The 55816-nt window shown below is 56.0% G+C and carries 58 protein-coding genes (2 of these 58 only partly in view); 40 read left to right on the top strand and 18 right to left on the bottom strand.

All coding sequences use genetic code 11. The features are described 5' to 3' along the window. The 3 genes from rsmD to G482_RS0112110 all read left to right on the top strand — a co-directional run. Window positions 1-255, top strand: the end of a protein-coding gene (gene rsmD, locus G482_RS0112120) for a 16S rRNA (guanine(966)-N(2))-methyltransferase RsmD (protein WP_028450250.1). It extends 327 nt beyond the left edge of the window; only the last 255 of its 582 coding nucleotides appear in the window; the start codon falls outside the window, past its left edge; it ends in the stop codon at window positions 253-255. 79 nt (window positions 256-334) lie between these two features. Further along, entirely contained in the window at window positions 335-586 is a 252-nt protein-coding gene (locus G482_RS0112115) for a YfhL family 4Fe-4S dicluster ferredoxin (protein WP_028450249.1), read from the top strand. Between the two features lie 139 nt (window positions 587-725). Next, the gene (locus G482_RS0112110) at window positions 726-1793 is read left to right on the top strand and encodes a tetratricopeptide repeat protein (protein WP_028450248.1); all 1068 of its coding nucleotides are present in this window, start codon (window positions 726-728) and stop codon (window positions 1791-1793) included. 88 nt (window positions 1794-1881) lie between these two features. On the opposite strand, the gene G482_RS0112105 is transcribed toward G482_RS0112110, so the two are convergent. Next, window positions 1882-2634, bottom strand: coding sequence for a DedA family protein (locus G482_RS0112105; protein ID WP_028450247.1), 753 nt, complete (start codon window positions 2632-2634; stop codon window positions 1882-1884). Window positions 2635-2827: 193 nt separating this feature from the next. Here G482_RS0112105 and G482_RS0112100 point away from each other — a divergent pair, with 193 nt between their 5' ends. The 4 genes from G482_RS0112100 to G482_RS0112085 all read left to right on the top strand — a co-directional run bounded on the left by G482_RS0112100 (window position 2828) and on the right by G482_RS0112085 (window position 5720). Beyond that, window positions 2828-3772, top strand: a complete 945-nt coding sequence (locus tag G482_RS0112100) for a sodium-dependent bicarbonate transport family permease (RefSeq protein ID WP_028450246.1) — start codon at window positions 2828-2830, stop codon at window positions 3770-3772. Between the two features lie 9 nt (window positions 3773-3781). Then, entirely contained in the window at window positions 3782-4084 is a 303-nt protein-coding gene (locus G482_RS0112095) for a P-II family nitrogen regulator (RefSeq protein ID WP_028450245.1), read from the top strand. Between the two features lie 324 nt (window positions 4085-4408). Then, on the top strand, window positions 4409-5266 hold the full coding sequence (gene rpoH / locus G482_RS0112090; RefSeq protein ID WP_028450244.1) for an RNA polymerase sigma factor RpoH: 858 nt from the start codon (window positions 4409-4411) through the stop codon (window positions 5264-5266). 145 nt (window positions 5267-5411) lie between these two features. Further along, window positions 5412-5720 carry a hypothetical protein gene (locus tag G482_RS0112085; protein ID WP_028450243.1) on the top strand — a complete coding sequence of 103 codons (309 nt, stop codon included), beginning with the start codon at window positions 5412-5414 and terminating at the stop codon, window positions 5718-5720. A 7-nt stretch (window positions 5721-5727) separates the two neighbouring features. Here G482_RS0112085 and G482_RS20340 read toward each other — a convergent pair whose 3' ends face one another. Next, window positions 5728-5898 carry a protein MIGRI gene (locus tag G482_RS20340; RefSeq protein ID WP_156905397.1) on the bottom strand — a complete coding sequence of 57 codons (171 nt, stop codon included), beginning with the start codon at window positions 5896-5898 and terminating at the stop codon, window positions 5728-5730. 333 nt (window positions 5899-6231) lie between these two features. Here G482_RS20340 and mraZ point away from each other — a divergent pair, with 333 nt between their 5' ends. The 19 genes from mraZ (at window position 6232) to msbA (ending at window position 26919) form a co-directional block, all read left to right on the top strand. Beyond that, the gene (gene mraZ / locus G482_RS0112075) at window positions 6232-6669 is read left to right on the top strand and encodes a division/cell wall cluster transcriptional repressor MraZ (protein ID WP_028450242.1); all 438 of its coding nucleotides are present in this window, start codon (window positions 6232-6234) and stop codon (window positions 6667-6669) included. Then, window positions 6666-7619 (top strand): 16S rRNA (cytosine(1402)-N(4))-methyltransferase RsmH, encoded by a 954-nt coding sequence (rsmH, locus tag G482_RS0112070; protein ID WP_028450241.1) that lies wholly within the window; start codon window positions 6666-6668, stop codon window positions 7617-7619. Before mraZ ends, rsmH begins: the two co-directional genes overlap by 4 nt. Further along, window positions 7616-7918 carry a cell division protein FtsL gene (gene ftsL / locus G482_RS0112065; RefSeq protein WP_028450240.1) on the top strand — a complete coding sequence of 101 codons (303 nt, stop codon included), beginning with the start codon at window positions 7616-7618 and terminating at the stop codon, window positions 7916-7918. The genes rsmH and ftsL overlap by 4 nt, the downstream gene beginning before the upstream one ends. Further along, window positions 7915-9768 (top strand): peptidoglycan D,D-transpeptidase FtsI family protein, encoded by a 1854-nt coding sequence (locus G482_RS0112060; protein ID WP_231550531.1) that lies wholly within the window; start codon window positions 7915-7917, stop codon window positions 9766-9768. Before ftsL ends, G482_RS0112060 begins: the two co-directional genes overlap by 4 nt. Next, on the top strand, window positions 9765-11246 hold the full coding sequence (locus tag G482_RS0112055) for a UDP-N-acetylmuramoyl-L-alanyl-D-glutamate--2,6-diaminopimelate ligase (RefSeq protein ID WP_028450238.1): 1482 nt from the start codon (window positions 9765-9767) through the stop codon (window positions 11244-11246). Before G482_RS0112060 ends, G482_RS0112055 begins: the two co-directional genes overlap by 4 nt. Next, the gene (locus G482_RS0112050) at window positions 11246-12625 is read left to right on the top strand and encodes a UDP-N-acetylmuramoyl-tripeptide--D-alanyl-D-alanine ligase (RefSeq protein WP_308417128.1); all 1380 of its coding nucleotides are present in this window, start codon (window positions 11246-11248) and stop codon (window positions 12623-12625) included. The genes G482_RS0112055 and G482_RS0112050 overlap by 1 nt, the downstream gene beginning before the upstream one ends. Before the next feature lie 3 nt (window positions 12626-12628). Beyond that, window positions 12629-13714, top strand: coding sequence for a phospho-N-acetylmuramoyl-pentapeptide-transferase (mraY, locus tag G482_RS0112045; RefSeq protein WP_028450236.1), 1086 nt, complete (start codon window positions 12629-12631; stop codon window positions 13712-13714). Between the two features lie 7 nt (window positions 13715-13721). Further along, on the top strand, window positions 13722-15131 hold the full coding sequence (murD, locus tag G482_RS0112040) for a UDP-N-acetylmuramoyl-L-alanine--D-glutamate ligase (RefSeq protein ID WP_028450235.1): 1410 nt from the start codon (window positions 13722-13724) through the stop codon (window positions 15129-15131). Beyond that, a complete protein-coding gene (ftsW, locus tag G482_RS0112035; RefSeq protein ID WP_084414652.1) occupies window positions 15131-16318 on the top strand; it encodes a putative lipid II flippase FtsW in 1188 nt (395 codons plus the stop codon). Before murD ends, ftsW begins: the two co-directional genes overlap by 1 nt. Beyond that, on the top strand, window positions 16315-17382 hold the full coding sequence (gene murG, locus G482_RS0112030; RefSeq protein WP_028450233.1) for an undecaprenyldiphospho-muramoylpentapeptide beta-N-acetylglucosaminyltransferase: 1068 nt from the start codon (window positions 16315-16317) through the stop codon (window positions 17380-17382). Before ftsW ends, murG begins: the two co-directional genes overlap by 4 nt. Before the next feature lie 65 nt (window positions 17383-17447). After that, complete coding sequence (murC, locus tag G482_RS0112025) at window positions 17448-18842, top strand: UDP-N-acetylmuramate--L-alanine ligase (RefSeq protein ID WP_028450232.1); 1395 nt, start codon at window positions 17448-17450, stop codon at window positions 18840-18842. Then, window positions 18839-19750, top strand: coding sequence for a D-alanine--D-alanine ligase (locus G482_RS0112020; RefSeq protein WP_028450231.1), 912 nt, complete (start codon window positions 18839-18841; stop codon window positions 19748-19750). Before murC ends, G482_RS0112020 begins: the two co-directional genes overlap by 4 nt. A gap of 91 nt (window positions 19751-19841) precedes the next feature. Continuing rightward, window positions 19842-20612 carry a cell division protein FtsQ/DivIB gene (locus G482_RS0112015; protein ID WP_028450230.1) on the top strand — a complete coding sequence of 257 codons (771 nt, stop codon included), beginning with the start codon at window positions 19842-19844 and terminating at the stop codon, window positions 20610-20612. Window positions 20613-20704: 92 nt separating this feature from the next. Further along, window positions 20705-21937 (top strand): cell division protein FtsA, encoded by a 1233-nt coding sequence (gene ftsA, locus G482_RS0112010; protein ID WP_197053864.1) that lies wholly within the window; start codon window positions 20705-20707, stop codon window positions 21935-21937. A 44-nt stretch (window positions 21938-21981) separates the two neighbouring features. Next, window positions 21982-23160, top strand: coding sequence for a cell division protein FtsZ (ftsZ, locus tag G482_RS0112005; protein ID WP_051258975.1), 1179 nt, complete (start codon window positions 21982-21984; stop codon window positions 23158-23160). Window positions 23161-23274: 114 nt separating this feature from the next. After that, complete coding sequence (gene lpxC, locus G482_RS0112000; RefSeq protein WP_028450227.1) at window positions 23275-24189, top strand: UDP-3-O-acyl-N-acetylglucosamine deacetylase; 915 nt, start codon at window positions 23275-23277, stop codon at window positions 24187-24189. Window position 24190: 1 nt separating this feature from the next. Then, the gene (locus G482_RS0111995) at window positions 24191-24376 is read left to right on the top strand and encodes a hypothetical protein (protein ID WP_028450226.1); all 186 of its coding nucleotides are present in this window, start codon (window positions 24191-24193) and stop codon (window positions 24374-24376) included. Between the two features lie 5 nt (window positions 24377-24381). Further along, window positions 24382-25113, top strand: a complete 732-nt coding sequence (locus G482_RS0111990; RefSeq protein ID WP_028450225.1) for a 16S rRNA (uracil(1498)-N(3))-methyltransferase — start codon at window positions 24382-24384, stop codon at window positions 25111-25113. A 66-nt stretch (window positions 25114-25179) separates the two neighbouring features. Beyond that, entirely contained in the window at window positions 25180-26919 is a 1740-nt protein-coding gene (gene msbA, locus G482_RS0111985; RefSeq protein WP_028450224.1) for a lipid A export permease/ATP-binding protein MsbA, read from the top strand. A 19-nt stretch (window positions 26920-26938) separates the two neighbouring features. Here msbA and G482_RS18515 read toward each other — a convergent pair whose 3' ends face one another. Continuing rightward, window positions 26939-27757: a glycosyltransferase family 2 protein gene (locus tag G482_RS18515; RefSeq protein WP_034619541.1), complete on the bottom strand. Its 819-nt coding sequence runs from the start codon at window positions 27755-27757 to the stop codon at window positions 26939-26941. After that, the gene (locus G482_RS0111975; protein ID WP_028450223.1) at window positions 27747-28499 is read right to left on the bottom strand and encodes a glycosyltransferase family 2 protein; all 753 of its coding nucleotides are present in this window, start codon (window positions 28497-28499) and stop codon (window positions 27747-27749) included. Before G482_RS0111975 ends, G482_RS18515 begins: the two co-directional genes overlap by 11 nt. Before the next feature lie 75 nt (window positions 28500-28574). On the opposite strand from G482_RS0111975, the gene G482_RS0111970 reads away from it, so the two are divergent. The 9 genes from G482_RS0111970 to G482_RS0111930 all read left to right on the top strand — a co-directional run bounded on the left by G482_RS0111970 (window position 28575) and on the right by G482_RS0111930 (window position 36718). After that, entirely contained in the window at window positions 28575-29435 is an 861-nt protein-coding gene (locus tag G482_RS0111970) for a glycosyltransferase (RefSeq protein WP_028450222.1), read from the top strand. A gap of 21 nt (window positions 29436-29456) precedes the next feature. Then, complete coding sequence (locus G482_RS0111965; RefSeq protein WP_028450221.1) at window positions 29457-30695, top strand: O-antigen ligase family protein; 1239 nt, start codon at window positions 29457-29459, stop codon at window positions 30693-30695. Next, window positions 30692-31642 (top strand): glycosyltransferase, encoded by a 951-nt coding sequence (locus tag G482_RS0111960; RefSeq protein ID WP_051258974.1) that lies wholly within the window; start codon window positions 30692-30694, stop codon window positions 31640-31642. Before G482_RS0111965 ends, G482_RS0111960 begins: the two co-directional genes overlap by 4 nt. A 32-nt stretch (window positions 31643-31674) precedes the next feature. Further along, window positions 31675-32808, top strand: coding sequence for a homoserine O-succinyltransferase MetX (gene metX, locus G482_RS0111955; protein WP_028450219.1), 1134 nt, complete (start codon window positions 31675-31677; stop codon window positions 32806-32808). Next, window positions 32808-33407 carry a methionine biosynthesis protein MetW gene (metW, locus tag G482_RS0111950; RefSeq protein ID WP_034619540.1) on the top strand — a complete coding sequence of 200 codons (600 nt, stop codon included), beginning with the start codon at window positions 32808-32810 and terminating at the stop codon, window positions 33405-33407. Before metX ends, metW begins: the two co-directional genes overlap by 1 nt. A gap of 86 nt (window positions 33408-33493) precedes the next feature. After that, complete coding sequence (locus tag G482_RS0111945) at window positions 33494-34483, top strand: Gfo/Idh/MocA family protein (RefSeq protein WP_028450217.1); 990 nt, start codon at window positions 33494-33496, stop codon at window positions 34481-34483. A 22-nt stretch (window positions 34484-34505) separates the two neighbouring features. Beyond that, on the top strand, window positions 34506-34859 hold the full coding sequence (locus G482_RS0111940; protein WP_034619539.1) for a DUF2185 domain-containing protein: 354 nt from the start codon (window positions 34506-34508) through the stop codon (window positions 34857-34859). A 44-nt stretch (window positions 34860-34903) separates the two neighbouring features. Beyond that, window positions 34904-36046: a M14 family metallopeptidase gene (locus G482_RS0111935; RefSeq protein ID WP_028450215.1), complete on the top strand. Its 1143-nt coding sequence runs from the start codon at window positions 34904-34906 to the stop codon at window positions 36044-36046. Window positions 36047-36196: 150 nt separating this feature from the next. Further along, window positions 36197-36718, top strand: coding sequence for a hemerythrin domain-containing protein (locus G482_RS0111930; protein WP_034619683.1), 522 nt, complete (start codon window positions 36197-36199; stop codon window positions 36716-36718). Here the strand turns inward: G482_RS0111930 and G482_RS18510 are convergent. From G482_RS18510 to purE, 7 genes are all read right to left on the bottom strand, one after another. After that, complete coding sequence (locus G482_RS18510) at window positions 36715-37128, bottom strand: protease inhibitor I42 family protein (protein WP_051258973.1); 414 nt, start codon at window positions 37126-37128, stop codon at window positions 36715-36717. The genes G482_RS0111930 and G482_RS18510 overlap by 4 nt on opposite strands. Window positions 37129-37342: 214 nt before the next feature. Next, a complete protein-coding gene (locus tag G482_RS0111920; protein ID WP_028450213.1) occupies window positions 37343-38080 on the bottom strand; it encodes a dienelactone hydrolase family protein in 738 nt (245 codons plus the stop codon). A gap of 66 nt (window positions 38081-38146) precedes the next feature. Continuing rightward, window positions 38147-39025: a phosphoribosylaminoimidazolesuccinocarboxamide synthase gene (locus G482_RS0111915; RefSeq protein ID WP_034619538.1), complete on the bottom strand. Its 879-nt coding sequence runs from the start codon at window positions 39023-39025 to the stop codon at window positions 38147-38149. A 79-nt stretch (window positions 39026-39104) separates the two neighbouring features. Next, window positions 39105-39656, bottom strand: coding sequence for a GNAT family N-acetyltransferase (locus tag G482_RS19685; protein ID WP_051258972.1), 552 nt, complete (start codon window positions 39654-39656; stop codon window positions 39105-39107). 201 nt (window positions 39657-39857) lie between these two features. Then, window positions 39858-41006, bottom strand: a complete 1149-nt coding sequence (locus G482_RS0111905) for a 5-(carboxyamino)imidazole ribonucleotide synthase (protein WP_028450211.1) — start codon at window positions 41004-41006, stop codon at window positions 39858-39860. Beyond that, the gene (locus tag G482_RS0111900) at window positions 40996-41268 is read right to left on the bottom strand and encodes a hypothetical protein (protein WP_028450210.1); all 273 of its coding nucleotides are present in this window, start codon (window positions 41266-41268) and stop codon (window positions 40996-40998) included. Before G482_RS0111900 ends, G482_RS0111905 begins: the two co-directional genes overlap by 11 nt. Continuing rightward, window positions 41265-41753: a 5-(carboxyamino)imidazole ribonucleotide mutase gene (purE, locus tag G482_RS0111895; protein WP_028450209.1), complete on the bottom strand. Its 489-nt coding sequence runs from the start codon at window positions 41751-41753 to the stop codon at window positions 41265-41267. Before purE ends, G482_RS0111900 begins: the two co-directional genes overlap by 4 nt. A 404-nt stretch (window positions 41754-42157) precedes the next feature. On the opposite strand from purE, the gene G482_RS19680 reads away from it, so the two are divergent. Beyond that, complete coding sequence (locus tag G482_RS19680; protein WP_051258971.1) at window positions 42158-44833, top strand: hybrid sensor histidine kinase/response regulator; 2676 nt, start codon at window positions 42158-42160, stop codon at window positions 44831-44833. Window positions 44834-44840: 7 nt separating this feature from the next. Here G482_RS19680 and mnmE read toward each other — a convergent pair whose 3' ends face one another. From mnmE to rpmH, 7 genes are all read right to left on the bottom strand, one after another. Then, window positions 44841-46178 carry a tRNA uridine-5-carboxymethylaminomethyl(34) synthesis GTPase MnmE gene (gene mnmE / locus G482_RS0111885; RefSeq protein ID WP_028450208.1) on the bottom strand — a complete coding sequence of 446 codons (1338 nt, stop codon included), beginning with the start codon at window positions 46176-46178 and terminating at the stop codon, window positions 44841-44843. A 69-nt stretch (window positions 46179-46247) separates the two neighbouring features. Beyond that, on the bottom strand, window positions 46248-46751 hold the full coding sequence (locus G482_RS18495; RefSeq protein ID WP_034619537.1) for a DUF6803 family protein: 504 nt from the start codon (window positions 46749-46751) through the stop codon (window positions 46248-46250). Between the two features lie 85 nt (window positions 46752-46836). Beyond that, window positions 46837-47172: a hypothetical protein gene (locus G482_RS0111875; RefSeq protein ID WP_028450207.1), complete on the bottom strand. Its 336-nt coding sequence runs from the start codon at window positions 47170-47172 to the stop codon at window positions 46837-46839. Window positions 47173-47351: 179 nt separating this feature from the next. Then, window positions 47352-49010: a membrane protein insertase YidC gene (gene yidC / locus G482_RS0111870; RefSeq protein ID WP_028450206.1), complete on the bottom strand. Its 1659-nt coding sequence runs from the start codon at window positions 49008-49010 to the stop codon at window positions 47352-47354. A gap of 38 nt (window positions 49011-49048) precedes the next feature. Then, window positions 49049-49258 carry a membrane protein insertion efficiency factor YidD gene (yidD, locus tag G482_RS0111865; RefSeq protein WP_028450205.1) on the bottom strand — a complete coding sequence of 70 codons (210 nt, stop codon included), beginning with the start codon at window positions 49256-49258 and terminating at the stop codon, window positions 49049-49051. Continuing rightward, window positions 49231-49608 (bottom strand): ribonuclease P protein component, encoded by a 378-nt coding sequence (rnpA, locus tag G482_RS0111860; protein ID WP_028450204.1) that lies wholly within the window; start codon window positions 49606-49608, stop codon window positions 49231-49233. The genes yidD and rnpA overlap by 28 nt, the downstream gene beginning before the upstream one ends. A 33-nt stretch (window positions 49609-49641) precedes the next feature. Further along, window positions 49642-49776, bottom strand: coding sequence for a 50S ribosomal protein L34 (gene rpmH, locus G482_RS20120; protein ID WP_081986631.1), 135 nt, complete (start codon window positions 49774-49776; stop codon window positions 49642-49644). 234 nt (window positions 49777-50010) lie between these two features. On the opposite strand from rpmH, the gene dnaA reads away from it, so the two are divergent. From dnaA to G482_RS0111840, 4 genes are all read left to right on the top strand, one after another. Continuing rightward, window positions 50011-51432: a chromosomal replication initiator protein DnaA gene (gene dnaA / locus G482_RS0111855; protein ID WP_034619536.1), complete on the top strand. Its 1422-nt coding sequence runs from the start codon at window positions 50011-50013 to the stop codon at window positions 51430-51432. Window positions 51433-51537: 105 nt separating this feature from the next. Further along, entirely contained in the window at window positions 51538-52644 is a 1107-nt protein-coding gene (dnaN, locus tag G482_RS0111850; RefSeq protein WP_028450202.1) for a DNA polymerase III subunit beta, read from the top strand. Window positions 52645-52726: 82 nt separating this feature from the next. Next, entirely contained in the window at window positions 52727-55141 is a 2415-nt protein-coding gene (gyrB, locus tag G482_RS0111845) for a DNA topoisomerase (ATP-hydrolyzing) subunit B (protein ID WP_034619535.1), read from the top strand. Window positions 55142-55405: 264 nt separating this feature from the next. Continuing rightward, window positions 55406-55816, top strand: the 5' portion of a protein-coding gene (locus tag G482_RS0111840) for a TraB/GumN family protein (RefSeq protein ID WP_028450200.1). 849 nt of this gene lie beyond the right edge of the window; only the first 411 of its 1260 coding nucleotides appear in the window; the start codon lies at window positions 55406-55408; its stop codon lies beyond the right edge, outside the window.

Below are 55816 nucleotides of genomic sequence, written 5' to 3'. Positions count from 1 at the left end.
TTTTTAAGCCAGAATCGGCAAGCGTTTGATCTGGTGTTTCTTGATCCACCCTTTGCCAGCACCTTGCTGGCCGATACATTGGCGCTGTTGCCGCCCCATCTGAGCGAGCGGGCGCGGGTGTATATTGAATGCGAAACGCTGCCCGATCTAAGCGGCTGGGAGATCTTGCGCGAAGGCAAAGCCGGCACGGTGCGGTATGCTTTACTCTGCCGTGCGGCGGCTGGGGATGCAGAAAACAGCACTGAATCTGCATAGGAAAGTTGTTCTTCCCGCATGAAAGTGGGAGAATTCCGCATATCTAGTTTTTCGATTGTTTTGTTAAGGATTATCTGTCATGGCTCTGATGATTACGGACGAGTGCATCAACTGCGATGTATGCGAACCAGAATGCCCCAATAGCGCGATTTCTCAAGGCGAAGAAATCTATGTGATCGATCCGAACCTGTGTACCGAGTGCGTGGGTCACTATGATGAGCCACAGTGCCAGCAAGTTTGCCCAGTAGACTGTATCCCGCTCAATCCGGAACACAAAGAAAGCAAAGAAGAGCTGATGCAAAAGTACATGATCATCTCTGGTCAAGCCTGATTGAGCGCCCTATGCAGCTGACAAGCGGGCTTTATGCCCGCTTTTTTGTCGCCTTATAATTCAGTAAGCACTAATATTTTAATAAAAAAGCAGTAAGGCGGGGAGATCGTGCGTCAGTCTCACCCGTGAGGAGGCAGCAATGGGTCACTACAATGTCCGCAATCAGGTCATCGAACTATTAGATATCGCACAAACGCTGGTGCATTCCAGCCCGGCGCAAGCCGTTGAATTGGCCAATCAGGCCGCCGACCGGGCGCAAGCCCTGGGCTATGGGGAGTTAGAAGCCCAAGCTTGGCTCACCCGCTTGCAAGCCTACCGCGCCCAGCCGCGCACCACTCTCGATCAAATCGAAGTCACCGCCCTGCAGGCGATTGATCTTACCCGTGCCGCCGGGCAAACCGCAGGCTGGGTCGAGGCGATGAACTGCTACAGCGACATCATGTATGGCATTGGCCAATATGATGTGGCCATGAGCTACTGGCTGCAGCTCTTAGAGGCCGGGATCGATCAAGATTTACCGCTGGCGCGAGCCTATGGCTATATCGGCGTCGGCAAGCTTTTTTGGACTTTTGAAGACCCGACCTCCAGCCTGCAATACACCGATAAAGCCAGCGAAGCTTTGCAGGCGGTGGCGCTGATCAATCCGAAAGTCTGTTTGTTGATCAATCAGGCCTCGTATTGCTATCAACATCGCGATTACCCGGGCGCGCATGACTATCTGGATCAGGCCGAAGCCTTGTTGCAGGATGTGGCCTTTTGCGAGTACGAGCCGGAAATCTACTACTACCGCGGCTATTTGCTGCGTGCGGCGGGCGATTTGCGCGGGGCGCAAGAGCAATTCAAACGCGCGCTGCTGCTCAATGCCCACAGTAGTAATTTCTGGGGCAAATCAGTCACTATGATTGGCTTGGGTGAGGTCTCGCTGGATCTGCATGAGCCGCATAAAGCGATGTACTTTATGCAGCAGGCGTTAGAGATCGCCAGTGCCACCCCGAATTCCTACCGCTATCTCGTGATGCAAGCGCATCATGGGCTGGCGCGCTGCTATCAGGCGCTGGGGCAAACCGAGCGCGAATTCCGCCACTGGACTTTGCATTTCGATTTGGCTGATGAGCTACTCAATCAGGTGATGAACAAACGCCTGGCCGCATTCAAGCGCAACTCGCTGCAGCTGCGGGTGCATGAGCTGGAGCAGTTGGTGGCCTAAGCGCAAGCGGGTGCGTTTTTGATTTGATAAAGGGGTATTTTATTGTGGGCCATATAAACCATGGCTCGCAGGAAAATACCCCTTGTTGTTAGCTCATTACTGCCCACAGCCGCGCGCCGTAGGGGCCGGCCTGCGGGTGAGTGAGCAGCAGCCAGCCTAAGCCGATCACCGCCAAGCCGCTACTCGGCGTGCCCCAGCGCAGGTGGCGGGGCAGCGCTTGCCAGCGGCCGTGCTGCCAAAGCTGCAGCCCGCTTTGCCAGTTCAGCCAAATGGCCAGCGCCACGGCGCACAAAGCTGCCGTGAGGAGCGCTGGAAAGCCCAGTACCCCTTGTTCGGCCAGCCCAACACTGGCGCCCGCCAGAATCCCCGGCAATAGAAATGCAGGTGTCCACAGCAGGCAGGCCACCACGCACGCCGGGGCAAAGCGTCGACGCGGCATGGCTAGCATGCCGGCCACCAGCGGCAGCACTGGGCGGGTGGGTCCGATAAAGCGTCCGGCAAAAATCCCCACCGGGCCATGTTGGCGCAACACCATTTTGGCCTGCACCAGCAGCTTGCGCTGCTGTTGCAAGATCGGTAGCCGCTGCAGCCACTGCCGGTGGCGATAGCCCAACCAGTACGACACCCCGTCGCCAATCAGGGCGGCCACGAAACCCACCGCGCAGGCGGCCCAGAAATCCATTTTGCCCTGACCGATCATCGCGCCCATGGCCAGCATTAGCACCGTGCCTGGGATCAGCAGACCTAGAATGGCGGTGGACTCGGCCAACACCAGTACAAAAAGTAAAACCAAGGCGTAATCTTGGGCCTGTTGCAGCAGTAGGGTTAGCCAATCGCTCATCGGGTGGTCTGCAGTAGAAAAATCGCAACTTGGAGAGCGCAGGCTGGGAAAGGTTCCATGCGGCATTCATTTGGCATGAAATGTATTTTTACTACGTAGCTTCAAACAAAACCACATTGTTTTTAGGCGTTTTTTCTTGGGGTGAAATGTAGTAAATTCGCACCCATATCTAAAAAAGGTGAAATAAATCTACATGCAGATGGATCCGGTAGTGCTCTTTTTCCTGCTCGGCCTGTTGGCCGGCTTGGCGAAGTCCGATTTAAAGCTGCCCAGCGCGCTGTACGACACCTTGTCGGTGTTTCTACTGCTGGCCATCGGGATTAAAGGCGGGCTGGAGCTCGCAAAACAGCCCTTTTTGCAAGTGCTGCCGCAGGCTTTGCTGGTGCTGGCGATGGGGTTTGTGATTCCGCTCTTGGTGTACCCGGTATTGCGGCTGAAATTTAGTCAGGTGGATGCCGCCAGTATGTCGGCCCATTATGGCTCGGTATCGGTGGTGACCTATGCCGTGGGCGTGGCCTATCTCTCGCGGCTGGGGGTGAGTCACGAATCACAAACCACGCTGTTTCTGGTCTTGCTGGAAATGCCGGCGCTGATCGTTGGGGTGATTCTGGCGCGGCAGGGTGCGAATCAGGCCGGTAAAGGTAGTGGCCACGGCTGGGGTAAATTGCTGCATGAAGTACTGCTGGGCAAGAGCATTGTGCTGCTGATGGGCGGCTTGCTGATTGGCCTTTTGGCTGGCCCAGAAGGCATTAAGCCGCTGGATCGGCTGTATCTGGATTTATTCAAGCCCGTGCTGACCTTGTTCTTGCTTGAGATGGGCCTGGTGGTGGCAGGGAAATTTGGCGCGCTGCGCCAGCAAGGCTGGTTTATCCTGCTGGCGGGGATTGGCTTGCCGCTGTGCCTGAGCTGGATCGGCATTGGCGTGGGGCATTTGCTGGGCTTGTCGGTGGGCGGCGTAACCCTGCTGGCGCTGTTGGCCGCATCGGCCAGTTATATTGCCGCGCCAGCCGCCATGCGGATGGCCGTGCCGCAGGCCAACCCGGCGCTGTCGCTGGGCGCGGCGCTGGGGATTACCTTTCCATTTAATTTATTGATCGGCGTTCCGCTCTATTACCAATTTGCCCATTGGGTAGCCTAAGGAGTCATGATGCAGTTTCATTCCAAATCCATGCTGACCATCGTGACCGAAGCGCTGCTGGAAAATGATCTGGTTGAATTATTCGAGGCGCGCAAAATTCGCGGCTGGACCATCGTAGCGGCCCGCGGCAAGGGCGCTCACGGCGAAAAGCGCGGCAGCTTTGATGCTAACGAAAATATCCAGATCGAGCTGATCGCCAGTACCGCCACGGCCGAAGCTTTGGCCGAGGAAATCCAGCTGGAATACGGCCAGCACTATGCGCTGGTGCAGTGGCTGTCTGAGGTGCGCGTGCTGCGCGCGGATAAGTTCTAAATTGGCCCTGGGGTATTTCCTTCTAGCTCTTTTATTTAAAGGCTTGTAGAGCAATGCCCTGTGCTTAGTTGTTCGGACTTGCTGCGCTCGGGTTGCTTCAGTGAGCTGTGGGCTGGACGCTAGCGCAATGAGCCCATGACCGTTAGGCTTAATTCCCGCCCCAGCCATCCCGATTGGCGCAAGCTATCAATCAGATAGTAATAATTACCGTGCATGCTAAGCGGGCATGTGATTGAATCAGTGAACTTCTTGCACCATTAGCACTCCCATGGTATGAGTGCTAATATTGCAGTAAGCGAATGAATTTCATCAGGAGATCTAACCATGAGCACAGCCCTGGCGCTACCGACTCTAGCGGTCGGCGATAGTATCGAGCGCTATGTTCAGCGTGTTAACGCATTTCCGATGCTCACGCCGGAAGAAGAATACGATCTGGCTAGCCGCCATCAAGAGCAAAATGACCTCGAGGCCGCCCGCCAGCTCGTGCTCTCGCACTTGCGCGTGGTGGTATCGATTGCCCGCGGTTATAGCGGTTATGGCCTGCCGCAAGCCGATCTGATTCAGGAAGGCAATATTGGCTTGATGAAAGCCGTGAAACGCTTCGAGCCCAGCCGTGGCGTGCGCCTGTACTCTTTTGCCGTGCACTGGATCAAAGCCGAGATTCACGAATACATCTTGCGCAACTGGCGTCTGGTGCGGGTAGCGACCACGAAAGCCCAGCGCAAATTGTTTTTTAATCTGCGCTCGATGAAAAGCAGCTTTGCCGCGCTAACGCACAAGCAAGCGCAGGAAATCGCTGACGATTTGGGTGTGAAGCCCGAAGAAGTGCTTGAGATGGAAACCCGCATGAGCGGGCAAGATGTCGCGCTGGTCGCCGATGAAGGCGATGACGAAGGTTTTGCGCCGATCGACTGGCTGGCCGATCATCACAGCGAGCCGACTGCGGTGCTGGCGCGCCAGCATATGGATTGCCTGCAATCGACCGGCATTAGCGCCGCACTGGATACCCTGGATGAGCGTAGCCGCCGGATTATCGAGGCGCGCTGGCTCACCGATGAGGGCGAATCCTCTACGCTGCATGATTTGGCGGCTGAATTTAAAGTCTCGGCCGAGCGAATTCGCCAGATTGAAGCCAAAGCGCTGCAAAAAATGAAGCAGGCTTTGTTGCCCGCAACGGTATAAACCGCATTTGAATCGATTGGCCGTCCGGCCGATGGTGTAACTAGGGAGCCCGCGGGCTCCCTTTGTTTTGTAAGCTTCATCACTTCAAGAAAATGCGTATTTTGCCGATAATTGGCTAAGTGCTTGAATTGATTTGATAATTTACATGAAGCTAACCTCTGCCTATGTGCGAAATCGCTTTTTCTCTGACATGTCAGTTAAGAAGTATGCCGATTTGCATCCTCATGACCAGCCATTGCCCCCCGATGATTTAAGCGGCGCAGCGGTGGGCGAGCTGTTGCCCAGTTCCGGTGGTTGGAACGGCATTGAGCGGCGTGCCGGCGAGCGCCGGCAGATTGAGCGCCGCCAACAGCGTGGCGCAACTCCGCTCGATACCCGCACCGAAGAGCGGCGGCGGCAGGGGCGGCGGCTTACCGATCGTCCGCAATGGGCCTTTATACCCTGTAAAATCTGACTCCGGCTTAGTGCGACCAGAAGTGCCAGCCCAGCCCGAGGGTGGCAGCCACTAACAGCACGATGGCACTGGTGCGGGCGGTGTGCCGAATGGCCGCGCGGTTGGGGCGGACGAAGTGACGCCACACCATTAGCACAATTAAACCGAGCAGCAAGAGCGAGAAAAGGCGACCGTTCATCGGGGAAAGTGCGTCCAAAATGTAAGAATAAGGGAAAACGAGGCGGTTTTTGGTAAGCTTGGTCAGAAGACAGGAACTTACTTAAAGTAATACTTTAACTTTTGAATGTTTCTTATTGATTTGATATGAAATGATTTTTTCTAAAAATTAAGTCTAAATCATTGTATCAAAACAGAAAAACGCCCGACGCAACTTGTGTCGGGTTTTTTTTTCCTCTATAGTGGGGCGCAGTGGGAGAAAGTGGGTAAAAGTGCATTTTTCGGGCAGAAAACGCACGCTTAGTCACTCCGAGTGGTGATCAATTCCGGGCACATTGCGCAAGGCTATTTGTTCATGTTTGGTGGTGTTTCGTCTTTAAACCTCGACAGCAAAGGGCGGTTGGCCATTCCGGCTAAGCACCGTGACGCCCTGTTGTCGCGGGCTCAGGGCAAACTGGTGATCACCATCGAGCCGGCAGGTTGCTTGCTGATTTATCCGGAGCCGGACTGGATTCCAGTGCGGGATCAGCTCAATCAACTCTCAGGCGTGCATATGCCAATTCGCCGTTTGATTGTCGGTCATGCGGAAGAGCTGGATATGGATGCGGCTGGACGGGTGTTGATTCCGCCCACATTACGGCAACGCGCTCAGCTGGATAAAAGCGTGGTGTTGGTGGGAATGGGTAGCAAATTTGAGTTGTGGGATGAGGCGAAATGGAATGCCGTGACCGATCAGGTCATGGCCATGGCGCCGCATGAGTTGGAAAGCAATATGCAAGGGATTGTGCTGTGAGCGAAGGCGCGGCAGGAAACTTCGTGCACCGCACGGTATTACTGCAAGAGGCAGTAGATGCACTGGCGATCAAGCCGGATGGCGTGTATGTCGATTGCACATTTGGTCGTGGTGGCCATTCGCGTTTGATTTTGTCGCGCTTGGGGCCGACGGGCCGGCTGATTGCGTTTGATAAAGATCCATATGCGATTGCCGAAGCGGCCACGATTAGCGATCCGCGTTTCACCATCGTGCACGAGGGCTACGTCACGCTGACTGATTCGCTGGCGCAACTGGGCGTCTCCCGCATCGATGGTCTGCTGATGGATTTGGGGGTTTCCTCGCCACAGCTGGATGACGGTGCCCGGGGGTTTAGCTTCCGGTTTGATGCTCCGCTTGATATGCGCATGGATACCACGCGGGGTATAACCGCGGCCGATTGGTTGAATACGGCCGATGAGAAAGACATTGCAGAGGTGGTAAAAGATTATGGCGAAGAACGGTTTGCTAGGCAGGTTGCAGCAGCGATTGTTGCGCGTAGGGCAGTCCAACCTTTTGCAACAACAGGCGAACTTGCCGCGGTCTTGGCAACGGCAGTCCGGACCCGTGAGCCGGGCCAGGACCCGGCGACGCGTACCTTCCAAGCTATACGGATTTACGTCAATCGCGAGCTTGAGGAGTTATCGCTAACGCTGCCGCAGGCGCTGGCTTTGCTCGCGCCCGCCGGTCGGTTGTCGGTGATTGCCTTTCATTCGCTGGAAGACCGGATCGTGAAGCGCTTTATGCAGGATCAGGCCACGGCTGATCAGCTGCCCAGCCGTTTGCCGGTGATGGCCAGCGAAATTGCGCCCGCGCCGCTGAAGGTCTTGGGCAAGCCCGTGCGGCCGTCGGTCGAGGAAGTGAGCGCTAACCCGCGTGCGCGCAGTGCGATTCTGCGCATTGCCGAGCGCACCAGCGGGGAGCTGCGATGACCCGCTTGAATCTGTTTTTGCTCAGTATCTTGATTGTGTGCGCGATGGGGGTGATTACCAGCCAGCATAAAGCGCGCAAGTTGTATATCGAGCTGCAAAAACAAGATGCCCAAACCCGCAAACTGAATGTTGAATGGGGCCAGCTGCAGCTGGAACAAAGCACCTGGGCGATGCATTCACGGATTGAATCTGAAGCGGCAAACCGCCTGAGTATGCAGGTGGCACCGGCTAATCGCACCCAAGTGATTCTCGAACACGGGCAACAAGTCCAAAAACCGCAGGTGTCGGACTTGCCATGATGAAACAGGCCCGTCTGATGACCAGTGGTCGTCGCCAACCCAAATACGCGGTCAAGCCCAAATTAGAACGCTGGCGGGTGTGGTTTGTCCTCACCTGTCTGCTCGCCCTGTTTGCGACCCTCTTGGGTCGCAGTATTTATTTACAGGTCATGAATGAAGAGTTTCTGCAGGACCAGGGCGATGCACGCTATCGCCGGACGCTGAAACTCGAGCCCAATCGCGGCATGATCACCGATCGTAATGGCGAGCCATTGGCGATCTCGACGCCGGTGCAATCTATCTGGCTAAGCCCGCGCAATATGCGCGTCTTGCCCGAAGGCGAAACGCGCCACAAAGAATGGAAGCAGGAAAGTGATGATGATCAGGTGCCAGTGTCACGTGCCGAGATCAAATCGCTGGCTGGCCTTTTGGGGCTCTCTTACGACGACTTGCTGGGCAAAGTCACCGTTACCCGCAAAAACAAAGAGGGTAAGGAAACTCGCCCCGATTTTCTGTGGGTGAAGCGGCATATTTCGCCGGCTGATGCCAAGCGGGTGCTGGCGCTGAATATTCCGGGCGTGTATTCGCAAACCGAATACCGCCGCTACTATCCGGCCGGTGAAGTGATGGCCCATGTGGTCGGCTTTACCAATCTGGATAGCAAGGGCCAGGAAGGCTTTGAGCTGACCAAAGACGCCATGCTAGCCGGCAAACCCGGCTCGCGCACAGTCATTCGCGATCGCCGCGGCTACATCGTTGAAGATGTTTCTACCATCGTGCCGCCGCAGGAAGGGCAAAATCTTCAGCTTTCGATCGACCGGCGGATTCAATATCTGGCCTATCGCGAGCTGAAAAATGCCGTGGATAACAGCAAGGCCGTGGGTGGCGCGATTGTGGTGCTGGATGCCCGCACCGGCGAAGTGCTGGCGATGGCCAATGCGCCGTCTTACAACCCCAATAGCCGCGCCCGGATTGACCCGGCCCACAAGCGCAATCGCGCGCTCACCGATCTGTATGAGCCCGGCTCGACCATGAAAGCCGTGACCGCGGCCATGGCACTGAATGCCGGCAAGGTCAAACCTACCACCGTGCTCAATACCGATGGCGGGCGGATGACCATTGGCCCGGCCACCATTCGCGATGATCACCCCGGTGGCGCGATGACCATCGAGCAGATCATCCAGAAATCATCCAACGTCGGCGCCGTGAAAATGGCGCTGATGATGGAGCGCGAGGAGATGTCGAATTTCCTGCATGACGTGGGCTTTGGCGAAAAACTCAATACCGGCTTCCCGGGCGAATCGCCAGGCCGGGTACGGCCATGGAAAACCTGGCGCCCCATCGAGCAGGCCACCATGTCTTATGGCTACGGGGTATCGGTGACCGTGATGCAGATGGCACGGGCGTACCAGATGTTTGCTGGCAATGGCGAAGTGCACCCTGTGACCTTTACCAAATTGGTGGCCCCGGCGCCGGGCAAGCAGGTCATTAGCGCCGAGACGGCCGCACAAGTGCGCAAGATGCTGGAAATGGTGACCTTGCCGGGTGGTACCGCCACCCGCGCCCAAGTGGTCGGCTACCGCGTGGGCGGTAAAACCGGTACGGCGAAAAAACTGGTGAATGGGGTGTATTCCGACACCGCACGGGTGGGTTCGTTTGTCGGTTTGGCGCCGATTTCTAATCCACGCCTGATTGTGGCGGTGATGATCGACGAGCCGGCATTTGAAATGCGCTATGGCGGTCTGGTGGCCGCGCCGGTGTTCAGTAATGTGGTGGCGGGCAGCCTGCGTTTGCTGGGTGTACCGCCGGATGCGCCGACCAACAATATCCTGTTGCCAAGCGAAGAGCTGGAAATCAAGGAAGAAACATGAAACCTGCGAGCTGGACACTCCCTGCATATGATTTCGCCGCCATCGCCGCCTTGGTGAATGGCCGACCGCTGGTGACTGATAGCCGCAAGGTGCAGCCCGGTGATGTGTTTGTGGCCTATCAGGGTGAATACGCGGATGGCCGGCGTTACATCGCCAGTGCGCTCGCCAATGGCGCGGCGGCAGTGATCTGGGAAGCCGAAGGTTATCAGTGGGATGAGAGCCACCAAGTGCCAAATATCGCCGTGCCCGGCCTGCGTGATCAGGTGGGTATCTTGGTGGGGCGCTTATTAAATAATGACTTCAGCCAGATACCGGTGGTTGGTATCACTGGTACCAATGGCAAAACTTCCATTGCGAACTGGTTGGCACAGGCGTTTAATGCGCTGGGTGGCAAGGCCGGCGTGCTCGGTACACTGGGTAATGGTTTTGTCGGCGAATTGGAAAGCTCGACGCATACCACGCTCGACCCGGTTAGCCTGCAGCATTGGCTGGCGCGCTTTCAGCATGCCGGGGCGACCCAGGTGGCGATGGAAGTTTCTTCGCATGGATTGGTGCAAGCGCGCGCGCATGGCGTGCCGTTTCATACCGCGGTGTTTACCAATTTAACCCGCGATCATCTGGATTATCACGGCAGCATGCAGGCCTATGGCGCGGCCAAGGCCAAATTGTTTGAGTGGGACGGTTTGCAAGCTGCGGTTATCAATGCTGATGATCCGTTCGGGCGGGAACTGCTGGGCTTTACCAGCGCCAAAACGGTCTTTTCGTATGGCTTTTTTGCCGGCGATTTGCGCTGCACCCAGCTTGATTCTTCGCTGCAAGGGCTCACGCTGACGGTGCAAACCCCGCTGGGCGAAACGCAAATTCGCTCGCCGATGCTGGGCCGCTTTAATGCCAGCAATTTGCTGGCGTGCTTGGGCGTGCTGCTGGCGCAAGGCGTGGCCTTGGAGGCAGCCAGTGCCGCGCTGGGCGCGGTGCAACCGGCGGCGGGGCGGATGCAGCGGCTGGGTGGTGATGGCCTGCCGCTGGTAGTGGTGGATTACGCCCATACCCCTGATGCGCTGGAAAAAGTGCTGATGACGCTGCGCGAAGCCATGCCAACAGGGGCGAGGCTGTATTGCGTGTTTGGCTGCGGCGGTGACCGCGATAGCGGCAAACGCCCGCTGATGGGCGAGATTGCCTGCCGACTGGCCGATTCAGTGGTGATTACCAGTGACAATCCGCGCAGCGAAACCCCGAAAGCGATTATCCAGGACATCGTTGCGGGTGTGTCGGGGGTGCCGGGCACGGGCCATGCCAATTACGCGATCGAATCTGACCGCGCCGCGGCCATTGCTGACGCGATCGAAATGGCGCATGCCAATGATGTGATTCTGATCGCCGGCAAGGGGCACGAAAACTATCAGGAAATTCAGGGCCAGCGTTACCACTTCGATGATGTGGAACAGGCTCAAAAAGCGCTGTTAAGGAAAAAGAAGTAATGATGTTGAGTTTGCGGGAAGCCGCGCAAGCGCTTCAGGCCCAGCTGCAGGTCAGCGATGCTGAGCTGCAATTTAGTCGCGTCACGACCGACAGTCGTGACGTGCGACCGGGCGATCTGTTTGTCGCGCTCAAGGGCGAGCGCTTTGACGCCCATGATTTTGTCGCCGGCGCTTTGGCGCAAGGCGCCGTGGCCGCGCTGGTGGAGCAGCCGGGTGCAGGCAATCGCCTGCAAGTAGCGGATACACTGGCCGCGTTGGGGCAGCTGGCGGCCTATTGGCGGCGCCAGCATGCGGCGATTCCGCTGGTGGGCGTCACCGGCAGCAATGGCAAAACCAGCGTGAAAGAAATGCTGGCCTCGATTTTTGCCGTGGCCGCGGGCGGTAGCGAATACGTACACGCCACCCAAGGCAATCTGAATAACCATATTGGTTTGCCACTGACCGTGCTGGGTATTCGAGCCCAGCATCGCTATGTGGTGGCCGAAATGGGGATGAATCATTTCGGTGAAATCGATTACCTCACCCACATTGCGCAGCCCGATGTGGCGCTGGTGAATAACGCTGGTGCAGCGCATCTGGAAGCGCTGGGCTCGGTGGAAGGTGTGGCGCGGGCGAAGGGCGAGATTTTTGCCGGGCTGGTGACGCGCGGGGTAGCGGTGATTAACGCCGATGACCCGCATGCATCGCTGTGGCAGCAATTGGCTGGCGCGCAAACGCAGCTCACCTTTGGTCTTGCGGGCGATATCCGGGCTCACGCGGTGCAGCTGGCCGCTACGGGCAGCCAGTTCGAATTGCAGACCCCTGCGGGCACCGCAGCGGTGAATCTGGCCGTGCCGGGTGAACACAATGTGCGCAATGCCTTGGCGGCCGCTGCCGCAGCTCATGCCTGCGGCGTGAGCGTGGCGCAGATTGCGCAGGGCTTGTGCCAGTGGCAGGGCGTGAAAGGCCGCCTGCAAGCCAAGCAGGCCTTTAATGGCGCCGCGGTGCTGGATGACACCTACAACGCCAATCCCGATTCGATGAAAGCGGCGGTGAATGTGCTGGCCGCGATCGGGGCGCAAGGCCGCCCCACCTTGCTGATCTTGGGCGATATGGGCGAAGTGGGCGCAGATGCGCCGGAGCGCCATGCCGAGATCGGGGGGTATGCACGTGAAAAGGGTATTCAGCATTTGATTGCAGTGGGTACCCATATGCAGTATGCGGTAGAGGCCTTTGGCGCCGGCGCGCAGCATTGCGCTGATCACGCTAGCGCCATCGCCGCCGCCCGCGCGCTGCTCACGCCTGAAACGCAAGTGCTGGTCAAAGGGTCGCGCTTTATGCGCATGGAAACGGTCGTGGCCGGTTTGGCGCACGAGCAAGCATCAACGGAAGGAGCTTAAGTCATGTTGCTTATTCTCACGCAATGGCTGGGCGAATCGATCCGGGCCTTTAATGTATTCAACTACCTCACGCTGCGCGCTGTGCTGGCCACTATCACGGCGCTGGGCATCTCCTGGGTGCTGGGGCCGTATGTGATCCGCAAGCTCACCGAGCTGAAAGTGGGGCAGGCCGTGCGCGATGATGGCCCGCAAACCCACTTGGTAAAGGCCGGCACCCCGACCATGGGCGGCACGCTGATTCTGCTCTCGATCGGGCTGACCACCTTGCTGTGGGCCGATCTGAAAAACCCGTATGTGTGGTTGGTGCTGATTGTCACCCTGAGTACCGGGGTGATTGGCTTTGTGGATGATTACAAGAAAGTCGCACTGAAAAACCCGAAAGGCCTGTCGGCCAAGGCCAAGATGATTGGCCAATCGGCGATTGCCATTGGTGCGGCGCTGTTTCTGGTGAACGTAGGCCCGGATGCATCCAACACCGGCTTTATCATCCCGTTTTACAAAGAAATCATCTATCCATTTGGCGCGCTGGGCTTTTGCGTGCTGACGTATTTCGTGATCGTCGGTACCAGTAATGCAGTGAACCTGACCGATGGCCTGGATGGCTTGGCGATTATGCCAACCGTGCTGGTGGCTGGGGCATTCTGCATCTTTGCCTATGTGGCCGGTAATGCCAAATTTGCCACCTATCTGGGCGTGCCGCATGTGGTGGGCGCAGGCGAATTGATCGTGTTCTGCGCGGCCATGGTCGGTGCGGGCTTGGGCTTTTTGTGGTTCAACGCCTATCCGGCCGAAGTGTTTATGGGCGATGTGGGCGCGCTGGCGCTGGGCGCCGGCTTGGGTACTGTGGCAGTGATCGTACGCCAAGAAATCGTGCTGCTGATTATGGGCGGCGTGTTTGTGGTGGAGGCACTGTCGGTGATGATTCAGGTCGCCAGCTTCAAGATGACGGGGAAACGGGTCTTCCGCATGGCGCCGCTACACCATCACTACGAACTCAAAGGCTGGAAGGAAACCCAGGTGGTGGTGCGCTTCTGGATTATCACCATGCTGCTGGTGTTGGTCGGTCTGGCCACGCTGAAACTGCGCTGAGGCAAAGATGACGCTCGATCAATTGCACAATCAACATTGCATCGTGGTGGGGCTGGGCGATACCGGCCTGGCGACCGCGCGTTGGCTCGCCAGTAAAGGCGCCCGGGTGACGGTCGCCGATTCACGCGCCACGCCACCTAATCTGGAACATTTGCGCACCGCCTTGCCAGAGGTGGCAGTGCGCTTGGGCGCTTTTCATGCCGATACATTTGCCGACGCCGATGTGCTGATTACCAGCCCGGGCGTACCACTGGCCACGCCTGAAGTGGCGGCCGCGCTGGCGCGTGGGATTCCGGTACTGGGCGATGTCGAATTGCTGGCGCTGGCTTTGCAAGGCCAGCCAGGCAAAGTGATTGCCATTACCGGCTCGAACGGTAAATCCACCGTTACCACCATGGTGGCGCAAATGTGCGAGGCCAGCGGCCTGCGCACGGTGATGGCCGGCAATATTGGCGTACCGGTGCTGTCAGCACTGGCCGAATGGGAAGCTCGTGGCGAATGGCCCGATGCCTGGGTGCTGGAGCTATCGAGCTTTCAGCTGGAAACCACCTATTCGCTGCGCCCAGCTGCGGCCACAGTGCTGAATGTGTCGGAAGACCACCTGGATCGCTATGCCGGCATGAAAGAATACGCCGCCACCAAGGCGCGTATTTTTGAAGGTCTAGGCGTGCAAGTGCTGAATCGCGAAGATGGCTATTGCCGGGGTATGGCACGTCAAAGCCGCGATGTGATTTGGCTTGGGGCCGATACCCCCCGAAATGACAGCGAATATGGTCTGGTGGAAATCGCCGGTGACTTTAGTCTGCGCTGTGGCGAGTTTGAATTGCTGCGCGCCAGCGAATTGCCGGTGGCCGGTTTGCACAATGCCGTGAATGCCTTGGCGGCCATTGCCCTGTGCCGTGCAGCCGGTATGGCCACCGGCCCGCTGGTGGCCGCGCTGAAAGCCTTTAAAGGCCTGCCCCACCGAGTGGAATTTGTGGCCGAAGTGGCTGGCGTGAAGTATTACGACGACTCGAAAGGCACCAATGTGGGCGCCACCGAGGCCGCACTCAAAGGTATGACCCAGCCGGTGGTGCTGATTGCCGGTGGCGATGGCAAAGGGCAGGATTTCCGCCCGCTAGTGCCTGCGTGCGAGCGGATCTGCCGCGCCGTGTTGCTGATTGGCCGTGATGGCCCGCAAATTGCCGAAACCCTGAACGAAGCCCGTTCGGCCTTCCTGCCCGACGATGAGGATAATTTCCTGCCCGTGCTGCAGCTGCCCTCACTGGAAATGGCGGTGATGATGGCCAGCAATATCGCCGAAGCCGGCGATGTGGTGCTGCTGTCGCCTGCGTGCGCCAGTCTGGATATGTTCCGCAACTACCATCACCGCGCCGAGGTGTTTATCGCCGCCGTGAAAGGGCTGGAGCAGCACTAATGCGCCAGATTTTCTATCAGGCCATGCGCCGCATGAAACCCACCATGAGCAGCTACGATCAGGCGCTGTTCTGGACGGTATTGCTGCTGCTGTCGATTGGCCTGGTGATGGTGTATTCGGCCTCGATTGCGATGGCCGAGGTGGATAAAGACACCGGTTTTCGCTCGCATTATTTCCTCGTGCGGCACGCGATTTTCCTGTTTGTTGGCAGTTGTGCGGCGCTGGTGGCGTTTAATATCCCGACCGAAAAATGGCGGCAATGGGCGCCATCGCTGTTCATTGTGGGCACGATTTTGTTGGTGTTGGTGCTGATTCCGGGCATTGGCCGTGAGGTTAACGGTAGCCGGCGCTGGCTGAGTCTGGGTCTGATCAATCTGCAGCCATCCGAGCTGATGAAGTTTTTTGCCGTGCTATATGCCGCCGATTACACCGTGCGCAAAGCCAATAGCATGGAAGCCAAGCTGGGCGAGAGTATTAGCAAAGTGTTGCTGCCCATGGCCTTGGTGATGGCCGTGGTCGGGGGCTTGCTGCTGCTGGAGCCGGATTTTGGCGCGTTTACCGTGATCACCGCGATTGCGATGGGCGCCTTGTTTCTTGGCGGTTTTAACTGGCGGCTGTTTCTGGGGCTGATTGTCTTTCTGGGTGTGGCCTTTGTCGGGCTGATTGCCTCTAGCCCGTATCGGCGCGCGCGGGTGCTGGGTTTTCTAGATCCGTGGCAAGACCCGTATGGCAAGGGCTATCAGCTGAGCCACTCACTGATCGCGTTTGGGCGCGGCGAATGGCATGGCGTGGGTCTGGGCGGCAGTGTGGAAAAACTCTCTTACTTGCCGGAAGCGCACACCGACTTTTTGATGGCGATTATTGCGGAAGAATTTGGCCTCATGGGCGTGGCGGTGGTGATTTGTCTGTTTGCCTTTCTGGTGTTCCGCACCTTTGCGATTGGCGTGCAGGCCACCAAGCTTGAGCGGCATTGGCATGCGCTGGTGGCGCAGGGTGTTGGGATCTGGATTGGTTTTCAGTCGTTTATCAATATGGGCGTGAATATGGGCCTGATGCCGACCAAGGGTCTAACCTTGCCGCTGTTGTCGTTTGGTGGCTCTGGCATTGTGGCCAATCTGCTGGCCTTGGGGCTGGTGATGCGGATCGATTATGAAAACCGGCAGCAAATCAGGGGGTATCGCGTATGAGTAAGCGAACCTTGCTCGTGATGGCCGGTGGTACCGGTGGGCATATTTTCCCCGCGCTGGCTGTCGCCAATGCGCTGCGTGACAAAGGCTGGGATGTGGTTTGGCTGGGTGCGGCCGGCGCGATGGAAACGCGGGTGGTGCCACAGCACGGAATTGATTTGGTGACGTTGCAAATCACCGGGGTGCGCGGCAAGGGCTGGCTGAAAAAGCTGGTGCAGCCGTGGGTGCAGCTGAAAGCGATTTATAGCGCGCTGGATCTCATTTTCCGCCGTCGCCCCGATGTAGCGGTTGGGTTTGGCGGATTTACGGGTTTTCCGGGTGGCGTGGCAATGCGGCTGTGCTGGTTGCCGCTGGTGATTCACGAACAAAACTCGGTGGCCGGGCTCACCAACAAGGTGCTGGCCAAAATTGCGAATCGGGTGCTGTTTGCTTTCCCGAGCGCGTTTCCTGGTCGCGAGGGTTGCATTGGCAACCCGATTCGGCCCGAACTACAGCAAGTGGCCTTGCCTGCTGCGCGTTTTGTTGGGCGAACTGGGCCGCTGAAGGTCTTGGTGGTCGGCGGCAGTCTGGGTGCGCAGGTATTTAACGAAGAAGTGCCCAAGGCGCTGGCGCTTTTGGCGCCGGAGCAGCGCCCGCACGTGATTCACCAGGCCGGCGAAAAGCATATTGATGCGCTGCGGGCCAATTATGCTGCCGCCGGGGTGACGGCGGAGTGCGTGGCCTTTATCGCCGATATGGCGCATGCCTATGCCGAGGCTGATCTGGTGTTGTGCCGCGCGGGGGCGCTGACGGTGTCTGAGCTCGCGAGTGTGGGCGCCGCGGCGATTTTGGTGCCATTTCCGCATGCGGTGGATGACCACCAGACGGGTAACGCCCGCTATTTGAGTGCGCAAGATGCCGGCATTTTGTTGCCGCAACAGGAATTGAACGCCGCTAAATTGGCGGATTGGTTTAGTCGACTGGATCGCGGTGCCTGCCAGCAAATGGCTGAGCGGGCACGGGCGCTGGCCCAGCCGGATGCGACGGCCAAAGTCGTGGCCGCCATTGAGGAATTAGCCGGATAGGAGTATGGGGTAGTGCCTTGAAAGGTATATAATTCTTGCCTTTCGGGCGTATACCCTAAGAAAAGATGAAACATAAAGTTAAACGAATTCATTTTGTCGGGATTGGCGGCGTCGGTATGAGTGGGATTGCCGAGGTTTTGCTCAATCTGGGCTTTGAGGTCAGCGGCTCTGACCTCGGTAGCAACGCGACCACCCAACGCCTGGCGGCGGCCGGCGCTGAAGTGCATCAAGGGCATGCGGCTGAGTTTGTCGCCCATGCCGATGTGGTGGTGATTTCCAGCGCGGTGAAAGACGACAACCCGGAAGTGGTTGAAGCGCGTGCGCGGCAGATTCCCGTAGTGCCGCGCGCCATGATGTTGGCCGAGCTGATGCGCCTGAAGCAGGGTATTGCGATTGCCGGCACCCACGGTAAAACCACCACCACCAGCCTGAGTGCCAGTGTGCTGGAAGCGGCCGGCTTAGATCCGACCTTTGTCATCGGCGGCAAACTGCACGCTGCGGGCTCGAATGCCCGTTTGGGCCATGGCGATTTTCTGGTGGCCGAAGCGGACGAAAGCGATGCGTCTTTCCTGCTGCTAACCCCGGTGATTTCGGTGGTGACCAATATCGATGCCGACCATATGGATACCTATGGCCATGATTTCGAAAAACTGAAGCAGGCGTTTATCGATTTTCTGCATCACCTGCCGTTTTATGGTCGCGCGATTTTGTGTATTGATGATCCGCATGTGCGCTCGATTCTGCCGAAAGTCACCAGCCCGATTACCACCTATGGCACTTCGGCCGATGCCATGTTGCGCGCCGAAAATATCGTCGCCGCGCATGGGCAGATGAAATTTGATGCGGTTTGGCAAAACGGCGAAACCCGCCGTCTGGCCGTCACGCTGAATATGCCGGGCATGCACAATGTGCTGAATGCACTGGCCGCGATTGCCATCGGGATTGAAGTTGGCGCCGATGAAGCGGCGATTGTGGCTGCGCTGGAGAAATTCCAGGGCGTGGGTCGGCGCTTCCAGCGCTATGGCGAAATCGCCCTAGCCAGTGGCGGCAGCTTTACCTTGGTGGACGATTATGGCCATCACCCAGTGGAAATGGCGGCGACCTTGGCTGCGGCCCGCGGCGCGTTTCCCGGCCGCCGTTTGCTGCTGGCTTTCCAGCCCCACCGTTACACCCGCACGCGCGATTGTTTTGAAGACTTTGTGAAAGTGCTCAACACCGTTGACGGCTTGTTGCTGGCTGAAGTGTATGCCGCTGGGGAAACTCCGATTGTGGCCGCCGATGGCCGTTCGCTGGCGCGGGCGGTGCGTGTAGCCGGCAAGATTGAACCGGTATTCGTGGAAAACATTGCCGAGATGCCGGCGGCAATCCTTGCCGCTGCCCGCGATGGGGACGTGATTGTGACGATGGGGGCCGGCTCGATCGGCAACACCCCAAAACTGTTGAGCGAGCAGAAGGCATGAAAGAATTTGGCAAAGTAGCCGTCGTGATGGGCGGTAGCTCCAGCGAGCGTGAAGTGTCGTTGATGAGCGGGCAGGGAGTCTTGGCCGCGCTGCAGGCGCAAGGGGTGGATGCGCATGCGTTTGATCCGGCAGAAAAACCGCTGTCGGCACTGAAAGACGAGGGCTTTGCACGCGCTTTTCTGATTTTGCATGGTGGCCAGGGCGAAGATGGCACGATTCAGGGCGCACTGGAGTTCATGGGGATTCCCTACACCGGTTGTGGCGTGATGGCCTCTGCGATCGGGATGGACAAATGGCGCACCAAGCTGATGTGGCAAGCCGCGGGTTTGCCTGTACCGGCGTATGAGCTGCTGGCCGCGGATAGCGATTTTGCTGCCGTGGTGGCGCGCTTGGGCCTGCCTTTGTTTGTGAAGCCCGCCAATGGCGGCTCTAGCGTGGGTGTGACCAAGTGCAAGAGCGTGGCTGATGTGGCGGCCGCTTATCAGGCGGCGGCGCAATACGATCCGCTGGTTTTGGCCGAAAAGGCGGTGCTGGGCGGGGAGTTTTCTTGCGCGGTGCTGGATGGAAAGGCCTTGGCGACCGTCAAAATTCAGCCTGCGACCGAGTTTTACGACTACGACGCGAAATACTATCGCGACGATACCGTTTACACCTGCCCGGGTTTGGTGGGGGAGCAGGAGCAAACTGCCCGCCATCTGGCCGAGCAAGCCTATCACGTGCTGGGCGCAGATGGCTGGGCGCGAATTGATTTTCTGCAAGATGAAGCGGGCGCGATCTTCCTGTTGGAGCCAAATACCGCACCGGGCATGACCAGTCATAGCCTGTTCCCGATGTGTGCTCGGGAAGCGGGGATGAGCTATGAGGCCTTGGTATTGCGGGTGTTGGCCACCACGCTGGAGTCGCGTTAAGCCATGAACCAGCACCGTAACCTCGTTTGGCAGCGCTATGCTGGCGGCACGATGTGCTGCGGCCCGCGGGCGCGTGCGCCGGAGGTGACGGATGTGGAATAAACCGCAATTGATGATGTGGGTGGCCAATTTATTAACGGCGCTCGCCTTGTTGTTATTGTTTTACTCGCTGCTGTTTTTGGCGGTGCATTCGCCTTTATTTCCGATTCGGCAAATTAAAGTTGATGGTGATTTGGCGCACACCACCCGCGAGCAATTGCAATACGTGATTAAAAACGAATTGAAAGGCACGTTTTTTACCCTGGATTTGCTCAAAACCCGGCAGGATTTTGAAAAGCTGCCGTGGGTGCGGCGGGTTGAAGTGCGCCGCCGCTGGCCTGACAAGCTGGAAGTCAATATCGAAGAGCATCGTGCAATTGCGCGCTGGGGTAATTCGGCCCTGCTGAATCAGCATGGCGAGCGCTTTGATGCCGCAAGTAATGAAAGTCTGCCCATTCTGGAAGGCCCGGAGGGCACTGAGCGGGTGATGGTGGAAGGTTTGCAGCGGCTGACGGAAGTATTGGCACCGCTGAATCGTAAACCGACCCAATTGTGGTTATCCGAGCGCCGCGCTTGGCGCTTTGAGTTGGATAAACAGTTAATGGTCGAAGTAGGCCGCGAAGAGCCAATTGAACGGGTAGAGCGTTTTGTGAAAGCGTATCCCAATTCATTGGCCCTGTTGCAGCAGCCATTTGATTATGTGGATTTACGCTATCCGAATGGCTTTGCGGTGAAACTGCCGCAATTTGTTCCGGTAGAGAAAAGTACTGTGGCAAAACCACCCGTTGCTGCAAAACCAAAAGCACTTAAAGCTTCGGCATGATTTATGCTTTTGGTTTGGTAAAAGCAAATAGAAAGATTGGGTTGTCGCGGTTTTTTAAAGTTAATTATTAAGATTGGTAAAAGAGGCTGTCAGTGACTAGGGACGCTAAAAATCTCATCGTAGGGCTGGATATCGGCACCTCGAAAGTCGTGGCTGTAGTGGCCGACGTGACTGAGGATGGCGCACTGAATGTAGTGGGCATGGGTTCAGCATCGTCCAAAGGCCTGAAACGCGGTGTAGTCGTTGATATTGAAAAAACCGTGAATGCCATTCAGGCCGCATTGGGCGAAGCTGAATTAATGGCGGATTGCAAAATCAGCGAGGTGTATACCGGCATTGCGGGTAGCCACATCAAGAGCATGAATTCGCACGGCATGGTGGCCATTAAGGATAAAGAAGTGACCCAGCAGGATATCGACCGGGTCATTGAAACTGCTAGCGCGGTAAATATCCCGGCTGATCACCAAGTGCTGCATATTCTGTCGCAAGAATATGTAATCGATGGCCAAGAAGACGTAAAAGAGCCGCTGGGCATGTCTGGCGTGCGGCTGGAAGTGCGAGTGCATATTGTGTCTGGTGCGGTATCTGCCGTGCAAAACATCACCAAGTGCGTGCGCCGGTGCGGGCTGGAAATCGCCGAAGTGGTATTGCAACCACTGGCCAGCGCCCATGCCGTGTTGACCGATGACGAGCGAGATTTGGGTGTGTGTCTGGTTGATATTGGCGGCGGCACCACCGATATGGCGGTATTTATTAATGGCGCCATTCGCCATACCGCGGTGATTCCTATTGCTGGCGATCAAATTACCAATGACATCGCCATGGCGCTGCGTACGCCGACTGGCGAGGCCGAAAACATCAAGATTCAATACGGCGTGGCTCTGCGCCATATGACCGATCCACAAACCATGATCGAAGTGCCAGGCGTCGGTGAGCGTGGTGCACGGCAAATGAGCCGCCATACCTTGGCCGAAGTGATCGAGCCACGGGTGGAAGAGCTGTATAGCTTTGTGCAGGCCGAATTACGCCGGGTAGGGCTGGAAGATCGTCTTTCCAGTGGGATTGTGATTACCGGTGGTGCGGCATTAATGCCGGGTATGTGTGAATTGGCAGAAGAGATTTTCCATATGCCAGTTCGATTAGGTTTACCCCGTTATGTGGGTGGTTTGGCGGAAGTGGTTAAAAATCCGCGCTATTCCACAGCGGTGGGTTTGTTGCTGGTTGCGCGGCAACAAATGCAGAAAATCCCTGGGCAAAGGGGTGATAAAGGCTCAATTGGAGACATTTTGGGTCGGATGAAGTCCTGGTTTCAAAATAACTTTTGAAATTTTCGGGTAAGCGGTAAAATCGGGTTAACAGGAGAGACAGCATGGCATTAACCATTGAAGTTCCAGAAGTATCCCATCACGTTAATATCAAAGTGATTGGCGTGGGCGGTGCAGGTTGCAACGCAATCAACAATATGATCGAACACCAATTACAAGGTGTTGAGTTCATTTCTAGTAATACCGATGCTCAGGTATTGAAATTATCCAAAGCGGATAATGTGGTTCAACTCGGTGTGCAATTAACCAAAGGTTTTGGCGCCGGTTGTAATCCAGAAATCGGTCGTCAGGCGGCTGAAGAAGATCGTGAGCATATTTCCGAATTAATCGCAGGCGCCGATCTGCTGTTTATTACCGCCGGTATGGGTGGTGGTACAGGTACTGGTGCGGCACCAGTGATTGCGCAAGTGGCCCGTGAAAAAGGCATTTTGACCGTTGGCGTGGTAACAAAGCCAGGTCTGGACGAAGGTGGTCGCCAGAAAGTGGCACAAACCGGGATCGATGAGCTGTCACGCTATGTAGATTCACTGATCGTGGTTTCAAACCAGAAACTGGAAGAAGTACTGGGTGATGACGTCACGATCGATGAAGCATTCCGCGCGGCGGATAATGTATTGCGCAATGCCGTGGGTTCTATCGTTGAGATCATCAACTATCCAGGTCTGATTAACGTTGACTTTGCCGACGTGAAAACCGTGATGCGTGAAATGGGCATGGCCATGATGGGTTCTGCTCACGCCACCGGTCCAGATCGCGCGATTCGTGCCACTGAAGAAGCCATCCGCTGCCCGCTGCTGGACAATATCAGCTTCAAAGGCGCGCGTGGCGTGCTGGTGAATTTCTCAACCGCTCCCGGCAAGCTGAAAAAATCAGAAACTCGCCAAGCGCTGGAAATCATCGAGTCGCATGTGGCCGATGGCGCCTTGGTTAAACACGGTGTGGTTTACGATCCAACGCTGGCTGAAGACGAAATCCGCGTGACTCTGGTCGCTACTGGCCTGGGTGGCGGCAGCAAAGATATGAATAAGCCACAGCTGTCAGTCGTCAGCAGTCAGGCTCTGAAAACCGGTACCGACAATGCCGGTTACGATGATGCCTACGATACTCCGGCTATCTGGCGTAACAACCGTCGCAGCGCCGCCAGCGATGCGCCGGCAGCCCGTCCGGCTATGTCGAATATTGATATGGATATTCCAGCCTTTTTGCGTCGTCAGGCAGACTGAGGCGCGGCCGTAAATAAACGGCGACTATCAGGATCATTGGTACGATTCATCCAGCTTTCTGCCCGAGGCTGCTAAAATTGTGCCGGTAACTGATGATCAAAAGGCAGAATGCCCATGTTTTTGCAACGCACTTTGAAAAGCACGATCCGCGCGACTGGCGTGGGGCTGCATTCCGGCGAAAAGGTGACCCTGACCTTGCGCCCCGCCCCGGCCGATCATGGGATTGTGTTCCAGCGCTCTGATTTGCCCGAGTCAAAGCCTTTCAAAGTGGGGCCTGAATTGGTGAACGACACGCGTCTCTCCTCCACGCTCGTCCAAGACGGCGTGCGTGTCGGCACCATCGAGCATCTGATGTCGGCGTTTGCTGGCCTTGGCATCGACAACGTGCTGGTCGATGTTGATGCGCCGGAAATGCCGATCATGGATGGTTCTGCTGCGCCGTTTATTTATTTGCTGCAAAGCGCCGGCGTGCGTGAATTGAATAAACCCAAGCAGTTTATTCGTGTGCTCCAGCCCGTGGAGGTGCACGATGGCGACAAATGGGTGAAATTCGAGCCGCATAATGGCTACAAAGTGGAACTGACCATCGACTTTCAGCACCCGGCTTTCAAAAAGTCGGCCCAAACCATCAGCATTGATTTTGCCAATACCAATTATGTGAGCGAAATTGCCCGCGCCCGCACTTTTGGTTTTATCCATGAAGTGGAATACCTGCGTGCCAATGGTTTGGCCCGCGGTGGCAATATGGATAATGCGGTGGTGATTGATGAATTTCGTGTGCTGAATGATGGCGGTTTGCGCTTTGAAGACGAGTTCGTCCGGCATAAAATTCTGGATGCCATTGGCGATCTGTATATCGTGGGCTACCCGCTGATCGCAGCGTTTTCCGGTTATAAGTCCGGTCACGCCATGAATAATAAGCTGCTGCGCGCGCTGCTGGCGGATGAGCGCAACTATGAGCTGGTCAGCTTTAGCGATGATGATGAAGTGCCTTCTTCTTTCCACGATTTGCCGCCGCTGAGTATCTGACATGTTTGCCGTTTTACGCCTGCTGTTGGTGATTGCCTTGGTGGTAATCACTTATGCCGGCGTACGCTACAGCCGCGATCGGCAGCCGCACTGGCTGCGCCTGATCCGCGTCGTGTTGTATCTTCTGCTAAGCCTGACCGTGCTGGCCGGCATTGGCTTATTCATTGAACGCCTGTCTTTGAGTTAATCACCATGGCCTTACCCCGTTTCTTTGTCGCCCAGCCCTTAGCTTTGGGGACGCAATTTGATCTGACGGAAGCGGTGGCGCGGCATGTGCAAGTGGTGCGGATGCAGCCCGGCGAAATGGTTACCCTATTCAACGGTGAGGGCGGTGAGTATCAGGCGCAGATCACCGCGATGGGCAAGAAAACCGTGAGCGTGCAGGTGCAAACATTCGCCGAAGTGAATCGCGAATCGCCCTTGCGCCTAACCCTTGTGCAGGCGATTTCGGCGGCCGAGCGCATGGATTACACCGTGCAAAAGGCTGCTGAGCTCGGCGTTACCGTGTTCCAGCCAGTGATTTCGCAATATTGCCAGCAGCGCTACAGCGGCGAGCGGGCGGAAAAACGCATCGCGCACTGGCAAGGCGTGGCGGCTAGCGCGGCCGAGCAATGTGGCCGCACCCGCCTAATGGAAATTCGCCCCATCATCACGCTGGCGCAATATCTGCAGGCTGGGCTGCAAAGCGAATTAAATTTGCTGATGTGCCCAACCGGCGCGGTCCATCATTCCCAGCTGCCCGCTGCCGTGGCCAGTGCCACCGTGCTAGTGGGGCCAGAAGGGGGGTATTCGCCTGAAGAGGACGAATCAGCTATTGCTGCAGGGTATACCCCGCTGATTTTGGGCCCGCGCATCTTCCGCACCGAAACCGTGGCACCGGTGATCGCTGGCTTGCTGCAATTGCGCTATGGTGATTTTGCCTAGCTGCATGCACGGCGCTTTGTCATGGATTGCAGCGTATAATTGCCGCAAATCATTTTGCGCGCCGCCATGAACACCAACGCCCTCTACCGCCGCTTACTCACACATTTTCGTCCGTATCTGGGCGTGATCATTGCCACCATCATCTGCATGGCGCTGGCTTCTGCCTCGGAAGCGCTGTTGACGCTGCTGCTCAAACCCTTGATCGATCAAAATCTGGGCGGCGCCAGTGCGCTGGCCAAGCACGCGGCTTGGATTGTCCCTGCGCAATTATTCGGCCTGGCCATCATGCGGTTTGTGGGTAATTTCGGGAATGATTATGGCAATGCCTGGCTGGCGCAGCGGGTAATGCGCGATTTTCGCGAGCGGATTTACGCCAAGCTGATGCGCCTGCCTACGCGCTATTTCGATCAAACATCGACCGGCGTTTTGCTCTCGCGCGTGACCTACGATGTCACCCAAGTGATGGAAGCCGGTACCTCCACCTTGACGGGGCTGGTGCGTGATGGGGTCGCGGTGATTGGGTTTCTGGCCGTGATGTTTTATTCCAGCTGGCAGCTCACCTTGTTCTGTCTGTTTTTGTTGCCACTGGTGGCGCTGAGTATCCGCCTAGTGGCGAAGCGGCAGCGGCGTTTGGCGCGCGAAACCCAAGACAAAATGGGGGAAATGAATTCACGGCTGGATGAATCCTTATCGGGTCAGCGCATTGTGAAAGTGTTTGGCGGGCAGGACGTTGAAGTGCGCCGGTTTGCCGAAGTGAATAACCGTGTAATGCGCCTGGGGATTAAGCAGGGCATGATGGTGGCGGTGAATTCGGGCGTGATTGTGCTGCTGATTGGCCTCACGATTTCAGTGGTGTTGTACTTTGCTAGCCTGCAGGCCCAAGCCGGGCAGCTCAGCGCCGGTTCGTTTATGTCGTTTATCGCGGCGATGGTGGCGATCCAAGGGCCGGTGCGCAATCTCACCAAAATCAATGAGCGTCTGCATCGCGGTCTGGCCGCGGCGGAGTCGATTTTTGCGCTGCTGGATGAAATTGAAGAACCCGACCACGGCCGCCATCAAGTGGCCCGCGTGCGCGGTGAGCTGGAATTACGCCAGCTGCGCTTCTGGTATCAGCCCGAGCACAAACCGGCGCTGGATGGCATCGATTTGCAGGTGCAGCCCGGTCAAACCGTGGCCTTAGTGGGGCAATCGGGCAGTGGCAAAACCACGCTGGCCAATTTATTGCCGCGCTTTTATGAGGCGAGCAGCGGTGAAATCCGGCTGGATGGCGTGCCGCTTGCGGATTATCAATTGGCCAATTTGCGCCAGCAGATCGCCTTGGTGAGCCAGGATATGGTGCTGTTTAATGACACCGTGACCGCCAATATTACTTATGGCGCCGGTGTCGTGGATATGGCCCGGGTGCGCGCAGCGGCTGAGGCCGCGCACGCGCTGGAATTCATCGAAAAAATGCCACATGGCTTTGATGAAATGCTGGGTGAAAATGGCGGCCGCCTGTCGGGTGGCCAGCGCCAGCGCATGGCCATCGCCCGCGCGATCTACAAAGATGCGCCCCTGCTGATTTTGGATGAAGCCACCAGCGCGCTGGATACTGAATCTGAGCGCAAAGTGCAGGCCGCGCTCGAAAATCTGATGCAGGGCCGTACGACGCTGGTCATTGCCCACCGCCTTTCCACCATTGAAAAAGCTGATTTGATCGTCGTGATGCAAAACGGTCGCATCGTCGAGCGCGGTAGCCACGCCGAGTTGATCGCTCAGAGTGGTGTGTATGCGCAGATGCATGCGGTGCAGTTTTCTACAGCCTGAATTTGAGCGCGAGCACTCGTCAAGGTTGATTATGTAGGCCTTGGATAGGATGTATACGGCCAGATTTTAGTGTCTGTTGTAGTTTCTCCCAGTTTTCACGCTGATGTCCCCGATCATTTTCAAGATGCCAGAGGTGAATTACTGGAACTGCAAATCGACCATCTTTTATTTTTATCCCGTAATTCAACAACCGAATGGCGAAGTCTGAGTCTTCGTGTCCCCATCCTGAAAAAGATTCATCAAAACCCCCAATCTGAATAAAATCAGTTTTCCAAACGCCGATATTGCAGCCCTTCAATATTTCCCACTTTGTAGATCGAGCCTTGCGTAAGACTCCTAGGGGTATCCGTAGTTTAGGAAAAAGCTTGTTGCTTTTCTTTTGAAGGTAAAGAGTGAACCATTTGGTGAGTGATGGATTGAAGTAGCTTGCTGGGTTGGATAAAATTCTGCTTGTTTGTTCTTGATTTAGAAGAATACGGTTGCCCGCGACGACATAATTTCTTTCTGCTATTTTCTTGCTTTTCTCTAGGAAATCATGCATGGGAATGCAGTCCCCATCAATAAAAACAATATACTCACCTGCTGCATGTTGCACGCTGAGGTTTCTAATTGCCGCAAGCCTGAATCCTTTATCTTCGTGCCAGATGTGCGTCAGCTTTGTTGGGAAGCTTTGAGCTATCCGTTGGATTGCCTCTTTTGTTTCTTTCGATGATCCATCATCTGCCACAATCACTTCCCAAGCAATTGCTTTGCTGTTTGATTGGTTTGACAGTCCCGTTAAGACTGCCTCGAGTGCATCTGGGCGATTATAAGTTGAGACGACAATACTAATTTTCATTTTTGTATAATAGTGCGAGTTTTAAATAGCGGTAATAAGTGCCTTCTGCATTTGAAACTGCAAGCATTAACCCTTCTTGACCATCAAGAAAGCCCAGCTTCAAGAAGTAAGTTCTAAAAAAAGCCCAAATTCCTTTGTAAATTGCCTTTGCAATGCTTGATTTCTCTCCTTTTTTGTATTTTTGCTCGGCGCCCGCTGTAGAGTAGTCGTTGATTTTTCTTAGGACTGACTCTAGATCATCAAATGAATAGTGATATAGCTCACCAACAACCCTCCCGGGTTTAGCCTCGTGAATTAGTCGTTCGTGAATGATGTCGTTGGAGTATTCGGCTGTGCCGCGTTTGAAAAGTCGCGCGACCCAATCTGGAGACCAACCTGAATGCTGAATCCACCGTCCGCAATAGTTAGATGTGCGATTTATTTCATAAACGTCATGTGCGCCTAATGTGATAATTGTCCGAATTGACTCGGCTAGTCGAGGGCTCACAATCTCATCTGAATCAAGTGCGAGAATCCAGTCTGTATTTAAGGCTTCAATCGCTTTGTTCTTCTGTGGACCAAACCCTGGCCAATCCATTGTTTCAATAATGCGAGCGTTGAAGTTCCGGGCGATATCTAGCGTGCAATCTGTGCTTCCAGAGTCTACAACTACAATTTCGTTTGCCCAGGATACCGAGTTTAAGCACTCGTTGAGATGAGTGGCTGCATTTTTAGTGATCACTGCAATCCCTAGGGTAGGCATTGAACTCTCTTCTTGGTTAGGTAGGCTGATATAATCCGTGTTTAAACCTATTCATGCAAGGGAGGCTGTGTGAGAATGAAAGTGAGTGGATTTACCTTTCTGCGTAATGGCTCAATGCTGGGTTATCCCTATGTCGAAAGTCTGCGCAGCCTGCTGTTGGTGTGTGACGAAATCGTCGTGGCCGTAGGGCGGAGCGAAGATGACACGCTGGAACAAGTGCGCGCCATCAATGATCCTCGCATCCGGATTGTCGAAACGGTCTGGAATGAAGGCATGGCTCAGCGGGGCTATGTGTATGCACAGCAGAAAATGATCGCTCAGTTTAACTGCACCGGCGACTGGGCTTTTTATCTCGAAGGCGATGAAGTCATTCATGAAGAGGATGCCCCCAAGATTCGTGCTGTGCTGGAGCAGCATCTGCACAATCCGCAAGTGGAAGCGATCGCCTTTGATTACCACCATTTTTATGGTTCCCCAGACCTCGTGGCCAAAAGCCCGGCCTGGTACCGCCAAGCCCCACGGATCATTCGCAACACGATTCGTAGCTGGGCACCCGATGGCTTATTCTGGGTGGTAATGGATAAAAACAAAAAAGGCCGCTATCCACGCGCGGCCTTGGCCGGCTGCCCGATTTACCATTACGGGCATGTGCGCTCCGCCGAGAAAATGCAGGAAAAAAATCGCCAAGTGGCCAAATACTGGAGCCATGCGCCGAAAGCCCATGATTACTCGCAAATTGATGCCAGTATCCTGCAGCCCTTTGCCGGCACTCATCCGCTATCTGTGCAGCAATGGCTGCGCGAGTACGCTGAGACTGCCTTCTCGCCCGATCCTAGTTATCGCTTATCCAAGCGCGAGCGCCGCCATCGCTGGATGATCCAATTAGAAAAGCTGCTAAATAGAGATCTAACGAAAAAACATTTCACCATTGTTTAACTTGGTTGCGTTCAATATTTAATGTCAATAATTTATTCAAGATTATTTAGTCTGGCCGTTGGCGCTGTTCTGTTTCTATTCCCTTTGCTTATTCTCACAATAAAGGGGTCTTATAATTTTCTTGCTGCGGCTTTGTTGATGCTGGGTTTGATTTTTTGCTGGGGGTCTAAAAATTTAATTGAGATTAGCCGTGAGGACTTTGTGTTTTTTGGTTCCCTGCTTATCTACCCATTTGTACTGTTGATTGCTATGGTGCTGCAGGGGGGTAAGTGGACTGCGCTTGATTATCCTTGGCGAGCATTGGCTATACTGCCTATTGCTCTAATGCTCAAGACTCCTTCGGTCCAAATTACATGCACTATGCGCTGGATACAAGGATGGCTGATGGGAGCGCTACTCTCAGGAGTTGTCGCCTTGTTTCTTGTCTACTGGCGGGGTTGGTTGCGGGTGGGATCTCATATTACTAATGAAATTCCATATGGTCAAATTGCAGCCATTCTTGCTTTAGGTGCTTTTTTGTTTATTGGGTTATACCGGCACTGTATATGGCGGCTAGTGTGTTGCTTTGCCGGTTGTGGTGGCTTATATGCTTTGATTTCTTCCGGAACTAGGGGGGCTTGGGTCGCGTTCATTCTGGCCCTATTTTCTTGCGGTTTAGCCATTTTTAAATGGAAATTCCCCCGTGTGGCGGTGGCTATGGTGCTGTTTGCCCTCGGAATTCTTGCGTTGCAGCATTCTTCCTTGGTTCAGAGTAGGCTGGATGCGGTGCGAGCAGATATGCTGTCTTACCAGAATGGCGATGCCTACACATCCACTGGCGTTCGCCTAGAACTCTGGCGTTTAAGTGCCGAGATAGCTAAAGAGAGCCCCCTCTTTGGGGCGGGACCAGGCCATTTCAAAGAGGCGTTAGCCCCCAAAATCGGCGAAAAACCCTTCCTTGCCAATTATGCACATGCGCATAGCCAATACTTTGATACCTTAGCCAATGCGGGTTTTATCGGCTTGGCCGGGCTGCTTGTTTCGTTTCTGGCGCCTCTGGTTTTATTCTGGGGTCGGCTGCGCTCTAGTCAGCGCTTAGAACGCGTGTTTGCCTTGCAAGGTTGTGGTTTGATTATAGTTTCTATGGTGGCAGGCCTCACCCAGCCACTGTATGCGCACAATATCAGTGTCATTTTCTATTTCATTTGTTTGAGTGTGTGCTGGGGCTTTTCTTCGGCAAATGCAGTCCCTTCCCCTCGACTTGAGGATGGTATGGAATGAGTCATTTGCGAGTTGCGCTAGTAATCGATCAGCCTGTACCCGTGTTTAAATATGGCGGTACTGAGCGGATGGTCACCTGGATTGCGCAACAGCTGCTGGTGGCCGGGCATCAACTCATTCTCGTGGCACCGCAAGGTTCTGCTCTCGCTGGCACTCTGCATTGGCAGGCGAATACCGAGTCTGAGGCGCGGCAAGTCCTGCAAGCGCGGCAGAGCGAATTCGATATCGTGCATCTACATGGCTGGCATGCTGCTGGTCTGGGCTTGCCGGCGCTATCCACGCTACATGGTAATCTGCAAGCAGGGGAGGCATTTCCGATCTCCAATTGGGTGTGCATCAGTGCCGATCATGCGCAGCGTCATGGCCGTTCCACTTATGTGCACAATGGCCTGCCGATTGATGAGTATCCATTCGCGAGCGCACCTTCTCGCCAGGCTTTGTTCTTTTCCAAGGTCAAGCGCAAAAGCAAAGGTGCCGCAAGAGCCCTGGCATTAGCACGAAAGTACAACTGGCAGCTTGATGTCGCAGGCGGATCTCGCTTTGATCTGATTAAAGCAGGTGGCTTGTTTGATAGCTTGTCCCGCCAGATTCATTTTCACGGTGAGGTGGGGGGGCTCCAAAAGCTGGCACTCTTGCAGCAAGCCCAATTTATGCTGTTTCCGATTGAGTGGGAGGAGCCGTTTGGGTTGGCGGTGGTTGAATCCATGCTGTGCGGTACCCCGGTCCTGGCCACCCCACGTGGCTCGATGCCCGAATTGGTACGGCCAAGCGTTACGGGTCAGCTGTGCCAGTCCGATGTGGATTTTGCGCTGGCTGCCGAATCGGTTCAAAATATAGATCGTTTGCAATGCCGCGAATATGCTGCCGAGCATTTCTCTATCGCGCGTTGCGTAGAGCGTTACCTTGCGCTGTATCAGCGTGTGCTGCAAGGTGAAGTACTACCTTAATCCGCTTATCTCCGCTTTGCCAAAGGCCATGTATGTCTACCAATAGTGTCGGGATCGTTACTCCGCACAAGTTTGAATTTACAGACCCCATCACCCTCTCCTCTGGCGCGGTGCTGCCGCGCTATGAGCTGATGGTCGAAACCTACGGCAGCTTGAATGCCGATAAGTCCAATGCCATTCTGATTTGCCATGCGCTGTCTGGCCATCATCACGTGGCGGGTAAGCATGCCGAGACTGATAAGGCGGCGGGCTGGTGGGACAATATGGTCGGCCCCGGTAAGCCGATTGATACCAATAAATTCTTTGTGATTGGCCTCAATAACCTCGGTGGTTGCCACGGCTCGACCGGGCCGTCGAGCATCAATCCCGAAACTGGCGCGCCGTATGGCTCGAGTTTTCCGGTGGTACTGGTGCGCGATTGGGTTGAAACGCAGGCGCGTCTGGCTGATCGCTTGGGGATTCAGCAGTTTGCTGCTGTCATTGGCGGCAGTTTGGGCGGCATGCAGGCGCTGCGCTGGTCGATTACTTACCCTGAGCGCGTGCGCCATGCCCTAGTGATTGCTTCGGCGCCCAAGCTTACCGCGCAAAATATCGCGTTTAACGATGTCGCCCGGCAGGCGATTATTACCGACCCCGAGTTTCACGGCGGCGATTACTACCAGCATGAAGTGGTGCCGCGGCGTGGCCTGCGCTTGGCGCGGATGCTGGGGCATATTACTTATCTGTCGGATGATGGCATGGGCGAGAAATTTGGCCGCATGCTGCGCAGTGGCGAATACAAATACGGCTTTGAGGTCGAATTCGAGATCGAATCGTATCTGCGCTATCAGGGGGATAAATTCTCCACCCGCTTTGATGCCAACACCTATTTGCTGATGACCAAGGCGCTGGATTATTTCGATCCGGCACGCCATTACGGCGGCTCGCTGGCGCAGGCGATGCGGCAGGCGCAAGCCAAGTTTCTGGTGGTGTCCTTTACCTCGGATTGGCGCTTTGCCCCGGCGCGTTCGCGCGAAATTGTGAAAGCCTTGCTCGATGCCGATCGCAGTGTGTCGTATGCCGAAATCGAATCGCAGCACGGGCACGATGCGTTCCTGATGGAAGACGCACCGTATATGGCCGTAATGCGCGCCTATCTGAATAACGTGGCGAAGGAGATCGTATAATGGCTACCGCGTTGACACTGCGCCCCGACTTACAACACATCGCCGCGCAAATCCCCGCTGGCACGCGGGTACTGGATCTGGGCTGCGCCGAAGGCGATTTGCTGGCCTGGCTGCAAGCGCACAAAAACGTGCGCGGCATTGGCGTGGATGTGGATGTTAATTCCATCGTCGCTTGCGTGGAAAAAGGCCTGAATGTCATTCAGGCCGACCTCGAAACTGGCCTGCAAAGCTTTGAAGATGGCAGCTTTGATTATGTGGTGCTCTCGCTCACAATTCAGGCCATGCACAATATTGAGCTGATCCTGCAAGAAATGCTGCGGGTAGGCAAAGTCGGGCTGGTTACCTTCCCGAACTTCGGTTTCTGGGAAAACCGCTGGCAGATTCTGCTTGGGCGCATGCCGGTATCGGAAACCATTCCCTACGAGTGGTACAACACGCCGAATATCCATTTCTGCACCGTGCACGATTTTGCCCGGCTGCTCGGTAAGCTAGGCATGCAGGTGGAACAGCAAATCGTGCTGCATCAGGGCGAGCGGGTGGAATTCTGGCCGAATCTGCTCGGTAGCTTGGCGCTGGTGCAATTTAGCCCGGCCCAATAGCCTTGCGTTAAGCACAATACCGGATTGGTGTATTGCTCGCGAGAGCATATGCTGCTTGTTTTTCAGTCGTATACCCAGGGGTAAAGATGGAGCAAGTTCGATTCGGCATCATCGGGGCGGGCCAGATCGCCGCCCGCTTTGTCGCAGGGCTGGCCGAAGTGCCGGCCGCCAAAGCGGTCGCCGTGTGCAATCGTAGCCCGGCCAAAGCCCGGCAATTTGCGGCCGTGCACCATATCGCCCAGGTATTTGATACCCCGGAAGAACTCCTCGCCAGCGACATCGATGCGGTTTACATCGCCACCCCTCACCCCAGCCACGCGGCACTGAGTATCGCCGCGCTGCGGGCGGGCAAGGCGGTGCTGTGTGAAAAGCCGGCGGCTGTCACGCTGGCGGAACTCGATGCCGTCTTGGCCGTCGCCCGCGACACGGCTTGCCTGTATATGGAAGCCATGAAGCCACCGTTTTTCCCGCTTTACCAAACCTTGCGTGAGCGCATTGCCGCCGGCGCAATTGGCGAGCTGCGCTTTGTGCGCGCCGGCTTTGCCAATCTGGTACCCAATGCCTATGTGCCAGCCAGCCACGCCGTGCTCGACCCGGCTCAAGCCGGCGGTGGCCTGCTGGATATCGGCATCTACAGCGCGTTTCTGGCGGTGGACTGGCTGGGGGAAGCTGCGCAAATTCAAACTTTAGGTCGCATCGGTGCCAGCGGTGTCGATGGCTTTGCCAGTCTGCAAGTGCAACACGCACAGGGCATTAGTCAGCTCTACTGCGGGCTCGATTGCGCTGGCAGTGGCGAAGCGCTACTGGGCGGCACGGCGGGGCATATCGTGCTGCACGAGAAATGGTGGAATCCCACCAGCGCCACGCTGGTCAACGCCTTTGGCGAACGCGAAACCCTCACCTTGCCGGTGCAGGGCAGCGGCCTGAATTACGAAACCACGCATTTTTGCGCCTTGCTGCAAGCCGGCGAGCGCGAAAGCCCGATCTTGCCGCACGCCAAAACTCGCGCCGCGCTTGCCATGGTGCTAGCCGCGCGCGAGGCGGTACTGGGGTATACGCCAGAAAGCCATATTTAATCAAGATTAGCGCAGGATACCCATGAAAGACTATTTGCTCGACGAGCGCATCATCAAAAAAATCGCCACCGGCCACGGCAGCTGCATGGCCAGCGACGAAATTACCGTTGAGGGCTATCCCGTTGGCCTGATGTACCGCGAAAAACCGACCAAAGAAGGCGATAGCGGCTGGCGCTTTTTCTCGGGCACTGAAGATCAGAAATACTTAAACAATCCGAAAAACCACAGCGAATTCGATGTGAATGTCATCGCCAATTACGATGCCAGCATTATCCCGCTGCTCGCTTCGCCGGTCGGTAGTGTGTTCGAGCGCTTTGTAAAAAGCGAAAACGATGATGAATTCAAACCGGTGACGGATTGGTCGCCCTTAGATTAATCTACGGTTAGAGCGCTATTTTTCAGTCTTATACAGGAGAGCTTATGCTCCAGATCACCAGCCATTTCGATTCCGGTTCGATTGATGTGATTGATGCCACCGATGCCGCCAATATCCGCCTGAATTTGCGGCCGGATAATGCCGCCGATTTTGCGCAGTGGTTTCACTTTCGCCTCTCCGGCGCGCGCGATGTCGATTGCACCTTAAAGATCGAAAACGCGGGGCAGAGTGCGTATCCGGATGGCTGGGTGGATTATCAGGCGGTGGCCTCGTATGACCGCGAGCACTGGTTCCGTGTCGAAACCGAATACGATGGCCAAACCCTGACGATTAAACACACGCCGCACACCGATGTGATGTGGTTTGCCTATTTCGAGCCCTACAGCTGGGAGCGCCATCAAACCTTACTGGGCAATGCCGTGACCGCGGCCCCATGGGTGAAGCTGGAGCAGCTAGGCGTGACGCCGGATGGGCATGATTTTGATTTGCTGCGGGTGGGCATTCAGAAAGGCTATTACGGCATCAATAAGAAAAAAATCTGGATTACAGCGCGCCAGCATCCGGGCGAGAGCATGGCCGAATGGTTTGTGGAAGGCCTGCTGGAAACGCTGCTCGATCCGCAAAACCCCATCGCGCGGGCCTTGCTGGAAAAGTGCGTGTTTTACGTGGTGCCGAATATGAATCCGGATGGTAGCGTGCGCGGCAATTTGCGCACCAATGCGCTGGGCGCCAATCTGAACCGCGAATGGCAAACGCCAACGCTGGAGCGCAGTCCCGAAGTGTATTGGGTGCGCGAGAAAATGCAGCAAGTGGGCGTGGATGCCTTTTTTGATATTCATGGCGACGAGAGTATTCCGCATAATTTTGTGGCGGGCTGTGAAAGCAACCCCTCGTTCTCCTGCCGGCAGCATGATCTGCAAGAAGCGTTCAAACAGGCATGGCTGGCTGCTAGCCCGGATTTTCAGGTAGAGCACGGCTACGAAGTCGGCAAATTTGGCCCCGAGACGCTGACTTTAGGCACCAACTGGGTTGGGGATCATTTTGATTGCCTTGCCTACACGGTGGAAATGCCCTTTAAAGACACCGCCAATCGGCCGCTGCCCGAGGTGGGCTGGAATGGCGAGCGCTCAACCCAATTGGGCGCCAGTTTGCTGGCGGCGCTGTACGCCATCTTGCCGCAGCTCTAAGCGCGGCACTGCCAGAGATACCGGCGCTGCGGCGCCGGTTTTGCATTGATCTGGCACAAGCTTGCGCCAAGCCCGGCGTGGCAAGAATTTGCCTTGGCAAGCAGCGGCTTTGGGCGTAAGTTGAAGTTCTGTTCTTGGCTGGAGTCGGGCATGCTCAATCCGTTTGAAACTGCGAGCGTTACCTTTGCCACCCCGCTGGCGATGCTGGTGGCCTGCCATGATCGGGTGCGCCACTATGCGGCGCTGACCCGTACCCTTGTGACTCATCTGGAGCAACACGGCGCCGATGCGGCCGCGATTGCCGGCGCGCAATCCATACTGCGCTATTTTGATGTGGCCGCGCCGCTGCATCATCAGGATGAAGACGAAGATCTGTTTGCTGCCATGCTACCGCTGGCCGATCCCACCCTGCGCGCAAATATCGAAGCCATTATGGCCGAGCACGACACGCTGGGGGCCTTGTGGCAAGAAGTGCGGCAGGCCTTATTGGCCGTGGTCGCGGGCGATGATAGCCAGCTCACCCATGCGCTGGCCGCGCGCTTTGCCCAGCTGTATCCGGCCCATGCACTGCGCGAGGAAGAAGACATTTACCCTTACGCCAAAGTGCTGCTGGATGAAGCCACCCTGGCTGAATTAGGCCGGCGGATGGCGGCACGGCGCGGGCAGCGTTAACTGCCAGCGTTTTTCTCCTGCACCACAATCCGATATTCGCGCACATCCAGCGGCTCGGTCTCGCCGCCTTGCCACGGTTTGCGATACACAAAGCGCAGCGTGGCTTCACCGCTGTCTTTGGCCTGAAAGCGCCAGATGGTATCGCCGATCACCGGCCGCGCCTGTAGATCACGCGGGATAAATTTCCAATCTTGTGTCATGGTCAATGGCGCCGCGGCGGGCGGCTCGTAAAACCACAGATAGCCAGTGCTGGGGCTAGACGGCAGTTTCACCGTCAGGGTTTCACGCGGCTGTAGTTTGATCTCTTGCTGGTGTTCCAGCTGGGTGACCAGCTGCTCGGCCATGGCCACTGGGCTGGCGCACAGGCTGGCCAGCAGCAGGCTGCCAAGAGGGCGTCGTAAATCCAACATCACCATGCTCCGCTAAAACCGAGGAGCTTTCATGCTACGGGGGCGGCGGGTGATGGCGCTGTTAATAAATCCCCGCGCAGGGCGTTAAAAATTACACGGCTTTGGGTATGTCTGTGAAATCATTATTAATCATGACTTGCGTGGCTATACCTAGGGCATGTATGAATGAAAAAAGACCGGCACTCGGCCGGTCTGTCGCGCAGCAGGGCGGAGTTTAGCCCAAACGACGGCGGAATAAATCGAACGCCAGCTGATAGCCCAGCAGCGCCAATTGCGGGTCATAACGATCGCCTTCGTCACGCATAAAGGCGTGCGGGCCATTGAATTCATGCCAGGTGAAGGTTTTGTCGGCGGCTACCAAAGCCTGATATACCTGCGCGCGGCCAGCCGCCGGAATATGCGGGTCTTGCTTGCCCCAGATCATCAGCAGCTCGCCGCTGATTTCCGCCAGCCGTTCCATGCTGTGCTGGCCGGGCTGATTGGGGATGACATTGGTGTGCAGGTCGGTGGCGTAAAAACACGCGGTGGCTTTGATTTCCGGCTGCAGTGCAGCGCGGAAAGCCAGATGACCGCCAATGCAGAAACCCATCGCGCCAAAATCGCCGCTGTGCCAAGGCTGTTGCTTCACCCAGGCGATCATTGCCGCGTTGTCAGTGTCGTAGCCTTCGACCGATTTGGCCATTTTGTCGGCATTGCCTTTATCGCGGCCGGCGTCGTCATACGCCAATACGGTGCCGATGGGGTTGAGCTCATGGAATACTTCCGGCACCAGCACGTTATAGCCGTGGCCGGCGATGATTTTCGCTGCGCGCTCGATCGGGCCGGTTTGCTGGAAAATCTCGGAATAAAACAGAATCGTTGGGTATTGGCCCGCTTCGGCTGGGCGGTGCACATAAGTTCGCATCACGCCGGTCGGGGTGGCCAGATCGGTGATTTCGCTTTTGATCATCATGAGTGCAATTTCCTGCAAAAAAGGGAATAAAAAACGCCCTCGGGTCAGAGGGCGTATCGGCATGGATTACTTGGTGAGCTTTTCCAGTGCTTCGCGGTATTTCGCCGCGGTTTTTTCCGCTACTTCGGCGGGCAGGGCCGGGGCGGGTGGGGTTTTATCCCAGCCGGTGCTTTCCAGCCAATCGCGCACGAATTGTTTATCGTAGCTCGGTGGGTTGGTGCCAGGCTGGTATTGGTCGGCTGGCCAGAAACGGCTGCTGTCTGGGGTTAGCGCTTCGTCCATCAGGCACAGCACGCCATTTTCATCGAGGCCGAATTCAAATTTGGTGTCGCCGATGATAATGCCGCGGGTGGCGGCGTATTCGCTGGCGGTTTTGTACAGCAAGATCGCGGTGTCACGTACTTTGGCGGCGAGTTCGGCGCCCAAGATTTCTTCGCATTGTGCGTAGCTGATGTTCTCGTCGTGATCGCCCACTGCCGCTTTGGTCGATGGCGTGAAGATTGGTTCTGGCAGCTTGTCGGCCTCAACGAGGCCGGCTGGCAATTGGATACCGCACACGGTACCTTGCTGCTTGTATTCTTTCCAGCCGCTGCCAGCGATATACCCCCGTACAATCGCTTCTACCGGCACCGGTTTCAGGCGTTTGCACACCACGGCGCGACCTTCGACTTGCGGGCGGTCGGCTTCGGAAACCACGTCTTCGGGTTGATCGCCGGTGAAGTGGCTAGGCACCACGTCTTTGAGCAGGTCGAACCAGAAATTAGAGATTGAAGTCAGGATCTTGCCTTTTTCCGGAATCGGCTCGGCCAGAATCACGTCAAACGCCGATAGGCGATCGGTGGCGATCATCAGCATGCGCTGGTCGTCAATTTCGTACAGATCGCGCACTTTGCCCGAGTAGATTTTTTTCAGGCTGGTGAGATTGGTGGAAGTCAGGCCGCTCATCATTGCTCCAGAAGCGTGGTGGATCACCACTAGGACGAATCAAGGCGGTATTTTGCCTGAATCGCCGCGCTTTGCCTATTTACGCGGCGCTTGAGCCGCCCAGCGCAAAGCTATTTTCAGTCGGCTCGGGGTAGGGCTGCGGGCTGCCGGTATGGCGCACCAGCCGATAGACTTTCACCCCTTCATTGCGATGATCGAGCCGGGTTTCCCAGCCTTCGCTGCGAAAGCCCAGCGCGTGGTAAAAATCGTAGGCGCCCTGATTATTGGCAAAGCAGATGGTGGCCATTTCGCTGCAGCGGTGGCGTTCTTGCGCGATGGTGGTGAGCGCACAGACCAGATAGCGGGCCACGCCCATGCGGCGGGCGCGTGGATTGACGATCAGATGGCCAATCCAGGCGCGGCCTTGGTGTTTAGCGTTATACAGGCTGGCGTAGCCCAGCACATGTTCGTCATTGCACACCACAAAGCCGTCTTCATGGCCGGCCAAGTGCTGCAGCAGTTTCAGCGGTTCTGCCGGCCAATCGGCGCGGGGAAACAGAAAACGCAATTCGGTCGGCGTTTGCGGCCAGCTCACGATCAGGCTGAGATCATCCAGCGTGGCCCGGCGCAAGCGGTAACGGGGAGCGTTCATAAGCAATGACGATAGTTTGTCAGCAAAACAACCATCTTAGCGGAATGTTGTCAGCAAGGTGAAATTATTTACCCGCGGCGGCGGCAGTGACGGCGCGGCGCGAGTGAGGGCGATGATGCAGTCTAGGGTATTGCTCGTGATGCCTTTGCTAGATTGGCTTGGCGAGCAATACCCGTGACAGATGGTGGCCGCAGTGGCCGCTTACAGTGTTTCTTTGATGGCGCGGGCTTGCTCTAGCGCGTCTTCGGCGGTGGCGGCCAGGACATTGTAGTGGCCCATTTTCCGGCCCGGACGTGCCATCTTTTTGCCATACAGATGCAGCTTGGCATTCGGCGCGGTGAGCAGTACGTCCCAACGTGGCTCGGCCCCCTCTTCACCCCACACATCGCCCAGCAGATTCACCATCACGGTGGGCTGCAGCAGATCCGGTTTGCCCGGGTACAGCCCGCACATGGCGCGCACTTGCTGTTCGAACTGGCTGGTGAGAGTGGCGTCGAGCGTATAGTGTCCCGAGTTATGTGGGCGTGGCGCCATTTCATTGATCACCAGCGCATCGCCTTCCAGCACGAAAAATTCCACCGCCATCACGCCGATGTAGTCGAGTTTTTCGGCCAGCGTCATCGCCATAGCGCGCGCGCGTTCGGCGACTTCGGGTTTCACCCGGGCCGGCACGATCGAGACATCGAGAATGCCATCAACGTGCTCGTTTTCTGCCACCGGAAAGCTCACCACTTCATTGGCGCGAGTGCGGGTGACAATCACCGATACCTCGGCCACCAAGGGCAGCATTTTTTCCAGCACACAGGGCTGATGCTTCATTTCGGCATGCGCAAAACGCGCTTCTTCCGCGGTTTTCACCCGTACCTGGCCTTTGCCGTCGTAGCCCAAGCGTGCGGTTTTCAGAATACCGGGCAGATAGGGCGCGAGGTCGCCTTCCAGGCTGGCAGCGTTTTTGACTGCCAGAAACGGCGCGGTATCCAGGCCCGCGTCGCGGATAAAGGTTTTTTCGGCGATGCGGTCTTGCGCAATGGCGACGCAATCGCCGGAGGGCGAAACCGGTACGCCTTGGGCGGCCAGCCAACGCATCGAGTCGGCGTTGACGTTTTCAAATTCGGTGGTGATGGCCGCGCAATGCTCAGCCATGTACTGCAGTGCTGCGGGATCGGTAAACGATTTGCACAGATGGACATCCGCAAAATCCGCCGCGGGGGCGTGTTGGTCCGGGTCGAGCACGGTCACGCGGTAGCCCATGGTTTTGGCTGCCGTGGCGAACATGCGGCCCAGCTGGCCGCCGCCCAAAATGCCCAGCATCGCCGGGGGCAAAATAGGGGTTGTCGCTTTATTGCTCATCGTTGTCTTCCTTCCATTGCAGTCTTGCTTTAAAAGCCTGGTGGCGGGCAAATCCCCATTGCCCAAAGCCGTATATCCCGCCAGCGATCATCGCCATTGGGTTTGCAGCCCATACCCCCTCAATCCAGTTGGGATAAGTGCCGCTGTAATGCCAAAGTGCCGCCAACAACAGGGAACAGGTCAGTCCCCAAAATAAACAGCCCTTGACCAGTATGTAATACCAGCAAGGGCGTAGATCGGTAGGCTGCGTGCGATCGATCATTCGACAGCGGGTAATTCCATGGCCAGCACGGTTTGTTTCTGGCTTTCGCGGAAATCATTCAGCTGTTGCGCCAGCGCTGGGTTGCTACCGGCCAGCATGGCTACGGCAAACAGGCCGGCATTGGCGGCGCCCGCTTCACCAATCGCGAAAGTGGCCACTGGAATGCCTTTGGGCATTTGCACGATCGACAACAGCGAATCTTCGCCGCGCAGATATTTGGAGGGTACAGGCACACCCAAGACTGGCACGGTGGTTTTCGCGGCCAACATACCTGGCAAATGGGCTGCACCGCCGGCGCCAGCAATAATGCAAGTCAGGCCGCGGGCTGCCGCTTCTTCGGCATATTGAAACAACAAATCCGGGGTGCGGTGGGCCGATACCACTTTGCATTCAAACTCGACGCCAAAGGCTTTCAGCTGCTTGGCTGCGTGTTGCATCACTTCCCAATCGCTATTGCTACCCATTACTACGCCGACTTGAACCATCGCCGTGAACTCCAAACGCAAAAGCGGTCAATTTTACCGAAAAAACAAGTCGTTCCGATAGGGGTTTGGACAAAAGGTGCTGCCTTGTATCAGGAAAATTACCTACAGTATTAGCGTTGACTAATATTTGTGGCTGGGGCAATATCTTGTCATACAGCTAGTCTGCATGTGGCTGTAGTGTTTCATTTCCATCCTATGTCTTACTGAGCGCCATTTCGATTCGTCGAACTGGCGTTTTTTTTGCCCGAAAGTTGCGCGTTGCTTGGTTTTGCCAGCACGATCCTGCTAAATTGAAGCTTCATTGCCAATGAGGTGCGATTTGATGCGGTCTTGCGGCGGCCTTTGCCGGCCTGTGTGGCGCCCAGCCCTTGTGTGCTGGATGCGCCGCCCTGCGGATGTGATCTATGCGTAGCTTCGGCCCGCTCTCGCGCTATCTATTTGGCCGCATCCTGTTTTACAGCCTGTTGCTGTCCTTGCTCACCAGCCTCGTGAACGGCTGGGTGGCGTATCAGGATGGCTTGGCACGCCAGCGCGCCCAAGTGCAATCGGTGATTACCGCCTACCAAAACAGCCTGACCAAAGCGATTTGGGAAGTTGATTACGAATCCGCCCAAATCCAGCTACAGGGCTTATCCCGTTTTCCGGCGATTTTGTCCGCGCGCATTGTCAGTGCCGGCCCCAAGCTCGAATACCGCAAAAAAGACGCTAATCAGCAGCAAATCACCGAACTCAAGGTGTATTCGCTGCAAATGCCCAAGGCCAATCAATCGCTCGGCACTTGGGAAATCCGCCTGGATCGCGAATTACTGCGGCAGGAAGTCTGGCGCGAAGCGCTGCGCTTTGCCTGGATTGTGAGTATTGAGCTGTTTCTGATTGCCTTTCTGATTTTTCTATTATTCCGCCGCAATATTTCACTGCCAATTCAGGCTTTGTCGGAGCACGTGCAGCGGATGGACGAAACCCGGCTGGCGATTTCGGCCCCCTTGCCCGAAGAAAAACATCGGCATGAAATTCACGAGCTGGCCGACGGGGTAACCCGGCTGCAGCATGATTTGCTGGCGCAATTTGCGCTACGCGATGCCAATGCCCACGAGCTGGCCGAGCACCGCGATCAGCTGAACCAGATTTTGCTGCAGCAAGAACATCAGCTGGATGTGGTGGTGCAGCAGATGGCCGATGGTAGCGCGGTGATTAGCGGGCAGGGGCGAATCTTGTTTGCCAACCCGGCCTGGTCCGCGATGCTCAATTGCGGTTCACCGCAGGCGGTGGTGGGCTTCTGGCCTTTGCAATGGTTGCTCAAGCCCGGCTGGAGCAATATTCAGGGGCGCTTGCTGCAAACCGATACCCTGCTGGGTGAATATCTGCTGCTCAATCGTCGCGACGCGCAAAGCTTACCGGTGGAGGCCAGCTTTTCGGTGCTGGAGCGCGATATGGATGGCGTGCCGGTGCGGATTCAGATCATGGTGCGGGATTTATCGTCCCGACTGGAAACCGAACGGGTATTGATCGCCGCCAAAGAAGCCGCGCTGATGGCCAGCCAAACCAAATCGGCCTTTTTGGCCAATATGAGCCACGAAATCCGCACGCCTTTGAATGCTGTGCTGGGTTTTTCTAGCCTGTTGGCCGAAACCGATCTTGATGCCGAGCAACAGCAATATATTCAGAATATCCGCCACTCCGGTACTGCCTTGCTGACCTTGCTGAACGATATTCTGGATTTTTCCAAGATCGAAGCGGGGCAGCTGCTGCTGGAAAATATCGAGTTTGATCTGCGCCGGCTGCTGGAAGACACGCAAGACATCATTGCCGCCCAGGCCCAGCACAAGGGCTTGGAGCTTCTGTGCCTCGTGGATGCGTCTGTACCACTGCAGGTCAATGGCGACCCTAGCCGCCTGCGGCAGATTTTGCTCAATCTACTCAATAACGCCGTGAAATTCACGCCCAAGGGCGAGATCATTACCCGTGCCCGCCTGGTGCAGCGCCACGGCGAGCAGGCGCGCATTCGCATCGAAGTAGCCGATCAGGGGATCGGCATTGCCCCAGAGGTGCAAAACCAGCTATTTCAGCCTTTCCATCAAGCAGATGTCTCAACCACCCGTCGCTTTGGCGGTACCGGCCTGGGCTTATCGATTTGCCGGCGGCTGGTGGAGGCTATGCAAGGCGAGATCGGCGTAAGCAGTGAGGTTGGGCAGGGGGCGCAATTCTGGTTTGAAATTGAGCTGGGCTTACCGGCCAAGCGCACCAGTTCGCCCACACCTGCCGCGCTACATGGGCGGCAAATCGCGCTCTTGGCCGCATCCATCACCGGCCGGCATAAATTACAGGCTGATCTACTGCAAATGGGCTGCGTGGTGCGCAGCTATGCCGATGACGCCAGCCTGCTGAGCGGCATTGCCGCCACGCCGCCGGAGCTGGTGCTGGTAGATTTATTATTAGGCGTGAGTTTGCCGGTGCATTTGCCGGCGCGGATTCACGCCGTGGCCGGCTGTGCGCAGGTGCCGGTGGTGCTCTCGGTTGCCCAAGGGGTGCAAGGGCAGGGCGCGCAAGCCGATGAAGCCGGCTTTGCCGCCTATTTAAGCAAACCGATTCATTTTGAAGCCCTGGAGCAATGCCTCGCCCATGCCTTGCAACCCGAGCAGGCCGGCGAACAGACCGGATTGCTGACCGTGCACAAGGTCGCCGAGCTGGCGGCCAAGGCCCGCCGCCATGTTTTGCTGGTAGAAGACAACCCGATGAATCAGAAAGTTGGCGTGCTGATGCTGGAAAAACTCGGCTGCCGGGTGGATTTAGCCAGCGATGGGGTGCAGGCGGTGCGCGCGGTGCAGCTGCATGACTATGATCTGGTGCTGATGGATTGCCAGATGCCCGAGCTGGATGGTTTTGACGCGACCCGGCAGATCCGCGCGCTCGGCGGCCGCTATCAGCAGCTGCCGATCGTGGCGCTGACGGCTAATGCCTTTGCCGAAGATCGCGAGCAATGCTTTAGCGCCGGCATGAACGACTTTATGACCAAACCGGTGCAGATCGAAGCCTTGCAAACGGTACTGATTCAATGGGTGCGCCCCAAAGTGCAAGTGTAATTTGGCCCTACTTGCCGATACAGAAACGGCTAAATATCACCCCTAGTAGATCATCGCTGGTGAACTCGCCGGTGATTTCATTCAGGCTGTTTTGCGCTAGGCGCAGCTCCTCGGCCAAAATTTCGATTTGCAAGTAGGCCGCATCGGCGGTGTGCAGGTGCTCGCGCGCGGTGCGGATCGCAGTCAGGTGACGCTCGCGAGCGATAAAGACGTCATCGTTGATACCCTGCCACCCTATCTGCTTCAAAAGCTTGTCTTTCAGGTCGCGCAGGCCAATACCCTGCTTGGCGGAGATGTGGATTTCATCTTCAGCCACCACGCCGGGCACTTCGCCGGTGAGGTCGATTTTATTGAATACCCGCAGCACCTTCAGCTTGGGGGGCAGCTTGGCCAGAATATGCTGATCGTGGGCGGTGACGCCTTCGCGGCTATCGAGTAGCAAGAGCGCTAGATCGGCTTTTTCGACTGCGGCCCAGGTGCGCTCGATACCGATGCGCTCCACGGTGTCGTCGGTCTCGCGCAGGCCGGCGGTGTCGATCAGGTGCAAGGGCACGCCATCAATCGACAGCAGCTCGCGCACCGTATCGCGGGTGGTGCCAGCAATGTCGGTCACGATGGCGATGTCTTCACCAGCCAGTGCATTCATCAGGCTGGATTTGCCCACATTGGGCTGCCCGATCAACACCACATGCATGCCTTCGCGCAGCAGTTTGCCTTGCGTAGCAGTGGCGAGGGTGTGTTCAAGCTGGGCGGTGATGCCGGCCAGTTTGCCGCGCGCATCGGCGGCTTCGAGAAAATCGATGTCTTCTTCGGGGAAATCCAGCGTGGCTTCTACCAGCATGCGCAGGGTAATCAGCTCATCGACTAATTTATGCACTTCACGCGAAAAAGCGCCATCCAGCGATTTGAGCGCCGATTTGGCGGCGGCTTCGGATTGCGCGTCGATGATATCGGCCACAGCTTCGGCTTGGGCCAGATCGAGCTTGCCATTTAAAAACGCCCGCTTGGTGAATTCGCCCGGCTGCGCGTGGCGCGCGCCCAGCTCGATACAACGTTTGAGCAGCATGCTCATCACCACCGGCCCGCCATGGCCTTGCAATTCGAGCACGTCTTCGCCGGTAAAGCTGGCTGGGTTAGGGAAGAGCAGTGCCAGCCCTTCATCCAGCACCGCGCCATCGGCGGCTTTGAAGCGGGCAAAATGCGCAAAGCGGGGCTTGAGCTCGCGGCCAATCAGTCCAGCGATCAGGGCCGAAAGATTGCGGCCGGAAATGCGGATAACCCCAACCCCGCCACGCCCCGGTGCGGTGGCGATGGCGGCGATGGTGTCTTGGACGTACAAAGTCATGGCGGCAGCCCGATACAACGCTAAAACCTAATGATAACGCAGACTGCCGCCTGCTCGCTGCGTGGCGGCTTAGTGATGCATGCTGCTCATGCTAGCGCTGGCCGCATCACTCATCAGTAGCGTTGGGTCAAGCATGCCGAAAATCATGGCGATGTGCGCAATCACCAGGAATATCGCGACAAAGATGGCGTGTAATTTCAGTTTGCGCTCTTCATCCCACGCTTTTCCGATTAAGCCCAAATCCAACAGCGCCATTCCGCCCAGTGGGATGATCCCGGCCAGATAGCAGCCCACCGCAATGACATCGGCCGCGCCCAGCCAGCCACCGCTGGCGGTGAGTGGGATGACGGCGGTTTTCATCAGGTAGATAAATACGCCGGTGAAATAGATACCGCCGGTGATGCTGGCCCAACGGTTGATCCGGCGCAGCCAGCCGCCTTGCGGGCGGCTAAATAGGATAAATAGCTCGGTGATGGCCACGGTTTCGGCCAAGATGACCGGAATGGCCATAAACAGGATCAGATTCCACGGTTGATTGTCGGCCAGTAGGGCCATGTAATGGGTCATATTCATGATGTTCTCCGCGGGCGTGCTGGCACGCCCGACATAAAAGCAGGTGAACTAGGGCGCAAATTGCGCCATAGCGTGGCAGAGTGAATTACTGCGCGGCGGCTTTCGGGGGCGGAGACGGCGGGGTGATGTAATGCGAGGCATGCGCATGGCTCAGGGCGAGCGTGCGCGGGGTTTGGATGGGGATTAAGGGTAGCAACACCACCGGGGCGGTGGGCACGGCGCAATGGGCGAGGCAATCGGGCGCGGCTGAGAGCAGGATTTGGCTGCTGGTGGTGGCCGCGGTGCTGTCGCAGTGGTTGTGGCTAGCCGTTGCTGGGCTCGCCGGTAGCGCCCGCAGGCTGGCAAACAGCGGCCCGCTGCTCAACAGCAGCAAGAGCGCCAGTAAGCTGGCTAGGCAGGAAGTCAGAACGGAGCGCGACATCTAGCAATAGGCTCAGACGATTCGGTTTAGTTCCCAGTCTGCCAAACTTTTTGGCCGGGATTATTGTGTTAACGCAAGCTGGGGGTATAGGGCTGAAACCCTTGATAGAGATTGTTTAGGTGCATATACCCTAGGCAATAAAAAAGCCACCCGCAGGTGGCTTTTTTAGCGTTGGGCGCTTAGCTGTTTTTCGCCAGCTGCGCTTGCTTTTCAACTTGCTTGGTAATCACATACTGCTGGGCGATCGACAGTACGTTATTCACCACCCAGTACAGCACCAAGCCGGCTGGGAAGAAGAAGAAGAACACCGAGAATACGATAGGCATCCACTTCATCATCTTCGCCTGCATTGGATCAGGTGGCGGTGGCGATAATGACGACTGCACATACATCGACACGGCCATGATCAGTGGCAAGATGTAGAACGGATCAGGGATCGACAGATCGTGAATCCAGAATTCCCACGGCGCTTGGCGCAATTCCACCGCGGCCAGCAGCATCCAGTAGAAACCCATGAACACCGGAATCTGTACCAGCATCGGCAAACAACCGCCCAGCGGGTTTACTTTCTCGGTTTTGTACATCTCCATCACGGCTTGCTGGAATTTCATCCGGTCATCGCCGTGGCGCTGTTTCAGGGCTTCCATCCGTGGAGCCAGTTGGCGCATTTTCGCCATCGAGCGATAGCTGGCGCTGGCCAGTGGGAAGAAGGCGGCTTTAATCAGCAGCGTTACCAGAATGATTGACCAACCCCAGTTGCCCACGAAGCTGTGGATAAACTGCAGCACGGCAAACAGTGGCTTCGCGAAGATGGTGAACATGCCATAGTCTTTCACCAGATCAAAGTCTTTGGCTGTGTCTTTCAGGCGCTTGGTTTCTTGCGGGCCCACATACAGCGGTACCGATTTTTCCAGCTTCGCGCCAGCGGCGATGGTCGGCAAGTCGATGGTTGAGCTTACTGCAAACTGGTTGTCTGGCAGCGCTTTCATCTCATAGCGACAAGCATTCGGTGCGCACTGGGCCGCGCCGCCATTGGGCGACATGATCCAGCCCGAAACGAAGTAGTGCTGAATCATCGCAATCCAGCCATCGTTGGCGCTTGGCGTGTATTTGGCTTCGCCTTTGCTGATTTTGGCAAATTCCACTTTCTGGAATTTACCTGCATCGGTGTAGACCGCAGGGCCAGTAAAGGTGTGCGTGCCAAACATGCCTGGGTTTTCTACTTGGCCATCACGGGTCAGGCGGTAGTAGGCGCTGGCATTGATCGGCGCGGCGCTGCCATTGGCGATCTCATACTTCACGTCGATCAGATAGCTATCGCGTTTGAAGGTGTAGATCTTGGCCACTTTAACGCCACTGGCGGTCGTGTGCTCCAGGCGTACTGCGACTTCATTCTGACCATCGGCTAGCTGATAGCTGGTTTGCGCGCTGGTGAACTGATTTTTGTGTGTTGGCAGATCGCCACCCAGCAGGCCGGTTTGCGCCACATAAATGTGCTCGCCTTCGTCTTGCAGCAGGGTGAATGGTTTTTTCGGATCTTTGGTGTCACCGTGTTTCAGCAGTTTCACTTCACGCAGATCGGCACCATTGGTATCGATCACAGCGGTTAGCAAATCGGTGCGAACAGCAATGCGATTGCCTTTGGCCAGGCGGCTATTGTCGGCCGGGGTAGCTGCATTGCTGCCGGTGGCCGTTACGGCGCTGGCGGCAGCCGAAGCTTTGGCAACGCTAGAGGCGTTTTGCTTGAGCTGCGGATATTGCTGCTCCATATAGTGTTGCCAGAAGAACAAGATGCCGAACGACAGGGCAACAAACAGGACGAGTCTCTTGGTATCCATTTGGACGGACGAGCTCCCACTCACTCAGGGGTTATTGATTAGGGTACCGGATCATGCCCGCAGCCACCCCAAGGATGGCAGCGACACAAGCGGCGGACAGTCAGATAACTGCCCTTGGCGGCACCGTATTTCTGGATGGCTTCAATGCTGTACTGCGAGCAAGTCGGGGTAAACCGGCAGCGCGGGCCCAGCAAGGGGCTGATCATCAGCTGGTAAAGTTTCACGAGTGCGATGATAAGGCGCGACATGTGCGAATCTTCTTGAACAAGCTCAATAAAGCTGCACGTGCGGCGGCGCCTTCCTGACGAGTGAACGCCTTACGCGAACGCACCACGATATCCAGCCCGGCTAACTGAGTGGCATTTAACCGGAAAGTTTCTCGAATGGTGCGTTTGATGTAGTTGCGACCCACGGCCCGTTTGTCGGTTTTTTTGCCGACCACCAGGCCCAGACGGGCTGCCTGACCTGCATTCGGTTTGCCCAGCAGCTGGAAGTAATCATTCCCCACTGAAGCGCGCAAACTAAAAACGGATGAAAAATCATCCGTTTTTAGTAGACGCGCTGAGCGCGTAAAGCGGTAGCGAGGGACGCTACTCATACTGTGGCCTGCGCTGGCAAACTCAAGCAAGGCTTAAGCAGACAGTACTTTGCGGCCTTTAGCGCGGCGTGCGTTCAGGACGCGACGGCCACCTACAGTGCTCATGCGAACGCGAAAGCCGTGAGTACGCTTGCGTTTGATTACAGAAGGTTGGAAAGTACGCTTCATGATGAATCCTAGATAGACAAAGGTGCAGTAAACACGCGATTTAATCAGTGTGCAGTCTGTTTTGTCAAGATAAAATGTTTCGGGTCAAAGGTGTAAAGGCTGTGGATAAGTTTGGGATGAAGCGGTACAATGGGGCGCTTCCCGTTTCAACCCCTGTCACTTTTTTCGCGAGCGCTGGCCCTGTTGGGCTGTGAGTGCGGGTGAAGTGTCGCCACGGCAAACAAAAACATAAGTATGCAAACAGAAGCCCTTTGGTCACATTGCCTGAATGAGTTGCAGCAGAGTCTGGCTGCCAGTCAGTACAATATCTGGATCAAGCCCCTGGCCAATAGTGCGCAGCTGATTGATGGCAGCTTGGTCATTGCCGTTCCCAATCAAATTTTCCTGCAATTTATTCGTGATCGCTATCTGGGTATGATCGAGATGGCCGCGGCGAAAGTGTGCGAAGGCTTGCCGCCGCCGATCGAATTGCGCGTGGGCGCTGCGCCCGCGCCTGCTGTGGCCGCCGTGGCGCCTGCGGCGAAAGTGGCTGATGCCATGCCTGCGGCCGAAGAAGCGCCCGTGGCTGCCGCCGCGGCGCCCGCATTGCAACCCAAACCCGCCAAGCGCTTTGATGCGGCGGGCTCCAATCATGAATTATCCCGCCTGAACCCGAGCCATACCTTTGATACGCTGGTGACAGGTAAAGCCAACCAGGTGGCGCGTGCCGCCGCCGTGCAGGTGGCGGAAAACCCGGGTGTGAGTTACAACCCGCTGTTTGTATACGGTGGGGTCGGCCTGGGTAAAACGCACTTGATTCAGGCGATTGGTAATTTTGTACACCAGCACAATCCACAAGCCAAAATCCGCTACATCCATGCGGAAAAATATGTGCAGGATGTGGTGAAAGCCTACCAGCACAAATCATTCGACGAATTTAAAAAGTACTACCACTCGCTCGATGTGTTGCTGGTGGATGATATTCAGTTCTTTGTCGGCAAAGACCGCACGCAGGAAGAGTTCTTCTATCTCTTTAATGCGCTGCTGGAAAGCGGCAAGCAGATCATCCTGACCTCGGACAAAATCCCCCGCGAAATCGAAGGCCTGCAAGAGCGGCTAACTAGTCGCTTCTCGTGGGGGCTGATTGTGCCGATCGAGCCGCCAGAAACCGAAATGCGGGTGGCGATTTTGATGAAAAAAGCCGAGGCCGAGCATTTCAAGCTCGATGCCACGGTGGCTTTCTTTATCGCCAAAAACATCCGCTCGAATGTGCGTGAGCTGGAAGGCGCACTCAAGCGGGTGATGGCCTATGCGCGCTTTACTAATCAGGCGATTACGGTCGATTCGGCCAAAGAAGCGCTGCGCGATATTCTGGCCTCGGGTAGCCGGCAGGTGTCGGTGGAAAACATCCAGAAAACGGTCGCTGATTTTTACAAAATCAAAGTGGCCGACATGCACAGCAAAAAGCGTACGCGCGATATTGCGCGCCCGCGGCAATTGGCGATGGCGCTCACCAAAGAGCTCACGCAGATGAGTTTGCCGGCGATTGGCGACGCCTTTGGCGGCCGTGATCACACCACGGTGCTGCATGCCTGCCGAACGATTCAGGATTTCCGCCAAACGGATCAGGAATTGGCGCATCAATACGGCGTATTGCTGCAGATGTTGCGTTCCTGAACGAAAACCCTGCTGCGGGTATTTCGCAATCTGAAAGCCGCCCTGAAATCGGGTAGAATCGAGTGTTAATTTATTCAACCATTTGACTGGATTAGGTGAGGGAAAATGCAACTGCTGCAAGCTGAACGCGATTCGCTCTTGAAACCACTGGCTACCGTGACCGGGATTGTGGAGCGTCGCCATACTTTGCCGATTCTCTCTAATGTGCTGATCAAAAAAGACGGCGACAAACTGGTGTTTACCGGCACTGATCTGGAAATCCAGATCAGCAGCTCGCAAAGCGATGGTTTTTCGGGGGGCGACTTTGCCATTACCGTGGCCGCGAAAAAGCTGTCGGATATTCTGCGCGCTATTCCGGATAAAACCGTGGTGTCGTTTGAAGAGGCCGACGGCCGTCTGACCATTAAAGCTGGCAAGAGCCGTTTTGCCCTGCAAACGCTGCCGGCCAATGATTTCCCGCAGCTGGCGGTGGATGACAATACCCGCGCCACAGTGCGGATGCCGCAAGGCCAGCTCAAAGCATTGCTGGGCCGGGTGCAATTTGCCATGGCGCATCAGGATATCCGTTACTATCTGAACGGCATGTTTATGGTGACCGAGGGCAATCTGCTCAAATTGGTCGCCACCGATGGCCACCGTCTGGGTTTTGCCTCAACTGAGCTGACCGCTTCGTTTGATAAAAACGAAGTGATTTTGCCGCGCAAAACCATTCTGGAGCTCTACAAACTGCTGGCCGATGTGGATGACGAAGTCGCCATCGACATCGCGGGCAATCAGGTCAAATTTACCTTTGGCAATATCGTGATCCACAGTAAAGTGGTGGATGGCAAATTCCCGGATTACAACCGGGTCATTCCGGTGAACAACCAGCGCCTGTTGTCAGTCGAGCGCACCGCCTTGCTGGCGGCAATGCAGCGCGCAGCCATTCTGTCGAATGAAAAATTCCGCGGCGTACGTCTGGTGCTGACCGAAGGTAGCCTGAAAATCCTGTGCAACAACAATGAACAGGAAGAAGCACAAGAAGAGCTTGAGGTGGTATATGCCCACGAGCCACTGGATGTGGGCTTTAACATCCAATACCTCCTGGATGTATTAACCAATCTTTCGGTGGAAACCCTGCACTGCTACTTCGGGGATGTGAATTCCAGCGTGTTGGTCACTATCCCGGATAACGAGCACTTCAAATACATCGTCATGCCAATGCGCATTTAGTCGTTTGGTGAAGCTACAAAAGGGCGCTTGCGCCCTTTGTATTTTGCCCTTTGGTCTTCACCCCGCATTCTGATTGAGTCTTATGAGCGAACATCAACATCCTGAAGCAAACCCGGCCGAATATGGCGCCGACAGTATTCGTATCCTGAAGGGCCTTGAAGCCGTCCGCAAACGTCCCGGCATGTATATCGGTGACACGGGCGATGGCACAGGTCTGCATCACATGGTGTTCGAGGTGCTGGATAACGCCATCGACGAGGCGCTGGCTGGTCATTGCGACACGATCAAGGTCATTATCCACGCCGATAACTCGATTTCGATCGAAGACAATGGCCGTGGTATTCCTACCGCGATCAAGGAAGACGACGAATTCAAACGCTCGGCGGCCGAAATCGTGATGACCGAGCTGCATGCGGGCGGTAAATTCGACCAGAACAGCTACAAAGTCTCCGGCGGTCTGCATGGCGTGGGGGTATCGGTGGTGAATGCGCTGTCGGATTGGCTGCGCCTCACCATTCGCCGCGATGGCAAAGTGCACACCATGGAATTCCGCCAGGGTGAAGCCGTGGCGCCACTGAAAGTCATTGGTGACACCGACAAACGCGGTACTGAAGTGCATTTCATGGCCAGCGCCGAAACCTTTGGCGTGATCGAATTTCATTTCGAGATTTTGGCCAAACGGATTCGCGAGCTGTCATTCCTGAATAACGGCGTGAATATCCTGCTGATCGATCGTCGCAATGGGAAAGAAGAAAACTTCAACTACACCGGCGGCGTGAAAGGCTTTGTTGAATATGTAAACCGCGCCAAAACCGTGTTGCACCCGCATATTTTCTATGCGCTGGGCGAAAAAGACGGCATGACGGTGGAAGTGGCCATGCAGTGGAACGATTCTTACCAAGAATCGGTGCAGTGCTTTACCAATAATATTCCGCAGCGTGATGGCGGCACTCACATGACCGCACTGCGGCAGGTGATGACCCGCACGCTGAATCAATACATCGAAAGCCACGAATTCGCGAAAAAAGCCAAGGTAGAAACCAGCGGCGATGATATGCGGGAAGGCTTGTCGTGCGTCTTGTCGGTGAAACTGCCAGACCCGAAATTTAGCAGCCAGACCAAAGATAAACTGGTTTCCAGCGAAATCGGCCCGGTGGTGAATGAAGTGGTCGCGCAAGCGCTGGCCGATTTCCTGCTCGAAAACCCGAACGACGCTAAAATCATTTGTAGCAAAATCGTCGATGCCGCGCGCGCCCGCGAAGCTGCTCGCAAAGCGCGCGAGATCACCCGCCGCAAAGGCGTGCTGGATGGCTTGGGTCTGCCCGGCAAACTGGCCGACTGCCAGGAAAAAAATCCAGAATTGTCTGAGCTGTATCTGGTCGAGGGTGACTCCGCCGGCGGCTCAGCCAAGCAAGGCCGTGATCGCAAATTCCAGGCCATTCTGCCGCTGAAAGGTAAGATTCTGAACGTGGAGCGCGCGCGTTTTGATCGTATGCTCGCCAGCCAAGAAGTCGGCACGCTGATTACCGCACTGGGCTGCGGTATTGGCAAAGATGATTTCAATATCGAAAAACTGCGCTACCACCGCATCATTATCATGACGGATGCGGACGTGGATGGCTCGCATATCCGTACCCTGTTGCTCACCTTCTTTTATCGCCAGCTGCCTGAGCTGGTGGAGCGTGGCTACATCTACATCGCGCAGCCGCCACTGTTTAAAGTGAAGCAGGGCAAAAAAGAAACCTATCTGAAAGACGAGCAAGAGCTGAAACAGCACTTGTTGCGCGCCGCCATGGATGGCGCCGAACTGCTGCCGGGCGCGGATAAGCCGGGCATTAGCGGCGAAGCGCTCGAAACGCTGGCCAAGCAATACTTCGTGACCGAGGCCGTGATTGAACGCGAAAGCCGCTTTATCGATCCGATGATCCTCAATGCCATGCTTACCATGGCCCCGATCAATCTGGCCGACGAAGCCGGCGCGCAAGATACCGCCGCCCGTCTGACTGCCGCGGTGAATCACCCCGCATTTACCTTCATTGCCGAAAGCGTAGAAGGCGGCTGGCAAGTGCGCATCGAGCGGCATTTGCATGGCGTGCTGACCCAGCAATACATCGACAGCGATTTCATCCTGTCGGGCGACTATGCGCAGATCAAGCGCATGGCCGATATGCTGCTGGGCCTGATCGGCAGCGACGCCAGCGTGCGCCGTGGCGATCATCATCAGCCGGTGAAATCATTCAAAGACGCGCTCGATTGGCTGCTGGCCGAAGTGCGCCGCAATATGACGATTCAGCGCTATAAAGGTCTGGGCGAGATGAACCCTGAACAGCTGTGGGAAACCACCATGGACGTCACCGTGCGCCGCCTGCTGAAAGTGAACATCGAAGACGCCATTGCCGCTGACGAGATTTTCACCACCCTGATGGGCGATCAAGTCGAACCCCGCCGCCATTTCATCGAACAAAATGCGCTGGTGGCGCGGAATCTAGACGTTTAAGGTTTTGTAGGATCTCATTAACTTCTAGATATTTCCCACTTTTCTAGATTTATGGGACTTCAGTTTGAAGCTAAAAAAGCCCCGCAAGGGGCTTTTTTATTGAACGTCATTTTGCAAATAACTGAGAATCATTAGATATTTTTATCTGGTCTGCGTTTTCTGTTTCATTTGTATCGCTTTTGGTTAGGTTTTGTTTGGCTTTTGTAATTATAAAGTTGCTTGGTGTAAGATTTTTGGGATTTTCAACTTTAGGCCTCACTACAAATGAAATTGATTCTGTCGGCCATTTTTGCGCTAACACTCACCGCATGTGGTGGGGGGAGTGATGGTGGCTCCAGCAGTGAAACTACGGGTGATCTGAGAAAAACGGCCCAAGCCTTTTCCACGAGCGATATCGATGCCATCACTGATGCAGATTTGGCGAGTTTTGGCCGAGCGGTCGGTGATTCAAGCATTGTGGTGCTCACCGAGCCTTCACACGTTGTCGCTCAGGTGATGGATTTAAATGCCCGCCTAATCCGGTATCTGCATGAAAACAAAGGCTTTGATGTCCTGCTAATCGAAAGTGGGATGTTTGATGTTGCCAATATGAATGAACTCAAGCAGAACCGATCAATGGCTTTCACCGTGTCGGCACCAGGTCGCGCGTTTTATGGCTTTTCGCGAGATGCCCAT

This window comes from Chitinibacter tainanensis DSM 15459, from assembly GCF_000429785.1.
Lineage (GTDB): Bacteria > Pseudomonadota > Gammaproteobacteria > Burkholderiales > Chitinibacteraceae > Chitinibacter > Chitinibacter tainanensis.
The sequence above is the reverse complement of the archived record's forward strand: the minus strand, read 5'-3'. Positions and strand labels throughout refer to the sequence as shown.

Coding starts and splice junctions, on each gene's coding strand:
- G482_RS0111945 (WP_028450217.1), top strand. CDS start 33,494: ATGGAGCAAGTTCGATTCGGCATCATCGGGGCGGGCCAGATCGCCGCC.
- ftsW (WP_084414652.1), top strand. CDS start 15,131: ATGCGCCAGATTTTCTATCAGGCCATGCGCCGCATGAAACCCACCATG.
- dnaA (WP_034619536.1), top strand. CDS start 50,011: ATGCAAACAGAAGCCCTTTGGTCACATTGCCTGAATGAGTTGCAGCAG.
- G482_RS0111905 (WP_028450211.1), bottom strand. CDS start 41,006: ATGAGCAATAAAGCGACAACCCCTATTTTGCCCCCGGCGATGCTGGGC.
- G482_RS0111900 (WP_028450210.1), bottom strand. CDS start 41,268: ATGATCGATCGCACGCAGCCTACCGATCTACGCCCTTGCTGGTATTAC.
- metW (WP_034619540.1), top strand. CDS start 32,808: ATGGCTACCGCGTTGACACTGCGCCCCGACTTACAACACATCGCCGCG.
- G482_RS0111960 (WP_051258974.1), top strand. CDS start 30,692: ATGAGTCATTTGCGAGTTGCGCTAGTAATCGATCAGCCTGTACCCGTG.
- rpoH (WP_028450244.1), top strand. CDS start 4,409: ATGAGCACAGCCCTGGCGCTACCGACTCTAGCGGTCGGCGATAGTATC.
- G482_RS0112105 (WP_028450247.1), bottom strand. CDS start 2,634: ATGAGCGATTGGCTAACCCTACTGCTGCAACAGGCCCAAGATTACGCC.
- G482_RS0112020 (WP_028450231.1), top strand. CDS start 18,839: ATGAAAGAATTTGGCAAAGTAGCCGTCGTGATGGGCGGTAGCTCCAGC.
- G482_RS0111875 (WP_028450207.1), bottom strand. CDS start 47,172: ATGTCGCGCTCCGTTCTGACTTCCTGCCTAGCCAGCTTACTGGCGCTC.
- G482_RS19685 (WP_051258972.1), bottom strand. CDS start 39,656: ATGAACGCTCCCCGTTACCGCTTGCGCCGGGCCACGCTGGATGATCTC.
- ftsL (WP_028450240.1), top strand. CDS start 7,616: ATGACCCGCTTGAATCTGTTTTTGCTCAGTATCTTGATTGTGTGCGCG.
- yidD (WP_028450205.1), bottom strand. CDS start 49,258: ATGTCGCGCCTTATCATCGCACTCGTGAAACTTTACCAGCTGATGATC.
- lpxC (WP_028450227.1), top strand. CDS start 23,275: ATGTTTTTGCAACGCACTTTGAAAAGCACGATCCGCGCGACTGGCGTG.
- G482_RS0111970 (WP_028450222.1), top strand. CDS start 28,575: ATGAAAGTGAGTGGATTTACCTTTCTGCGTAATGGCTCAATGCTGGGT.
- G482_RS0112100 (WP_028450246.1), top strand. CDS start 2,828: ATGCAGATGGATCCGGTAGTGCTCTTTTTCCTGCTCGGCCTGTTGGCC.
- rpmH (WP_081986631.1), bottom strand. CDS start 49,776: ATGAAGCGTACTTTCCAACCTTCTGTAATCAAACGCAAGCGTACTCAC.
- msbA (WP_028450224.1), top strand. CDS start 25,180: ATGAACACCAACGCCCTCTACCGCCGCTTACTCACACATTTTCGTCCG.
- G482_RS0111935 (WP_028450215.1), top strand. CDS start 34,904: ATGCTCCAGATCACCAGCCATTTCGATTCCGGTTCGATTGATGTGATT.
- G482_RS0111995 (WP_028450226.1), top strand. CDS start 24,191: ATGTTTGCCGTTTTACGCCTGCTGTTGGTGATTGCCTTGGTGGTAATC.
- G482_RS0112095 (WP_028450245.1), top strand. CDS start 3,782: ATGCAGTTTCATTCCAAATCCATGCTGACCATCGTGACCGAAGCGCTG.
- G482_RS0111965 (WP_028450221.1), top strand. CDS start 29,457: ATGTCAATAATTTATTCAAGATTATTTAGTCTGGCCGTTGGCGCTGTT.
- G482_RS19680 (WP_051258971.1), top strand. CDS start 42,158: ATGCGTAGCTTCGGCCCGCTCTCGCGCTATCTATTTGGCCGCATCCTG.
- G482_RS0111915 (WP_034619538.1), bottom strand. CDS start 39,025: ATGAGCGGCCTGACTTCCACCAATCTCACCAGCCTGAAAAAAATCTAC.
- mraY (WP_028450236.1), top strand. CDS start 12,629: ATGTTGCTTATTCTCACGCAATGGCTGGGCGAATCGATCCGGGCCTTT.
- G482_RS0112115 (WP_028450249.1), top strand. CDS start 335: ATGGCTCTGATGATTACGGACGAGTGCATCAACTGCGATGTATGCGAA.
- mnmE (WP_028450208.1), bottom strand. CDS start 46,178: ATGACTTTGTACGTCCAAGACACCATCGCCGCCATCGCCACCGCACCG.
- G482_RS0112015 (WP_028450230.1), top strand. CDS start 19,842: ATGTGGAATAAACCGCAATTGATGATGTGGGTGGCCAATTTATTAACG.
- ftsZ (WP_051258975.1), top strand. CDS start 21,982: ATGGCATTAACCATTGAAGTTCCAGAAGTATCCCATCACGTTAATATC.
- murC (WP_028450232.1), top strand. CDS start 17,448: ATGAAACATAAAGTTAAACGAATTCATTTTGTCGGGATTGGCGGCGTC.
- G482_RS0112060 (WP_231550531.1), top strand. CDS start 7,915: ATGATGAAACAGGCCCGTCTGATGACCAGTGGTCGTCGCCAACCCAAA.
- G482_RS0111920 (WP_028450213.1), bottom strand. CDS start 38,080: ATGATGATCAAAAGCGAAATCACCGATCTGGCCACCCCGACCGGCGTG.
- metX (WP_028450219.1), top strand. CDS start 31,675: ATGTCTACCAATAGTGTCGGGATCGTTACTCCGCACAAGTTTGAATTT.
- G482_RS20340 (WP_156905397.1), bottom strand. CDS start 5,898: ATGAACGGTCGCCTTTTCTCGCTCTTGCTGCTCGGTTTAATTGTGCTA.
- G482_RS0111940 (WP_034619539.1), top strand. CDS start 34,506: ATGAAAGACTATTTGCTCGACGAGCGCATCATCAAAAAAATCGCCACC.
- G482_RS0111975 (WP_028450223.1), bottom strand. CDS start 28,499: ATGCCTACCCTAGGGATTGCAGTGATCACTAAAAATGCAGCCACTCAT.
- purE (WP_028450209.1), bottom strand. CDS start 41,753: ATGGTTCAAGTCGGCGTAGTAATGGGTAGCAATAGCGATTGGGAAGTG.
- G482_RS0112085 (WP_028450243.1), top strand. CDS start 5,412: ATGAAGCTAACCTCTGCCTATGTGCGAAATCGCTTTTTCTCTGACATG.
- G482_RS0111930 (WP_034619683.1), top strand. CDS start 36,197: ATGCTCAATCCGTTTGAAACTGCGAGCGTTACCTTTGCCACCCCGCTG.
- G482_RS0112050 (WP_308417128.1), top strand. CDS start 11,246: ATGATGTTGAGTTTGCGGGAAGCCGCGCAAGCGCTTCAGGCCCAGCTG.
- gyrB (WP_034619535.1), top strand. CDS start 52,727: ATGAGCGAACATCAACATCCTGAAGCAAACCCGGCCGAATATGGCGCC.
- G482_RS18510 (WP_051258973.1), bottom strand. CDS start 37,128: ATGTTGGATTTACGACGCCCTCTTGGCAGCCTGCTGCTGGCCAGCCTG.
- G482_RS0112110 (WP_028450248.1), top strand. CDS start 726: ATGGGTCACTACAATGTCCGCAATCAGGTCATCGAACTATTAGATATC.
- G482_RS18495 (WP_034619537.1), bottom strand. CDS start 46,751: ATGAATATGACCCATTACATGGCCCTACTGGCCGACAATCAACCGTGG.
- G482_RS18515 (WP_034619541.1), bottom strand. CDS start 27,757: ATGAAAATTAGTATTGTCGTCTCAACTTATAATCGCCCAGATGCACTC.
- yidC (WP_028450206.1), bottom strand. CDS start 49,010: ATGGATACCAAGAGACTCGTCCTGTTTGTTGCCCTGTCGTTCGGCATC.
- rnpA (WP_028450204.1), bottom strand. CDS start 49,608: ATGAGTAGCGTCCCTCGCTACCGCTTTACGCGCTCAGCGCGTCTACTA.
- G482_RS0111990 (WP_028450225.1), top strand. CDS start 24,382: ATGGCCTTACCCCGTTTCTTTGTCGCCCAGCCCTTAGCTTTGGGGACG.
- murG (WP_028450233.1), top strand. CDS start 16,315: ATGAGTAAGCGAACCTTGCTCGTGATGGCCGGTGGTACCGGTGGGCAT.
- murD (WP_028450235.1), top strand. CDS start 13,722: ATGACGCTCGATCAATTGCACAATCAACATTGCATCGTGGTGGGGCTG.
- mraZ (WP_028450242.1), top strand. CDS start 6,232: ATGTTTGGTGGTGTTTCGTCTTTAAACCTCGACAGCAAAGGGCGGTTG.
- dnaN (WP_028450202.1), top strand. CDS start 51,538: ATGCAACTGCTGCAAGCTGAACGCGATTCGCTCTTGAAACCACTGGCT.
- G482_RS0112055 (WP_028450238.1), top strand. CDS start 9,765: ATGAAACCTGCGAGCTGGACACTCCCTGCATATGATTTCGCCGCCATC.